The 57671-nt window shown below is 41.3% G+C and carries 57 protein-coding genes (2 of these 57 cut by a window edge); 30 read left to right on the forward strand and 27 right to left on the reverse strand.

What is annotated here, in order from left to right:
* The 7 genes from ubiM to ACERC6_RS06860 form a co-directional block, all read right to left on the reverse strand.
* Positions 1 to 486, reverse strand: partial view of a 5-demethoxyubiquinol-8 5-hydroxylase UbiM gene (gene ubiM / locus ACERC6_RS06830; protein WP_373628286.1) — the 5' portion only. Its footprint begins 705 nt before the window's first position; the window shows 486 of its 1191 coding nt (coding positions 1–486); the start codon lies at positions 484 to 486; the stop codon falls past the left edge of the window.
* Between the two features lie 113 nt (positions 487 to 599).
* Complete coding sequence (locus tag ACERC6_RS06835; RefSeq protein ID WP_284673313.1) at positions 600 to 1043, reverse strand: hypothetical protein; 444 nt, start codon at positions 1041 to 1043, stop codon at positions 600 to 602.
* Between the two features lie 110 nt (positions 1044 to 1153).
* Positions 1154 to 2200 (reverse strand): FAD:protein FMN transferase, encoded by a 1047-nt coding sequence (locus ACERC6_RS06840; protein ID WP_373628288.1) that lies wholly within the window; start codon positions 2198 to 2200, stop codon positions 1154 to 1156.
* A 148-nt stretch (positions 2201 to 2348) separates the two neighbouring features.
* Entirely contained in the window at positions 2349 to 2891 is a 543-nt protein-coding gene (locus ACERC6_RS06845; RefSeq protein ID WP_284673311.1) for a dihydrofolate reductase, read from the reverse strand.
* 1 nt (position 2892) lies between these two features.
* On the reverse strand, positions 2893 to 3735 hold the full coding sequence (locus ACERC6_RS06850) for a thymidylate synthase (RefSeq protein ID WP_373628289.1): 843 nt from the start codon (positions 3733 to 3735) through the stop codon (positions 2893 to 2895).
* A 12-nt stretch (positions 3736 to 3747) separates the two neighbouring features.
* Complete coding sequence (lgt, locus tag ACERC6_RS06855; RefSeq protein WP_284673309.1) at positions 3748 to 4626, reverse strand: prolipoprotein diacylglyceryl transferase; 879 nt, start codon at positions 4624 to 4626, stop codon at positions 3748 to 3750.
* Between the two features lie 252 nt (positions 4627 to 4878).
* On the reverse strand, positions 4879 to 5391 hold the full coding sequence (locus ACERC6_RS06860) for an RNA pyrophosphohydrolase (protein WP_284673308.1): 513 nt from the start codon (positions 5389 to 5391) through the stop codon (positions 4879 to 4881).
* A 352-nt stretch (positions 5392 to 5743) separates the two neighbouring features.
* On the opposite strand from ACERC6_RS06860, the gene ACERC6_RS06865 reads away from it, so the two are divergent.
* From ACERC6_RS06865 to ACERC6_RS06915, 11 genes are all read left to right on the forward strand, one after another.
* Positions 5744 to 6157, forward strand: a complete 414-nt coding sequence (locus ACERC6_RS06865) for an OsmC family protein (protein WP_284674621.1) — start codon at positions 5744 to 5746, stop codon at positions 6155 to 6157.
* A gap of 16 nt (positions 6158 to 6173) precedes the next feature.
* Entirely contained in the window at positions 6174 to 6605 is a 432-nt protein-coding gene (locus ACERC6_RS06870; protein WP_373628290.1) for an MAPEG family protein, read from the forward strand.
* 708 nt (positions 6606 to 7313) lie between these two features.
* Entirely contained in the window at positions 7314 to 7547 is a 234-nt protein-coding gene (locus ACERC6_RS06875) for a transposase (protein ID WP_373628291.1), read from the forward strand.
* A 399-nt stretch (positions 7548 to 7946) separates the two neighbouring features.
* Complete coding sequence (locus ACERC6_RS06880; protein ID WP_284673306.1) at positions 7947 to 8078, forward strand: hypothetical protein; 132 nt, start codon at positions 7947 to 7949, stop codon at positions 8076 to 8078.
* Positions 8079 to 8214: 136 nt separating this feature from the next.
* Positions 8215 to 9213, forward strand: coding sequence for an HEXXH motif-containing putative peptide modification protein (locus ACERC6_RS06885; protein ID WP_373628292.1), 999 nt, complete (start codon positions 8215 to 8217; stop codon positions 9211 to 9213).
* A 56-nt stretch (positions 9214 to 9269) separates the two neighbouring features.
* Positions 9270 to 10181, forward strand: coding sequence for a YcaO-like family protein (locus ACERC6_RS06890; protein ID WP_284673304.1), 912 nt, complete (start codon positions 9270 to 9272; stop codon positions 10179 to 10181).
* 22 nt (positions 10182 to 10203) lie between these two features.
* The gene (locus ACERC6_RS06895) at positions 10204 to 11397 is read left to right on the forward strand and encodes an MFS transporter (RefSeq protein ID WP_373628294.1); all 1194 of its coding nucleotides are present in this window, start codon (positions 10204 to 10206) and stop codon (positions 11395 to 11397) included.
* Entirely contained in the window at positions 11375 to 11509 is a 135-nt protein-coding gene (locus ACERC6_RS06900; protein WP_373628295.1) for an FAD-binding protein, read from the forward strand. Before ACERC6_RS06895 ends, ACERC6_RS06900 begins: the two co-directional genes overlap by 23 nt.
* 115 nt (positions 11510 to 11624) lie before the next feature.
* Entirely contained in the window at positions 11625 to 12845 is a 1221-nt protein-coding gene (locus ACERC6_RS06905) for an FAD-binding protein (protein WP_373628344.1), read from the forward strand.
* Between the two features lie 141 nt (positions 12846 to 12986).
* On the forward strand, positions 12987 to 13073 hold the full coding sequence (locus ACERC6_RS06910; RefSeq protein WP_373628345.1) for a hypothetical protein: 87 nt from the start codon (positions 12987 to 12989) through the stop codon (positions 13071 to 13073).
* Complete coding sequence (locus ACERC6_RS06915; RefSeq protein WP_373628347.1) at positions 13036 to 13158, forward strand: hypothetical protein; 123 nt, start codon at positions 13036 to 13038, stop codon at positions 13156 to 13158. The genes ACERC6_RS06910 and ACERC6_RS06915 overlap by 38 nt, the downstream gene beginning before the upstream one ends.
* 6 nt (positions 13159 to 13164) lie before the next feature.
* Here the strand turns inward: ACERC6_RS06915 and ACERC6_RS06920 are convergent, their stop codons facing one another.
* A complete protein-coding gene (locus tag ACERC6_RS06920) occupies positions 13165 to 13881 on the reverse strand; it encodes a type III pantothenate kinase (RefSeq protein WP_284673301.1) in 717 nt (238 codons plus the stop codon).
* Positions 13882 to 13953: 72 nt separating this feature from the next.
* Positions 13954 to 14796, reverse strand: a complete 843-nt coding sequence (locus ACERC6_RS06925; protein ID WP_373628296.1) for a biotin--[acetyl-CoA-carboxylase] ligase — start codon at positions 14794 to 14796, stop codon at positions 13954 to 13956.
* A 69-nt stretch (positions 14797 to 14865) separates the two neighbouring features.
* Here ACERC6_RS06925 and ACERC6_RS06930 point away from each other — a divergent pair, with 69 nt between their 5' ends.
* The 3 genes from ACERC6_RS06930 (at position 14866) to smc (ending at position 20008) form a co-directional block, all read left to right on the forward strand.
* Positions 14866 to 15672 carry a sulfite exporter TauE/SafE family protein gene (locus ACERC6_RS06930; protein WP_373628297.1) on the forward strand — a complete coding sequence of 269 codons (807 nt, stop codon included), beginning with the start codon at positions 14866 to 14868 and terminating at the stop codon, positions 15670 to 15672.
* Positions 15673 to 15712: 40 nt separating this feature from the next.
* A complete protein-coding gene (locus ACERC6_RS06935) occupies positions 15713 to 15865 on the forward strand; it encodes a hypothetical protein (protein ID WP_373628298.1) in 153 nt (50 codons plus the stop codon).
* A gap of 573 nt (positions 15866 to 16438) precedes the next feature.
* The gene (gene smc, locus ACERC6_RS06940) at positions 16439 to 20008 is read left to right on the forward strand and encodes a chromosome segregation protein SMC (protein ID WP_373628299.1); all 3570 of its coding nucleotides are present in this window, start codon (positions 16439 to 16441) and stop codon (positions 20006 to 20008) included.
* 106 nt (positions 20009 to 20114) lie between these two features.
* Here smc and msrA read toward each other — a convergent pair whose 3' ends face one another.
* Positions 20115 to 20633 carry a peptide-methionine (S)-S-oxide reductase MsrA gene (gene msrA, locus ACERC6_RS06945; RefSeq protein ID WP_373628300.1) on the reverse strand — a complete coding sequence of 173 codons (519 nt, stop codon included), beginning with the start codon at positions 20631 to 20633 and terminating at the stop codon, positions 20115 to 20117.
* A 78-nt stretch (positions 20634 to 20711) separates the two neighbouring features.
* On the opposite strand from msrA, the gene cmoA reads away from it, so the two are divergent.
* Together cmoA and cmoB are read left to right on the forward strand one after the other, a co-directional pair.
* Complete coding sequence (gene cmoA, locus ACERC6_RS06950) at positions 20712 to 21497, forward strand: carboxy-S-adenosyl-L-methionine synthase CmoA (RefSeq protein ID WP_284674619.1); 786 nt, start codon at positions 20712 to 20714, stop codon at positions 21495 to 21497.
* 162 nt (positions 21498 to 21659) lie between these two features.
* Positions 21660 to 22673 carry a tRNA 5-methoxyuridine(34)/uridine 5-oxyacetic acid(34) synthase CmoB gene (gene cmoB / locus ACERC6_RS06955; RefSeq protein ID WP_373628346.1) on the forward strand — a complete coding sequence of 338 codons (1014 nt, stop codon included), beginning with the start codon at positions 21660 to 21662 and terminating at the stop codon, positions 22671 to 22673.
* Positions 22674 to 22748: 75 nt separating this feature from the next.
* Here cmoB and ACERC6_RS06960 read toward each other — a convergent pair whose 3' ends face one another.
* A complete protein-coding gene (locus ACERC6_RS06960; RefSeq protein ID WP_284673294.1) occupies positions 22749 to 22970 on the reverse strand; it encodes a DUF2788 domain-containing protein in 222 nt (73 codons plus the stop codon).
* 172 nt (positions 22971 to 23142) lie between these two features.
* Between ACERC6_RS06960 and ACERC6_RS06965 the strand changes: the two genes are divergently transcribed.
* Positions 23143 to 23898: an SPOR domain-containing protein gene (locus ACERC6_RS06965; RefSeq protein WP_373628302.1), complete on the forward strand. Its 756-nt coding sequence runs from the start codon at positions 23143 to 23145 to the stop codon at positions 23896 to 23898.
* A gap of 71 nt (positions 23899 to 23969) precedes the next feature.
* On the opposite strand, the gene ACERC6_RS06970 is transcribed toward ACERC6_RS06965, so the two are convergent.
* A complete protein-coding gene (locus ACERC6_RS06970) occupies positions 23970 to 24893 on the reverse strand; it encodes a DUF808 domain-containing protein (protein ID WP_373628303.1) in 924 nt (307 codons plus the stop codon).
* A gap of 272 nt (positions 24894 to 25165) precedes the next feature.
* Between ACERC6_RS06970 and ACERC6_RS06975 the strand changes: the two genes are divergently transcribed.
* From ACERC6_RS06975 to ACERC6_RS06995, 5 genes are all read left to right on the forward strand, one after another.
* Positions 25166 to 25471, forward strand: a complete 306-nt coding sequence (locus tag ACERC6_RS06975; protein ID WP_373628304.1) for a hypothetical protein — start codon at positions 25166 to 25168, stop codon at positions 25469 to 25471.
* A gap of 225 nt (positions 25472 to 25696) precedes the next feature.
* Complete coding sequence (gene rpsU, locus ACERC6_RS06980) at positions 25697 to 25912, forward strand: 30S ribosomal protein S21 (RefSeq protein ID WP_242748412.1); 216 nt, start codon at positions 25697 to 25699, stop codon at positions 25910 to 25912.
* 265 nt (positions 25913 to 26177) lie between these two features.
* On the forward strand, positions 26178 to 26681 hold the full coding sequence (locus ACERC6_RS06985; protein WP_373630512.1) for a cytochrome c5 family protein: 504 nt from the start codon (positions 26178 to 26180) through the stop codon (positions 26679 to 26681).
* Between the two features lie 281 nt (positions 26682 to 26962).
* Positions 26963 to 28366 (forward strand): MATE family efflux transporter, encoded by a 1404-nt coding sequence (locus ACERC6_RS06990; protein WP_373628307.1) that lies wholly within the window; start codon positions 26963 to 26965, stop codon positions 28364 to 28366.
* 265 nt (positions 28367 to 28631) lie between these two features.
* Positions 28632 to 30029 (forward strand): lytic murein transglycosylase, encoded by a 1398-nt coding sequence (locus tag ACERC6_RS06995; protein ID WP_373628309.1) that lies wholly within the window; start codon positions 28632 to 28634, stop codon positions 30027 to 30029.
* Between the two features lie 118 nt (positions 30030 to 30147).
* Here ACERC6_RS06995 and ACERC6_RS07000 read toward each other — a convergent pair whose 3' ends face one another.
* From ACERC6_RS07000 to ACERC6_RS07010, 3 genes are all read right to left on the reverse strand, one after another.
* Entirely contained in the window at positions 30148 to 30324 is a 177-nt protein-coding gene (locus tag ACERC6_RS07000) for a hypothetical protein (RefSeq protein ID WP_373628310.1), read from the reverse strand.
* Between the two features lie 104 nt (positions 30325 to 30428).
* Positions 30429 to 31346 carry a glutamate racemase gene (murI, locus tag ACERC6_RS07005; protein ID WP_373628311.1) on the reverse strand — a complete coding sequence of 306 codons (918 nt, stop codon included), beginning with the start codon at positions 31344 to 31346 and terminating at the stop codon, positions 30429 to 30431.
* The gene (locus ACERC6_RS07010; RefSeq protein ID WP_373628312.1) at positions 31312 to 31944 is read right to left on the reverse strand and encodes a DUF1285 domain-containing protein; all 633 of its coding nucleotides are present in this window, start codon (positions 31942 to 31944) and stop codon (positions 31312 to 31314) included. Before ACERC6_RS07010 ends, murI begins: the two co-directional genes overlap by 35 nt.
* 296 nt (positions 31945 to 32240) lie before the next feature.
* On the opposite strand from ACERC6_RS07010, the gene ACERC6_RS07015 reads away from it, so the two are divergent.
* The 3 genes from ACERC6_RS07015 (at position 32241) to ACERC6_RS07025 (ending at position 35982) form a co-directional block, all read left to right on the forward strand.
* Complete coding sequence (locus ACERC6_RS07015; protein ID WP_373628313.1) at positions 32241 to 33908, forward strand: electron transfer flavoprotein-ubiquinone oxidoreductase; 1668 nt, start codon at positions 32241 to 32243, stop codon at positions 33906 to 33908.
* A 156-nt stretch (positions 33909 to 34064) separates the two neighbouring features.
* Positions 34065 to 34700: a 2OG-Fe dioxygenase family protein gene (locus tag ACERC6_RS07020; protein ID WP_373628314.1), complete on the forward strand. Its 636-nt coding sequence runs from the start codon at positions 34065 to 34067 to the stop codon at positions 34698 to 34700.
* A 46-nt stretch (positions 34701 to 34746) separates the two neighbouring features.
* Positions 34747 to 35982 carry an aminotransferase class V-fold PLP-dependent enzyme gene (locus tag ACERC6_RS07025; RefSeq protein WP_373628316.1) on the forward strand — a complete coding sequence of 412 codons (1236 nt, stop codon included), beginning with the start codon at positions 34747 to 34749 and terminating at the stop codon, positions 35980 to 35982.
* A gap of 96 nt (positions 35983 to 36078) precedes the next feature.
* Here ACERC6_RS07025 and ACERC6_RS07030 read toward each other — a convergent pair whose 3' ends face one another.
* From ACERC6_RS07030 to ACERC6_RS07065, 8 genes are all read right to left on the reverse strand, one after another.
* Positions 36079 to 37638: a catalase gene (locus ACERC6_RS07030; RefSeq protein WP_373628317.1), complete on the reverse strand. Its 1560-nt coding sequence runs from the start codon at positions 37636 to 37638 to the stop codon at positions 36079 to 36081.
* A 93-nt stretch (positions 37639 to 37731) separates the two neighbouring features.
* On the reverse strand, positions 37732 to 38337 hold the full coding sequence (locus ACERC6_RS07035; RefSeq protein WP_373628318.1) for a hypothetical protein: 606 nt from the start codon (positions 38335 to 38337) through the stop codon (positions 37732 to 37734).
* Between the two features lie 20 nt (positions 38338 to 38357).
* On the reverse strand, positions 38358 to 40391 hold the full coding sequence (locus ACERC6_RS07040) for an Eco57I restriction-modification methylase domain-containing protein (protein ID WP_373628319.1): 2034 nt from the start codon (positions 40389 to 40391) through the stop codon (positions 38358 to 38360).
* Positions 40392 to 40431: 40 nt separating this feature from the next.
* A complete protein-coding gene (locus tag ACERC6_RS07045) occupies positions 40432 to 41997 on the reverse strand; it encodes a DEAD/DEAH box helicase family protein (RefSeq protein ID WP_373628320.1) in 1566 nt (521 codons plus the stop codon).
* A complete protein-coding gene (locus tag ACERC6_RS07050) occupies positions 41994 to 42905 on the reverse strand; it encodes a restriction endonuclease (RefSeq protein ID WP_373630513.1) in 912 nt (303 codons plus the stop codon). Before ACERC6_RS07050 ends, ACERC6_RS07045 begins: the two co-directional genes overlap by 4 nt.
* Before the next feature lie 85 nt (positions 42906 to 42990).
* Positions 42991 to 43170 (reverse strand): hypothetical protein, encoded by a 180-nt coding sequence (locus tag ACERC6_RS07055; RefSeq protein ID WP_373628323.1) that lies wholly within the window; start codon positions 43168 to 43170, stop codon positions 42991 to 42993.
* A gap of 139 nt (positions 43171 to 43309) precedes the next feature.
* Positions 43310 to 45520: a catalase/peroxidase HPI gene (gene katG, locus ACERC6_RS07060; RefSeq protein ID WP_373628324.1), complete on the reverse strand. Its 2211-nt coding sequence runs from the start codon at positions 45518 to 45520 to the stop codon at positions 43310 to 43312.
* Positions 45521 to 45816: 296 nt separating this feature from the next.
* Positions 45817 to 46557 carry an epoxyqueuosine reductase QueH gene (locus tag ACERC6_RS07065; RefSeq protein WP_373628326.1) on the reverse strand — a complete coding sequence of 247 codons (741 nt, stop codon included), beginning with the start codon at positions 46555 to 46557 and terminating at the stop codon, positions 45817 to 45819.
* A 95-nt stretch (positions 46558 to 46652) separates the two neighbouring features.
* On the opposite strand from ACERC6_RS07065, the gene iscX reads away from it, so the two are divergent.
* Together iscX and ACERC6_RS07075 are read left to right on the forward strand one after the other, a co-directional pair.
* Positions 46653 to 46853: a Fe-S cluster assembly protein IscX gene (gene iscX / locus ACERC6_RS07070; protein ID WP_284673276.1), complete on the forward strand. Its 201-nt coding sequence runs from the start codon at positions 46653 to 46655 to the stop codon at positions 46851 to 46853.
* A gap of 357 nt (positions 46854 to 47210) precedes the next feature.
* A complete protein-coding gene (locus ACERC6_RS07075) occupies positions 47211 to 48779 on the forward strand; it encodes an AbgT family transporter (protein ID WP_373628328.1) in 1569 nt (522 codons plus the stop codon).
* A 53-nt stretch (positions 48780 to 48832) separates the two neighbouring features.
* Here ACERC6_RS07075 and dapE read toward each other — a convergent pair whose 3' ends face one another.
* From dapE to ACERC6_RS07090, 3 genes are all read right to left on the reverse strand, one after another.
* Positions 48833 to 50011, reverse strand: coding sequence for a succinyl-diaminopimelate desuccinylase (dapE, locus tag ACERC6_RS07080; RefSeq protein ID WP_373628330.1), 1179 nt, complete (start codon positions 50009 to 50011; stop codon positions 48833 to 48835).
* Between the two features lie 142 nt (positions 50012 to 50153).
* The gene (locus tag ACERC6_RS07085; protein WP_373628331.1) at positions 50154 to 51173 is read right to left on the reverse strand and encodes an ABC transporter ATP-binding protein; all 1020 of its coding nucleotides are present in this window, start codon (positions 51171 to 51173) and stop codon (positions 50154 to 50156) included.
* A 3-nt stretch (positions 51174 to 51176) separates the two neighbouring features.
* Positions 51177 to 52781: an ABC transporter permease gene (locus tag ACERC6_RS07090; protein WP_373628332.1), complete on the reverse strand. Its 1605-nt coding sequence runs from the start codon at positions 52779 to 52781 to the stop codon at positions 51177 to 51179.
* Between the two features lie 195 nt (positions 52782 to 52976).
* Between ACERC6_RS07090 and ACERC6_RS07095 the strand changes: the two genes are divergently transcribed.
* Positions 52977 to 53975, forward strand: a complete 999-nt coding sequence (locus tag ACERC6_RS07095; RefSeq protein ID WP_373628333.1) for an extracellular solute-binding protein — start codon at positions 52977 to 52979, stop codon at positions 53973 to 53975.
* 153 nt (positions 53976 to 54128) lie between these two features.
* Positions 54129 to 56651, forward strand: coding sequence for a TonB-dependent receptor (locus ACERC6_RS07100; RefSeq protein ID WP_373628334.1), 2523 nt, complete (start codon positions 54129 to 54131; stop codon positions 56649 to 56651).
* 182 nt (positions 56652 to 56833) lie between these two features.
* Here the strand turns inward: ACERC6_RS07100 and ACERC6_RS07105 are convergent, their stop codons facing one another.
* The gene (locus ACERC6_RS07105; RefSeq protein WP_373628335.1) at positions 56834 to 57430 is read right to left on the reverse strand and encodes a 2OG-Fe(II) oxygenase; all 597 of its coding nucleotides are present in this window, start codon (positions 57428 to 57430) and stop codon (positions 56834 to 56836) included.
* Between the two features lie 71 nt (positions 57431 to 57501).
* On the opposite strand from ACERC6_RS07105, the gene ACERC6_RS07110 reads away from it, so the two are divergent.
* Positions 57502 to 57671 carry the 5' end (the start) of a 23S rRNA (adenine(2030)-N(6))-methyltransferase RlmJ gene (locus ACERC6_RS07110; protein ID WP_373628337.1) on the forward strand. Its footprint extends 709 nt past the window's final position, so only the first 170 of its 879 coding nucleotides appear in the window; the start codon lies at positions 57502 to 57504; its stop codon lies beyond the right edge, outside the window.

The raw sequence follows: 57671 nt of genomic DNA on the forward strand, positions 1-57671 counted from the left end.
GGCGTGTAACACGCTGCCATCGTCCAAGCCAACTTGTACACTCGTATCGTTGGTGTCAATGTGCTTGATGGTGGTATCGGTAAGTAGAGTAATATTAGGTAGGGTCTTTACTTCATCATAGAGTGCTTGGCGGATATTATGGTTGGAGATGAGATTGCCCAATCTGTCTGTTGAGCTCAATAAAGTCAAATCTTTGGGTACGGAAAAATGCAGGGCATAATTAGAAGTGCCGTTATAAACTTTGGCATTTTTTAGGGGGTAAATCTCACTGGCATCAAAGCGTTGCCAAGCACCTAAGTCTTGCAAAATTTCTTTTGAGCGATGGGTTAGGGCGATTTCTCTTCCGTCATAGGCAGGGCTTTCGATGCTAGGTAGATTTGCTTTGTCAATGACGGTAATCTGTAAATCCGTGCCTTTAAAGTATCTGGCGAAGGCAAGACCTACAGGGCCTGCACCGATAACAATGATGTCGCTCTGACGGTTCATAATATTCTCTGATGATTCTTGGTTAATGTGGCAAACTTATTTCGCTCTTAATACAAGCTCATTGGATACCCTAAATGAGCTTGGGGTGATAACATGAGCCATACAACCTATCTTTATTTGGGCTGATTGTCGTTTTTTTGGTATTCTGCCAACTCGTTTTTGACGGTCGTGCTTATCCAAGATTTTAAATCTTCAGACAGCTGTGCTAAATGCTCACCCAAGAAACTGTCAAGCTGTGTGGAGAGTTTTGTGCTGATGCGAGCTTCAATTTCAGCCAAGCTCTCTTTGGTGTATTCGCCATTTTGAGAAGCAAGTGGTGTGGTATCAATACTATGCACAATCTTGGCAGGCTGGGCTGTTTCGCCTTGGTGGGCATCTATTAGGTCTAAGATGGTGCTGTTAAAATCAGTATGGGTAAATTGATAGTCTTTGGCGTGAGTATTGCTACCAAGCATCTTGATGATATCATCAAGCTCTTGGTGAAAGGCTTGTTTGACAGGGGCAGGCGTGGCAAGCCAGCGTTTGGAAAATTGCAAGGTTGGAGAAAAGGTTGCCATGGGCTATCCTATGGTTATGTTTTTATGACCATTGTAATGCAAAAGCCAGCTCAAATCAATAAAGGGTAATGGGTTTGGCTGACTTGATATTTGATGTACGCACTTAATTATCATTGACCAATTTTGATGGCAGTGGCGGTCAGTGCATCTGATTTGACCATCTCGTATCCTTTGCCGTCTGTCTTTTCGATGATAAATAGTGCTTTGATTTGGTTTTGACTGGCGATTTTTAGGGCGTCATGATAAGACAAGGCAGTTAATGCAGTTGCCCAGCCGTCTGCCAAGGCGACGCTGTCGTGAATGACAGTAACGCTCGGTGCACCATCAGCAACAGGCTGAGCGGTGGCTGGATTGATGGTGTGGCTATAACGAACGCCATCAAATTCAACCGAATTCCGATAACCGCCAGATGTAGCGATATGCAAGCCTGTAGGTAAACTTAGTGTGGCAAATATCTCTCGATTTTGTACTGAGCTATCCAAGATGGGGGCGTCAATAGCAATCGTCCACGCCTTACCTTTGGCGTTCACCCCTTTGGTGGCAACTTCGCCACCGATTTCTACCATGTAGTCATCGATGTGATATTGATTGGCTAATACATCAGCGATGACATCAACGCCATATCCCTTGGCAATCGCAGAAAAATCCAGTCCAACGCCATCATGGGTTTTGTGCAGTTCGTTGCCTATCAAAATAACTTTTTGTAGTCCAACTTTGCTATTTGCAAGAGCGATTTCATCAGCAGTGGGTGGTGATTGCAATCGATCAATACTCATTTGACTGCCAAAACCCCACAGTTCAACCAAAGGATATACCGTTGGATCAAAACTACCGCCACTTGCTAAAAAAATCTGTTGGCTGTCATTTAGAACCTGCATAAAATCCTTATCAATCATCATGGGGGTATTACTTGGTAGACGGTTAAACTTAGAAATTGTACTGTCCTTGATATAGGTGGACATACTTTGATTGACTTCAACTAAGCGGGCATCTATCGCTTGTTGAATGGTTATGGTGTCTTTAGCATTGCCTTTAAAGGTGATGTGATAGGTTGTGCCCATCGTTTGCCCTTCAATGCTCTGATAGTCGCTTGCAGGAGTACAGGCAGTTAGGAGCATGGCAGATATGGCAATACTAGGGATAAGAAAATTATTCATGAATGGTCTCAACTTGTACTTTTAGTTGTTCGCTGTTTGTGGTTTGGCACTATTTAAGCTCATCTAAGTTGTGTTGAAGTGTCTTTTGTATGACCTAGCTTTGGCTGTTTGTCATGTTGCTCATTCTAAAACTAGCAAGTGTCTATCATCACACACGAGCAATTCTTTGATAAGATTCAAAGACGAAAGCTGTATTATCAGTACTGCTTGTGCCGTGCTCACGATGGGTTAATTCAAAGCCAGACGGTATCGCAGGATAAAAAGCGTCGCCTCCAATATCCAAATCCACCCGAGTGATTTCTAAAACATCGGCAATATCAATGCTTTGACGGTAAATCTCACCACCACCAATGATGAATAATTTGCCATCTTGACAGTCATTACTTGCAAGTTCTAAGGCACACTCTAAACTATGGGCGACTTTAACACCCTGAGCTGTCCACGCCTTATCTTTAGTGACGACCCAATTGGTACGGTTGGGTAGGGGCTTTCTGATGCTTTCATATGTCTTTCGTCCCATGATGACCACGCCTCCTGTGGTCAGAGACTTAAAATGTTTTAAGTCCTCTGGAATATGCCATGCAAGTTGATTGTCCTTGCCAATACATTGCTTTTGATCAAAAGCGACAACCTGAATCAAAGAGAGATTTTTATTTTTTAGGAGCTGTTTGGTTGTTGTTAGATTGTTCATGTTACACCGCCACTTCCGCTTTAATCCTATCATGTGATTGATAACCTTCAATCTTGATGTCATCAAACGAAAAGTCAAACAGATTCTTGATATCAGGATTTAATCGTAATTGACAAAGTGGTAAAGGCGTGCGAGTTAATTGCAATTTGGCTTGCTCAAAATGGTTATGATATAAATGTGTATCGCCACCAGTCCAAATAAATTCGCCTACTTGCAATTCACACACTTGGGCAATCATATGCGTCAGCAGGGCATAGCTTGCGATATTAAATGGAACACCCAAAAATACATCGGCACTTCTTTGGTATAATTGACAAGAAAGTTTGTTATTCACCACAAAAAATTGAAATAAAGTATGACAAGGCGGTAGTGCCACCTGCCCAGCTTCTATCGGATTCCAACCAGATACAATCAGTCGTCTGGAATTGGGATTGGTTTTGATTTCGTTAATTAGCCAACTTAGTTGATCAAAACCGTCTTTTTGGTAAGAGCCATTAGCATCTTTGGTGGCCCCAAAATTACGCCACTGATGACCATAAACTGCCCCTAAATCGCCTGCTTCTCGCCCAAATTTGGCAGTTTGTTCAGCAGTTGCCCATTCGTCCCATATGGTTACACCAAAGTCTTGTAAGTATTTGACATTGGTGTCGCCTTTGATAAACCATAGCAGTTCATGAACAATAGATTTCATATGCACTTTTTTGGTTGTGAGCAGGGGAAACCCTTCGGTCAAATCAAACCGCATCTGATAACCAAAAACAGAGCGAGTACCAGTGCCTGTACGGTCGCCTTTGTCATCGCCTGTAGCTAAGATGTGTTGTAATAATTGTAGGTATTGTTTCATGCGATCGCCTTATTATTGGTTTTTTTGCCAATCATGGTTGTTGTTTTTGTATGCTGATATCATGAGTAGCACGCCAAAGATAATCATTGGCAGACTATATAGCTGACCTTTACTCATCCAACCAAAGATCAGTTCATAACCGACATCAGGCTGTCGGAAAAACTCGGTGATAAATCGACTGCACCCATAACCAAGCAAGAATAAGGCAGACACAGCGTAGCGTGGGCGTGGCTTGGCACTAAACCACCAAAGCAAAATAAACAGTAGTACACCCTCACTAAATGCTTGATACAACTGGCTTGGGTGGCGTGGTAGCAGGTAATATTCTCCCAGTTGGGTGGCAATATTCATGAAGTCTGGGTTGGTGTTGATGAGTTCATGGTCGGCAGCAACCGCTTGGGGGAAATACATCAGTTGTGGCCAATCCCCATGCGACACACGCCCCCATAACTCGCCATTTATGAAGTTGCCAAGTCGCCCAAATAAAAGACCTGTTGGCACACAAGGGGCGATAAAATCTAGCACGGTAAAGGGGTGTTTTTTGTATTTACGCCCAAAAAAATACATGGCAATCAACACGCCAATAAAGCCACCGTGAAAGCTCATGCCACCTTCCCATACACGGAATAAGTAGGCAGGATTGGATAAAAATTCGCCAAAGTTATATAAAATGACATAACCAATACGGCCACCTAAAATCACACCCATCGCCCCAAAAAATATCAAATCTGAGACCATCTCGCCAGTAAAATCGCCTCGCTTTTTACCACGATATGTCGCCAGTAGATAAGCGAATAAAAAGGCGAGCAGATACATCAAACCATACCAATGTAGCTCAACAAACCCTAAATCAAGGGCGACAGGGTCAAATTGTGGGTGAATCATTGCCATAATAACGATACTTAAAAAAATGTACTTAAAAAAGTTATGCTTAAAAAACTGTGCCAGCAGCATAATAAGAAAAGTCTATTATAACTTAATAATTGCTCAAATTGCTAAATTAAAATGATGCTGTTGCCAAATCGCCATCTGATACCTTGCAGTCTTAAGTTATGCAGTTTATTGGTCAATAACTTAGTTGTTTTTGTCGGTAGTTATTTTTATCAACAAAAAAGACCGAGAGTATTCGGTCTTTTTTGTTGTTTAAGGTTGGTTGTTTTGATTGGGTAAGATAAGATCATGGGTCAAGGGCAGTTGCTCAATCAGCTCTAGTAAAGCTCTTTGATAAACGCCACGCTTAAAAGAGACCACCTGATTTAATGGGTACCAATAACTCACCCATTGCCATTCGTCAAACTCAGGCTTTGAAGTATCAAAGCGAATGTGTTTGGCGTTATTTTCATCTAAGCGAAGCAAAAACCATTTTTGTTTTTGCCCGATACACAAAGGTTCTTGATTGGTGCGAACATAGCGTTTTGGCAGACGATAACGCAACCAATCTTTGGTAACTGCAAGCAGTTCTACATGATGTGGGTATAATCCAACCTCCTCGTACAGCTCACGATACATCGCATCAAGCGGGGTTTCGCCATAATCGATTCCCCCTTGTGGAAACTGCCAGCTGTCGTGTCCGATGCGTTTTGCCCAAAGCACTTGGCCTTGTGTATTTGCCAAGATGATACCGACATTGGCTCGAAAGCCGTCTGAATCAATCATGACTAAACTCTATTGTGTAAGATTATTAAAATTCTGCTGACGGCTAATAATTATTTGGCAATCGCAGATACTTATCTATTATTAAAACAAATTTTTCACAAAAAGTGTAATATTTTTTTGCATTAAAATGTTTCATGGGGCATTTTGGTCAGATTTTTAAGGTTAAAAGCGATGATGTTGAGATACCAAAAAATAAAGCGATGAAAATTGACACAAAGACGGGTAAAAAGTGGATAAAAACTTTACATCAGATTCTTGAAAAACCATCAAAAACCACCATCTAGACAAAAAACCATTTTAATTATCAAGAATTCTTTTGGACTCTTTAAGTAGGAAAAGTGACATGACAAACATGACTGCCAGCGTCTCTTGGCTAAAAAATGAAGCGATTAACTTTAGTGCTACCAGTGGCTCAGGTCATGAAGTGGTGATTGATTCTGCTCAGAAGCTAGGTGCTAAGCCGATGGAGCTTATTTTGATGGGGCTTGGTAGCTGTGCCAGCTATGATGTGGTGAGCATTCTACAAAAATCTCGCCAAGATGTTGCCGACATTCGTTGTGAAATCTCTGCCAAGCGTGCTGATGCCGTGCCTGCGGTGTTTACCGATATTCATCTGCACTTTGTGGTTGTGGGTACTAATATCAAAGAAAGCCAAGTTTCTAAGGCCATCGAACTATCAGCCGATAAATACTGCTCGGCATCAAAGATGCTGTCAGAAGGCGGTGTGAATATCACACATGATTACAAAATCATTGAGATGGCATAAGTGGGCTTGGTGAACGATGAATAGTATCATGATGTTTGTGGCTAATTTTTCGCCAAATATTAGCATCGCCATTCAAGCGATGCTAGTGGCGTGCTTACTGCCTTTTTTGTTTGCTGTATTTGCTAAGATAACAGGCGGATTTCGGCTTGTGGACAATGCCAATCCACGAGAATTTTTGGCGAAGACTACAGGCATGGCGGCTCGTTTTAATGCCGCCCAAACCAACAGTTTTGAGAGCCTGCCTATTTTCTTGGCAGCGGTTATTGTGGCGATGTACTGCTTTGTACCACAAAATGTCATTAATGTTTTGGCGTGGCTGTATGTATTTTTACGCATTGGCTATGGTGCGGCGTATGCCCTTGATTGGTCGTTGCTGCGTTCGTTGTTGTGGATGCTTGGGCTGATGTGCTGCTTGGCGTTGTTTGCCTTTGCCATCATTGTGGTCTGATGACATCACTTAAAACTGGTCAACATGAAATGGTCTTGGCAGAGGCTCATGTTGCCAGTATGATTGCATCTTGAAAATGGTATTTGATTTATAACCATCAAACCTTAAAACACTAACCAATCCCACATCTCTACCATCATCTACTAATTACTTCCCAAAACGGCTTATTCATTAGAAATCAGACAAAAAGTCTTAGCTTGTTATGACAAATCCAAAAAAATGCCCTTGTTATAGAGGCTTTTGGTATATAAGATGCACATTGTTTCGTTGAAAGCGACAGCCTGAAAAAACAGGAAGTTTGGCTTCTCGCCCACCCCCCAATAGACTTAGAAAGTTTGATAGAAAAGGGCTTCTTGCCTGCATAAAAAAATCCTGACAAGTACCTGCGTGAAATTGGTGAGGTATTTGGCTGTAGTGATATGGCAACCCATAAGGCACTAAAAAGAATGAATGCCACCCTTAGAAAAAGACCAGCACCTACTTTGAGTAAGACCCTGCTAAGGTCAAAGACTGCCAAGAAAGACCAAAGTTATTGCAAAATAACCAAGACTGCGAGCTTGTCTATATAGATGAAGCTGGTACTGACACTTGTCTATACCGCACACACGCAAGAAGTTTAAAGGATCAAAAGGTTTATAATAAGGTAAGTGGCAAGTGCTATCAACGAATATCTTTGGTTGTAGGACAAATTGGCAACAAGGCTAAAAATTGATTGCTCCACTCATTTATGGCAACACAATGACAAGCAATTTGTTTGAAACTTGGTTTGAACAAATTCTATTGCCTTGTCTTGATAATCAGCACGAGCCATCAATCATCATCTTGGATGACGCAAGATTTCATAGAATAAAACATCTACAAAACATCATCAATCAAAGCACAACCGATAACACACAAGCCAAAAAAACACATCATCTTACCGCTGCCACCCTACTCGCCTGAACCAAATCCCACAGAACACACCTAGATAACGATTAAGAGATGGCTTAAAGGTTATCTGCTTAAGTTCAAGACGATGAAAGAAGCTTTGAAATGTCATTTTTTTTCTGGGGTCGGTGAGTGTACTTGAAAACCGCTTTGATCCTAAGTATTATTAAAAAAATTGCATTTTTTTTTAATATTCTACTTGTTTTTTTTATGATTTATGTAAACATTTATTCTAGGAAGTCAAATAGGTGATATTTGATTTTCGGTCTTGACAGGTATTTTTTGTCAAGTTATTAAAGGTTTTCTATCAATCAATTATGAACCCTTGGTAATTTTGATAGATCTTGAATACCACAGGTGGTTTGGTTGTAGAAAATTGATATTCACAGTGATTTTAATATCAAGGAGTTTTTTATGAAAGAGTATTTAGAGTGTGATAGTAATGTAGATTTTGCACTTCTAGATGACGAAGTAATGGTTGTTTCTTTTGATGATTTACCTTTAGGTTTTGAGGTGCAAGAAGCCTGGTCAATGCAGGAAGACTGATTCTATATTGTAAATTAAATAAAAATTTGCAAGCGTTCCTTTGAATACAATGCATTATCTGATAGTGCATTGTATTTTAATTCAAATAGTTGGTTCTTTTAAAAAATAGTACTAAATCAAGGAGGAGATTTTTATAATGACCGAACAAGAGCTATCTTTATTATCAACAGCTACGCCTAATATATATTTTTCAAGAAAAATTCATATTGCTTGTAATGAATATTTTGTTGAAAAGTTTGTGAGCTATTTAGATATTATTTCTTTTAAATTAAAATATGACACAACTGGCTTAAAAAATAAATTATTAAGTCTTGATACAAATTTAAAAATTCATCCAAGTATCTTTATGTCTTTTTTTCAACTGATAGATAGTATGAAAACTGGTGTGGTTTATGATATAAAAAAATCAATCAGTAATATTATGGATGTGCTTCAAAATGCACTTAATGATAAAATATTTTTTCCTAATATAAGCTCAGTTGGTTCTGAAAGTTGGGAGTATTCTTATATAGAAAAGTTGAAGTCTTATGATCAAAAAAACATCAGAGGCGAAACTACGGAAATATACCCAGTTTCAGAGAATATGATGCCCTTTCATATAGAAAATATCCAATCAGCATTGAATATGATAGAAAGTGCTGATAAAGAGATTTACGACGAAATTAAAGAATTTGTTACTCATATTAAAATATTTGAAGGTAAAGTGTTAAGAGGAGATACTTCAAATATCTCTTTTGGCTCAATTTGGCTTAGAGTGCCAGAGCCCGAGGATGATCAAGTCGGATATTGGATTGAGCATATCGTTCATGAGACATCTCACATTAGATTGGAGGCTCATTTCTTTTTAGAAAAGTTGGTTTTAAATTCTAGAGATGAAAAAATTTTTAGAGCTCCTATTCGCGATGATTTAAGACCTATGAGAGGTATTTTTCATGCCTCATTTGTTTTGTCTAGGATGGTACGAATATTTACAATTTTATCTATTAATGGGTATGATAAGAGATTTAGGGATAGATTACAATTATGCAAATTACAATTCGAAATTGGCTTAAATACTCTAGAGCACCCAAAGGCAAGACTCTCTAACAATGGACTATTGATTAAGAAGTCCCTTAAAGAATGTGCATATATATAATGCGTCAGCAAAGAAACAATTTTATTGGCATACCGATGCTTTCTAACATATATAGGATGACAACTTTGAGCAACATGTATTTTGTTGATTCTGTTGCGAGAGTTCGATATGGAGAAAGATTTGATGATTTTTATGGCCACTCTGGCTCTTATAGTTTGGAGATTGCCAAAAATAAATCATATTATGAAATTATTGAAAGAATTTTAGCTTCCGAAATATTTTTTGGCGGAAGTCATCTTCAAAGACAATTTGCTTCTCACTGTTTTTTTACTAAGAAGTTTTTAAAAAATTACCCTTATAAGGATGTGCTGATTAGAACCAAGTATGATGTAAGTGCTAGTGGTTTGGGGCTTCATAGTGATAAGGATATGGCTATAAAACATGCTATTTTAGAGGTTTTAGAGCGTCATGTTGCTTTATTATTATGGTATCACCATGACAGTATTTTGAAAATTGGTAGTAGGAATTTAGGGGGTGGATATTTTATTCATCATTACACCAGTGTTCTAAATATTCCATTCTGCATGTCTGTCGTATTTCATGAGAGAAATGACATATTCTTTTGTGGAACATCCATGAAAACAAATTTAAAAAATGCAATTGAAGCATCGGAAATAGAGGCGTTATCATTGGTGGCTAATATTATTGTAAAAAATAATTTACACCCAAAGGGTAATGTTAAAAGCACTATTGATAGAATTCATACCTTGGTTGGTTCTGGTGCAATAAACAGAATCAATCACTTACAATCGAAATATTTGCACAATCATTTAATTGATTTTTTTGACAAAGAGTTCTCGCTATATGATCTTCTTGATTTGCTTAATTTTCATGATGTTCAGGTGGTGCATATTAATGAGATGAGTGGATATCACTGTTATAGAGCAATCATCAATCAAGCATTAAGCAAAAACTTTGTGAGAGTAAATCCTTTTTATAATAAGATGACCCCAGATCCTTTTTGTTAATCAATAATAAAGCTTTAGAACTATGGACAGCAAATTTAATAAATCAGTGAATAATATCTGTGGCAGCATGCTGCTATCGAGTTTGGCATCTTCCCTCTATCTGGTTGTATTGCCACTATATGTTTATCATCTTACCAATAGTGCCATTTCTACAGCACTTCAGGTAACCATCTCTGCGGTAGGTAGTCTGCTTGCTTGTTTCTTTGTTAATAATTTTAATATATTTAAAAGTGATAAATTGCACATTGTGGCCATTAATGTTACTTTAAGTATTTTGTTATGCTTACCATATTTTTTTAATGATTCAGCCATGATTTATGCGTTGTATGCCATAAGTTTTGTTGGAACATTTTTATCAACTTGTTCAAGTGGCTATATTGAGAGTTTGATTTCATTTTTATCAGAATCAACACACAGTCTAAATAGACAAACCATCATAGGAAAAACAAAGGTTTTTGCAGGCATGGGTTCAGCGTTAGGGTTTTTTATAGGCGGTGCTATTTTAAGTGTTTTAAATCATCGTGTTGTATTTTTTATTGGCGGTGTTTTATTTGTCCTATCTGCTATTTTTATGTATTTGACTCCTATCGATGATATCAAACAAAGAAGTAATTCTATCAAAAAAGCGGTTTATAAAATTTTATTCTCAAAAAATATCTTCTATTTGAGTACAGCTCATGCCATATCCGCAGTCAGCTTATTTATTTATAACGGGACTTTTATATATGTATTAAAGGATATTTATAAGGTCGATGATATTTATGTTTCTTTTTATTTTTTTAGTCTGATGTTGGCAACGGTTTTTGGTTCGTTGCTTATGGTGAAAGTATCCAGACATAAAGAGTTGCCTGTCCGTATTGCCCCGCATCTGCGTATCTTTTATGCTTTATTTTTCTTGGTGACCGCATTCTCTTCAGGATATTGGTATTTTTTAATATCTGTATTTGTTCTTAACTTTATTCATGCGTTTTCAATTCCGTTTTGGCAGGATTGTTTTCAAAAATATTCCCCTTCATCAGAATGGCGGGTAATCGGAACAAGTAGAAAAACATTGGTGGCCATTTCTGGCATCATTGGAAGCATGTTAGGTGGATATTTGATTGGAAAATATAATATTATGCTTACCTATACTGTTGCGGCATTGCTGTCTTTTGTATCTGGTGTTTTATTAATGGTTTTTATTAGACGGTCTCATGAAATTAAAAGAAGCGTATGATGTTGTTGTGGGTGCTGGCAATGCTGGTCTTTGTTCAGCCATATCAGCTGCCCAGAAAGGAAAGCGTGTTTTGGTCATTGAAAAAGCTCCAAGAATTTATAGAGGGGGGTAATAGTTCATTAACAATGAATTTTAGATTTCCCCACAATAATTTCGAAGAGCTATTGAGCTTGATTGATGATGGTGATAGAAATTTAAAAATAGAGGAGGTTTTAAGAGAAAGCTACATGCCGTACACGAAGGATGATTTTCTTCATGACCCAAGATCCACTTCCGATAATCAAGGAGATTTGGATCTTCAAGAAACATTTGTTGATAAATCTTTTGAAACTATTTTATGGATGGCAAACTTAGGGCATAAATGGACATATAAAGATTTTGGTAATATATTTAAAAGAAACATACCTCTTAAGATTAAAGGTTCGGGCAAATCTTTACAAGAAAGAAATTTTAATATTGCTGAGAGTTTGGGTGTGGATATAATGTATTGCACCTCTCTTTATGACTTTGTAATGGTTGATAATTGTGTCAAAGAGCTAATCCTAACTAAGGATAATGGAGAATTATTCCACTTGCCTGCCAATTCATTGATATTGGCACTGGGAGGTTATGAAGCTAATCCATATTTTAGGCAAAAATTTTTAGGAGAATCCTGGGAAAATGTTGGCATCAGGGGTGTTCCTTTTAATACTGGAGATTGGTTTTTCTCTGCAATCAAAAACAATATTCAACTTTATGGGGATTATTCGGAAGTTGGCTGCCATGCGACACCTCAAAGCTCATATCTTCCTGATTATTTATTGCCAGGAGAAAATATTAAAAGTCAAAACCAATCGAGGTATCAGTTTAATCTAGGAATAACAATTAATCATGATGGTAAGCGTTTTTTTGATGAGGGTGAGAATATGCCAAATTTTTTATATGCAAAAGTTGGGCGTATGATTAATAAGCAGATTAATAATATGGCTTTTCAGATATTTGATAGAAAAACCGTTGGGTTTTTATCCCAATCGTATTTTTCTGATGAGAATTTATTTAGTTCAAATTCATTGCGAGTTATGTGTGAAAAGTTTGGTATAAATCATCGCAATCTGCATGATACGATAGAAAGCTATAATCGCAATTGTGTCGACAATGTCATTTGTGATTTTAGTTACTTGGATGGTAATAAATCTGTGGATTGTTTTGGCGTCCCTAAATCTAACTGGGCCCAAAAAATTGATACTCCGCCTTACTACATTGCACCAGTGAAAGCAGGTGCGACATTTACTTATGGGGGTTTGAAAGTGAGGCCTGATGCAAGAGTATACAGAACAAATGGTGAATGTATTGATAATATGTTTGCTTGCGGTGAAATCGTGGGTGGTGTTCATTATGGAAATTATGCTGGTGGTACTGGATTGATGCTTGGTGCGGTGTTTGGAAGGATAGCAGGAGAGAATGCCTAAGGTTTAATTAAAACGATATTTACTCCTCTTTGAACTGCATTGTTTTTGGTGGTTTGTTTGATTAAGCTTTAATTTTTATGTGCCGCCCAAACCAACAGTTTTGAGAGCCTGCCTATTTTCTTGGCAGCGGTTATTGTGGCGATGTACTGCTTTGTACCACAAAATGTCATTAATGTTTTGGCGTGGCTGTATGTATTTTTACGCATTGGCTATGGCATATGCCTTTGATGCACCGATGGTGCGTTCCGCCTTATGGTTTTTGAGTATCATCTGCTGTTTGGCTTTCTTTTATTTTGCCATGATTTTGTCGTAGTGGGGGTTAATTAAAATATCGTTTCAAACCCTCTAACAATAACTCTTTTTTTATGCCAAGTTTGTGGTTAAACTGGGCATTTATCATGTCAGCACCACCGCCTGTTAAGGTAATGTCAAAATCAGGATAATCTGCCTGTACTGCACGCACCGATCCAATAATGCCAAACAGCACACCATGATTGACCGCATCAAAGGTTGTCCTGCCAAGCTCTATACTATCAAATCGTCCAGCCTTAACCCCTATCTGCTGAGTACCGGCATATAGGGCGTGGCGTTGCATATAGACATTGGGCAGGATATAGCCTCCCAAATGCACACCATGCTCTATCAAGTCAATCGTCAATGCCGTGCCGCAACCGACCACGCATTGTTTTTTGGTGCTATCCACCACGCCGAGCATTTGTAGCCATCTGTCCACACCAAGCTCATTGGGGCTGTAATGGCTTGTTAAAAGCGTATGATTGGCATTAACCTTAGCAAATTCAAAAGGCACGCCAAAACCTTGTACTGTCTTTTTGATGGCAGAATTAATCTTGTCCCCAAGCACGCTGGATATGCCAATAAATTGTGGCTCAAACCGTGCTAGCGTACCAAGCAGTCCAAGCAATAATTCATTAGGGGCTTTTAAATGCTCTTTTGCGTCATGGGCGATAATCGTGCCGTGATCTACCATCCAATATTTTAGGCGAGTATTACCCAAATCCAGCCAGAGTTTTTTCATGCTTGTCCTTAAATACTAATAGGGTTGAAATTAACATATCAGGTTGAGCGGTCTGCACCCAAAAGCAATAGCTTAATTTACAATCTTTGCCATGCCTGCAAAGATCTGTTTTATCTTACCATTGTCATTCAATAATAATTCGCCTTGATTGCCAATGCCGATACACTTGCCTTTGGCGTGGATATCGCCCATGTTGTTTTGTATAAAAACATGAATCAGTTTATCGCTCAAAAGATGGTTTTGGTTAAATTGATCAATAAAGTGCTGTAGATGACTTGGTTCTTTGCAGTGGTTGCAAGTCTTTATCGCTTCAAATATGGCATTGGCTATGGGAATGTATAACTCTTGGGCAAAAATGTCTAAATCAGCAAATAATTCTTGTAGGCAGGTCGCTTGATAAAGACCGTCTTTTATTTTAGGGGAGTTATTAACATTAAGTCCGATACCAATGACCACGCCAGTTAAGGTGTTTTTTTCTATTTTTTTAAAAACAGGCTCAATTAAAATGCCTGCCAGTTTTTTAAATAAGCCTAATTCATCATCATAAAAACCCACATCATTTGCCCACTTTACGCCAAGAGTGGGCAACTGCTTTGTTCGGCGGTGTTCGTTCACGGTTTGAATGATGGGTAACTTAGCAAGCTCAAAACCGACTGCCACAGACAACAGCCCAGAGAGTGTATTTAGTTCAAACACCCCTTTCCCCATGGGGATATATAGGCTTAAGAACACATTGTTCTCACCGCTCACCCAAGTTCGCCCATGTTGTCCACGCCCCGCCGTTTGATAATCTGCTGTGTATAAATGGGAGATGGTGTGGGCAAGATGACCGCTTTCAATGGCATGGATTAAGGCGGTGTTGGTACTGCCAATCTCATCAAAATGGTGGTGGCAAGTGGGTGCTAGAAATGGCATGGTTTTTAATTTTTTTAAAATGATAAAAATGGGGTATAATACCATAAATTTTGTTTAGGATTTGTAAAAATGATGTATCTATGGTTTGTGATTGCAGGGGCATTTGCAGGGGTGTGTGCAGGACTGTTCGGTGTGGGTGGGGGTCTGATTATTGTACCTGCTCTTGTGTGGATTTTGGGGGCGTATGGTTTTCCTGCTGAGATTATTCCTCATGTGTCTGTAGGGACGGCATTGGCGACCATCATCATTACATCCATCAGCTCATTAACCGCTCACAACAAAAAAGGCGGTGTGCGTTGGGAAGTCTTTAAAAATTTAACTTATGGCTTGGTGGTAGGTTCTTTGTTTGGGGCGTGGGTGGCAACGCTCATTCATGGGCAGTATTTACAAGGGCTGATTGGTGTATTTGCCATCATCATGTCCATACAGATGTTCATGAAAAAAGCAGGCGAGAACATCAAACCACTACCCAAGCCATTTAGCCAAAGTATCGCAGGTGGTGTGATTGGCATGGCGTCAGCGATTTTTGGTATCGGTGGTGGTAGCTTAAATGTGCCATATCTTACCCATGCTGGCCTACCCATGAAACAGGCGGTTGGCACCAGTGCGGCGTGCGGTCTGCCGATTGCCATCGCTGGGGCTTTGGGCTTTATGTGGTTTGGTAGCAGTCATGTGGCAAGTATGAGTGAGCCGGTGGTAGGCTTGCTGGGTTTTGTGCATTTGCCTGCCTTTGTCGCCATTAGTGTGGCAAGCTTTATCACCGCCAAACTTGGGGCAAAAATCGCCCACAAGATGCCAGCTGCTACACTAAAAAAAGCCTTTGCGTGCCTATTGATTGTGGTGGGTTGTCAGCTGTTGTATGGTAGTGTGGTCTAATCTTTAAAATTAAAAGACCCTGCAAGATGGCAGGGTCTTTGTGTGTATACAAAGTGTACTATGGAAGGTTTTGGTAAGTTCGTTATTGGCTGCTTTTGTACCTGTGCGTGGTGCAAAAGCCATATATGGTGCATCTAAACTTGCATTCACTGGCGGTACAATCAATGGTATTAGCAATCGTAAAGGTTGGTGATGATTTCGTTGAGAAACAAAGTCCTAGAAAAATTTAGAAATTTGGTTAAGCATTTAACCAAATTTCATGTTTTTTTAATTATTTTAATTTTATTTTGTTACCGCCCTTGTGATGATGCTTCAGTTGCTAGTTTTTTATTCTCAGCATGATTAGTGCTTTTAATCAATTCTTTTTTGGTTAAAGAATATTTTAAAAAACCTATGTTTTTACAAATTCAGATGACGAATTCTGTTGGTAATTTTATTATCAAACATTCTTTGATACTTATCATTATTTTAACACCACTTGTTAGATGGATGATCTTTAATGCAAGCAATGGGTTTTGCTGATGTTTGGAAGCCAGATGGTTCATCGCCCCAATATTTCATAGACCTTGGAGACGCTTTTAGATAATACACATGTTATACACTTATTTAATCGATAGTTTGCATGCTTATTTAGATGGTCGTCTTGAAGGACGGCTATTATTAGATGCTTGGGTCATTTGCCAAATTACTCAATAGAAACTTGGTTAAAATCTTGGTAAACTTTGCTATAATACTCACCTTTTATTCTAAGATTTTATCATCAATCATGCGTCTAAAATCCCTAAAACTTGCTGGCTTTAAATCCTTTGCCAATCCCACGACTTTTACCTTTAAACACGACATCACCGCCATCGTCGGTCCAAACGGCTGTGGCAAGTCAAATGTGATTGATGCCATTCGTTGGGTGCTAGGCGAAACTTCCGCCAAGCAGCTGCGTGGTGGGGCGATGAGCGATGTCATCTTTGCAGGCGTGGAGGGGCGAACGGGCAAGAGCTTGGCGAGTGTGGAGCTGACCTTTGAGCATACCCAAGATGAAAGCACCGGCATTCGCCATGCCCTAAATCTCTACCATGAGCTGACGCTTCGCCGTCAAGTTACTAAAGATGGCAAATCGGATTATTTCATCAATGGGCAAAGAGTTCGTCGCCGTGATGTGGTTGATGTATTTTTGGGGACAGGACTTGGGGCGAGAAGCTATGCTGTCATTGAGCAGGGCATGATAGGGCGGATCGTGGAGTCTAGCCCCATGCAGCTGCGTGAGTTCATCGAAGAAGCGGCAGGTGTGTCTCGTTATCAAGCACGCCGTGATGAAACCCAAAAAAAACTTGACGAAGCACAAGACAATCTAGAGCGACTCTCTGACTTGCAAGGTGAACTAAAAAAACAACAACGCACATTATTACGCCAAGCCGAGTCTGCCAAGAAATACCAAGAGCTGACAGATGAGCTTAATAAGATGAACAAAGAAGATCTATTAAAGCGTATTTTTGAGGCGTGGCAATATCATGAACAAACAAAACAACAGAAACAAAGCAGTCAAGAAGAGCTGGCTAGACTTGAAAGTGCCACCAATAAAGCCAAAGTGGAGCTAGAACGCTTATCCGATAAGGTTGCAGAAGGGCAATGGCTAAAAGACGATGCCCGTGATAAATATCATAATGCCCAGATGGCAGAGCAGACCGCACAGCACACCTTCTATACTGTCAATCAGGAGCTATCCCAGTCTGAAGAAAAGATACTTCGCCTAAATGCCATCAAGGCAGAAGCTCATGACAACATCGCGCACGCAACTGCTGAGCTTGATAAAATTAACCAAGAGTTAAGCCAGATTGAGCCAAGTTTAAATACGCTGAGCCAAAAGTTAAACGCCAAGCAACACGAACTACAAACCAACCAAGTCGGCTGGCAGAGCGTTCGTGATGAACTAGATGCTCTACAAACTCAAAAAAACACGCTAGAAAATGCCAAGAAACTCGCCGAATCTCAAAAAAACCGAGTACTTGCCAACCGTGAAAAATGGATCAAAAAACATAATGAGCTTATCCTAAGCTCGCAAGGCATTGCCGAGCAAGACATCAACGATACTCAAGAGTTGGCACGCTTAACTGAAGAGCTATCCCAGTTGGCACTACGCCAAGAATCCTTAGCAGAGCAAGACGACAAAGATAAACTTGATGAGCTTGCCAAGAGTGTGCAGACCCATCAGCAGGCATATACCGCACTTGAAAAACAGCATACTGCCTTATCAAGTGAATATGACATCTTGCATAAGCTACTACACGCCAAGCCTGCTTCTTTATCCCAAAATCATACAGAAGATAGCACCCAAAGCGATTTTGTGCATCTGCCACAGCTAAAAGATTTGGTGCGTCTGAGTAGTCAAGGTGAGCGGTTTGCCGGTGTGTTGGATGCCTTTTTGGGCTTTTGGTTGACCGCCAAAGTATCTGATGAGCTGGCAATCAAGGCAATCTTATCAGCACCTGATGAAAAAGACAAAAACGCCAGTCGTGCCATTTTTAAGACAGGTGGTACTTATGGGGTGAGTATTGGTAAGTTATTGGCATTTGGACAGTTGTTTGATGCCCCCCGTTTAAAATTGTTTGATAATTGCTACTTACTAGATGATGAGTCTTTTGATTTACAAAAGCTGTCAGGTGAAGTTGCTGATGGCAAGTTGATTTTGACCAAATCGGGCTGGCTGATCAGTTCTTTTGGGGTGGTGCATACCAGTAGTTTTGGGGTGCAGTCATCGATACTGACCCAAAAGGCAGAGCATAGCAGACGCTTGGGCGAGCTTGAGATAACACTTGATGAGCTTGAAAGCAAGATGAGCGAAAGCCAAAAACAGCTAAAGCTATACAGCACACAGTTTGAGAGTGCTAAAGTGTCTTATGATGAAAGGCTAGCTCAGATGAATGCTTTATTGGCAAGTATCCAACAAAAACAGCAAAGACAGGCTGCCTTGCAGACCAAAATTCAGACTGATGCCATCAAGCGAGAAAATTTTGTTAAAAATAAATCTGTACTTGATGAAGAAAAAGACGAGATTGGTAGTGAGCTAAAGGTATTAGAGCAGGAGCTTGTGCATATTGATGACAAACTTGCCAAACATCTACCACGCCATGAGACTGTTAAGAGCAAGATGGTAGCGATGACCCAAAGCATGGATTTGCTCACTCTTGAGGTCAAAGCGATGACAGAGGAGCATCAAGCGATACAGCTAAAAAATACTACGCTTAACCAAACCAAAGCACACACCCAAAGGTTGCTTGATATGGCCAAAAAAAATGCCGAGCAGGCACAAATTGACATACAAGCTGCCAAAGATACTCAAGAGAAACTAACTGCCAAACTGCCGATGCTAGAGACTGCCTTTAAGGATGCAAAGACTCACACCGCCATGCTAAAAATCACCAGTGAAGAACATGAAGCAGCCGCCAAAGCCTTACAGCTCATGCAGGTTAAATTACAAGAGAATTTAACCCAAGCTCATGCTGATTTTGCAAAAGCTCAGGCACAAGCAGCTCAAATCACAGCGGATACGGCAGTGGGCGAGAGTCGCCTTGCTGATTTGGGTGATGAGATGGTGCGTCTTGATGAGAAGTTTAATCTGCCTGCAACAGTGGCGGATTTTCGTGTTAAATCGCCTAAATTTAAAGACAACTCCGCACGCATTGATGGGATTAGGGCGGACATCGCCAAGCTAGGTGCGGTGAACTTGGCAGCAGCTGAAGAATTAAAAGAGCTAGAAGGGCGTGTCTCGCCGATGGACAGTCAAATCAATGACATCACCAAGAGCATGGAAAAGCTCAAAGATGCCATCGCTGCTATTGATGAGAAGACCAAATCGCTATTTTTAACCGCCTTAGATGCTGTTAATGATGGTCTAAATGCTTTATTTAGTAAGGTTTTTGGTGGTGGGCAGGCGAGCTTAACACTCATTGATGATGAGTCTTTATCCAAGTCTGATAAATGGCGAGCGGGGCTTGTTCTGATGGCACAGCCAAAAGGCAAAAAGAACTCACGCTTGGCTGTGTTATCAGGTGGGGAGAAGACATTGACCGCCTTAAGTCTTATTTTTGCGATTTTTAAACAACACCCAGCACCATTTTGCGTGCTTGATGAAGTAGATGCACCGCTTGATGACGCTAATGTGGCACGCTTTACTAGCTTGATTGGCGAGTTGGCTGATAGCGTACAGTTTATTTTTATTAGTCATAATAAACTTGCCATGCAAATTGCCGATGAGTTAAAAGGCATCACCATGCCGACAGCTGGCATCTCAAGTCTGGTTACGGTCAACTTAGAAGAAGCACAGCAGTATATTGAGAATTGATGATGCCTTTCATGAAGTCTTGGGCGTATATCTAATGTTGTAAGAAGCATAAAAACTTTAAACGGCATAAGTATTTTGCATGAGACCAAATATTAAAGTGAGTTTATTACTTTAAATATTTAGCAAACCTTGTTTTTAGCTTGGCAAGTTTTGGCGGAATGGCGAAGTTGCAGTAACCTTGCGTTGGATTATTGGCATAGAAATTTTGATGATAACTTTCGGCTGGATAAAAGGTTGGTGCGACTTTGACTTGGGTAACGACAGCCACTCCATCTGCTTTTAGGGTGTCGATTTTGTTGTTAATGGTAGTAACTTGGCTATCATTGGTATAAAAAATCACCGAAGCGTACTGTGTGCCGACATCATTGCCTTGACGGTTGAGTGTTGTTGGGTCGTGCGTGGCGAAAAATACATCCAGCAGTGTGTCTAACCCAATGATATTTTCATCAAACACCACATCAATCACTTCCACATGACCTGTATTGCCCGTGCAGACTGCTTCATAATTGGCGTTGTCAGCTTGACCACCAGCATAGCCAGAGGTTACTGAAATAACCCCTGCTAGGGATAAAAATACACTTTCGGTACACCAAAAACAGCCACCGCCTAAAATGATGTGTTGCATAAGTTTTCCTTATTGTTCTAAAAATGATAAAATACGCACAACCTTAAGCATAGCATAATTTTCATGACAAATCCAAACATGAACGACCCAGTCAATCCATCTGTTCATCACGATGGGCATGACAGCCTATTTGTTACTCCGCTTGATAAGTTTGCTCGTTTTAGCTTTGATGAAGAAGTGGTGGCGTGTTTTCCTGACATGATTCGCCGTAGCGTACCGGGCTATGGGCAGGTACTCTCCATGTTGCCAGTTTTTGCCAGACGGCATCTGTCCTATGGGCAGGTGAATGAGCAAGGCAATCGCATTAGCAGAATCTATGATTTGGGCACATCGCTTGGGGCGGTGTCATTTGCTTTGGCTGATAAGTTCGTCCCAAATGAAATCAAGATTCATGCGGTGGATATTTCTCGCCCAATGATAGAGCGTGCCAAGAGCGTGTTTGATGAGTATTATCCAAAGCATGATATTGAGTTTATCTTGTCGGATGTTTGCACGCTTGATTTGGAGCCGTGCGATATGATTGTGCTGAATTTAACCTTGCAATTTTTGCCACCAGAACATAGATTGGCACTGCTCAAAAAATGCCATGACGCATTGACAGATGGGGGTATTTTAATCTTAACCGAAAAAACACACGCCATGGACGAGCAGGACGATGCTTGGTTGGTGGAACGCTATTATGATTTTAAGCGTGCCAATGGATATAGTGAATTAGAAATTAGCACAAAACGCAACGCCCTAGAAAATGTACTCATCACCGACACCGAGAGCGTACATCATGACAGGCTGATGGCGGCAGGTTTTGATAGGGTGCTGACTTGGTTTAAGTTTTTAAATTTTTTATCTATTGTGGCGTTTAAATGACCTAAAAGGTTTTAGATACCTAAATTGAGCTAAAAGAGCTGAAAAAATATCCATGCCAATCATAAAGAACAGTCAGTTGGCAAATCTGGAGCGAAGTTCTGTTGTCGGCATTGGCGGATAAGCTGTTGTATCAAAATCACTAATTTACTTGACGATTAAGACATCATGAATAATACCATTTTTAAGGCAGAGCAGGCATTGTATCTGCATCTACTCCAAGTGAGCAGGTATCACCCAAAAGCAGGTGAGTGGCTGTCTTGTTTGCCGATTTGGTTGGCTAAAATCAAAGATAAGAGCCGTTACGCACACGCTCCATTTTATGCTTCTGCCATTGACCGCCTGCCTGAGACGACCGCCCTAGCAATTCGGCTAACCGATAGAGTTGAAGCGGTGCTTGATTGGCAGGTGTCGGATTTTAAAAAAACTCACAGCCTATTAAAAAATCTAAAGCCTTGGCGAAAAGGACCGTTTTATCTGAGCGGTGGTGCGGAAAAAAGCATTCATATTGATACAGAGTGGCGGTCTGATTTTAAATGGGAGCGAGTGTGTCCACATTTGCAGTTGCAGGGCAAAAGAGTCTTGGATGTTGGCGGTGGCTCTGGCTATCACGGTTTTCGTATGTTGGGTGATGGGGCAAAATCGGTGATTGTGATTGATCCATCGTGTTTGTTTTATCATCAGTTCATGGCGATGAAGCACTTTTTGGGCGTGGATTTGCCCGTGCATTATATCCCTGTGCCACTTGAGAGCCTGCCAAAAGACAGCGAGTTGTTTGATGTGGTGTTTAGTATGGGAGTGCTATACCATCGTATCTCGCCTTTTGAGCATTTAGAACAGCTAAAGGCTCAGCTGAATAAAGGCGGTACGCTCGTGCTTGAGACCTTAGTGGTCGATGGTGATGAGCATACAGTGCTCGTGCCACACGAACGCTACGCCCAGATGAATAATGTGTACTTTTTGCCAAGCGTTGCTACTTTAACCAAGTGGCTACTCAAGGCGGGATTTAGCGAGGTAAGCTGCGTTGATGTGAGTATTACTAGCACAGATGAGCAGAGAGCAACAGAATGGATGGATTATCATTCATTGGTAGACTTTTTGGACGATGCAGATAATTCAAAAACCATCGAAGGCTATCCTGCACCTAAGCGTGCAACCATGATTGCCAAAAGACCTTAGTTTAAAAACCTTTGTTTGTGGTTTGGCTGATATGGGCTAAATGGTTGATGGCTTGATTTGAGTTGTTGGTTGTGGTTAGATAAACCATTTTGTCAATACCCATTCAATGACAAGTTTGGCAAGAAAACCAAAAAATCCCATGCCTAATGCCACAAAAATCCAAAAAGTGCCTTGCTTACCTGCGTTGGATTTTTTGGAGATGTCCCACATAATAAAGAACAAAAAGCCAATAAAAATCGGCAATAAGATATATAAGCCCATGGCGGTGATGGTGGCTTCAGAGACGGCAAGAATCATAGAGTGCCCTTTTATGTTTTATGGTGGGATTTACTGGCTTTATTATAGCACAGATGTGCTGTGGATTGGCATGATGATTGATGCTGGTATCAACAAATCTTAAAGAATTGGCGAAAATTTTCCACAGCGTTAAAAAAACTTGTTACAATAATTAATCAATTATTTGTGAAATATGAACATGACAAAAAAGAACAAATCTTCTGCGGTATATAAAGAAACCGAAAAGCGAAAAAACTCAGGCATCATGAGTTTGCTTTGGATGATTCTAGGATTAGTGATTGCAGTAGCATTAGCGGCGGCGGTGTATTATTCACCGCTATTTGATGGCTACCGCAGTGATAAAATCACCGTTGAAGATGACGCACAAGTAACACCCATGGCTAAAGAACAAGAGGTGTTGCCAAGTAGTCAAGATCTAAATCTAGGTCAATACGACCCTAGCCGAGAGATGGCATTGACATCTGATTATGAATTTTATGACATCTTGCCCAAGCAGAATTTTCGCAGTATCCCTGAAGGGGTGAGTGTACAGGAAATGGCAAATGAGGATAAAGTTTTGGGAGCTGATGCGGTGGTCGAACTTGAAAAAGAAGAGACTAAAGAAGCTCAAATCCAAATCATCGAAGATGCCACAACCTATGATGGTCAAGATGAGAGTGGTGAAAAGACCGCCAATCAAACCCACATCACCTACATTCTGCAAATCAAAAGCTACACAAATGCCAAAGATGCTGATGAAAAGCGGGCTCAAGTGATGCTAGCAGGCGTTGATGCAATCGTGGTGCGTCGCTTGGACAGGCAGACGAATGCTCAGGTCTATCAAGTGGTATCCATGCCGATGGTGAGCCGTCAAGAAGCAAGCGATGCACTGTTCAAACTGCGTAATAATGGTATTGATGCACTCATGGTGGAACAGCGTCGTCGGTAATTGGTTATTTTTAGTTCGTGTTCTAAAACCATAAAACCTGCTATCTTGGCAGGTTTTATGGTTTAAAAATATCATGTGTCTTGATGCTTGAGTTTTTTAAATAATACATAAAACGCCAGTACAACTAAACCTGCCACAAAGCCAACCACGCCATTATAAATTGATTCGGTCAGTCCGCTTAGTATGCCTGATAACGCCACCAAATCTTCTGCCTGATGGTGCAAGATATCAATGCCGTGTACTAAGATGCCACCACCAACCAAGAACATGGCAAGCGTACCTGCGATGGATAAGAACTTCATGAGCTTTGGGGCAAATGTAAGCAGAAAATTGCCAAGTTTTTTCCTGACTGAATCAGACCGGTTGATTAGACTAAAACCCGCATCGTCAATTTTGACGATAAGGGCGACCAATCCATAGACGCCAACCGTCATCAAGATAGCAATAGCACTAAGCGATAAGGCTTTAGCCTGTAGGGTGCTTGTGGTCATCACCCCAAGCGAAATCACCACAATTTCAGCAGATAAAATGAAGTCGGTGCGAATCGCTCCTTTGATTTTTTCTTTTTCAAAAGCAACCAAATCGACCGATTTATCAGCATTAGCCGCCAGTCGTTTGGCATGAGCTTGATTGTCATCTAGTTCATGTGGCAACAGACTTGGTGCGAATTTGTGCATCACTTTTTCCGCCCCTTCAAAACACAAAAACAGACCGCCAATCATCAAAAGTGGCGTGATGAGCCACGCTGCCACCGCACTAATAATGAGTGCGGCAGGCACCAAGATGAGTTTGTTGATGAATGAGCCTTTTGCGACCGCTAGCACCACAGGAAGTTCACGGTCAGCACGCACCCCTGTTACCTGCTGTGCATTTAAGGCAAGGTCATCACCTAGCACACCTACTGTTTTTTTGGTGGCAAGTTTTGTCATTGTCGCCACATCATCTAAGATGGTACTCATGTCATCAAGCAACATCAGCAAGCTACCACCAGCCATAAGAACTCCGATTTGAATCATTAAAATAATCAGTCATCTATTATAGCGAGCTTTTTGTTGAAAAATGATAGAATGTTTGTAAATTTTCTAGATATTATCCAAAATCATAACAAATTAGACCAATGTTGTAAAAATAATCGTTGTCAATCATCTAAATCCTATGAAAAGTGTGGAATTTTATGGCATAATAGACATATACTTTTACTTTTCTAGTGATGATGGCATCACTGAAGTCTAGTTTTATTAGTTTTTAGATTTTTATTGGAGAGACTATGAAAGCCAAATTTGTAGCCATTGTCGCTTTGACAACATTGACCTTGAGTGCTTGTGGCGATAAGCATGAAAAAGTATATGCAGTAGATAAGTTAGCAGAAGCACAAGCTGTAGCGTTAGAAAAAGCGCCAAAGGCTGAAGAAGTCAAGTTTGATGACCATGCCAAGCCATCTGTTGCGACCGATGAGACTGCCAACAATGTAGCAGCTCAAAGCGAACAATCTGCAGAAACTGACACCGCCCCAGAAGCTTCTATTGAGCAAGAAGCTGCCAAGACAGACGAAGCTGATACTAAGACTGAATAGCCAATGATAAAATGATGACTTGTTTGCTAGATTTTGGTTGTGTTTATCTGGCTTATCAGTTATAATATTAAGATTGCCTAAATCTTTGGGTTCGGGCAATACCGCTAAGCGGGTTTATCATTGTATTGATTGTTCCGATTTGAGCTGATGCCCACGCCCAAGACCGTGACGCTAATAATATAATACAGCCTAATCGATGCCACTTGTCTTGCATTAGGAGTTACTATGCCTTCAGTTAAGGTAAAAGAGAACGAACCAGTTGATATCGCAATTCGTCGTTTTAAGCGTGCTTGCGAAAAAGCAGGTGTTTTGGCTGATGTTCGTAAAAAAGAATTTTTTGAAAAACCAACGCAGGAGCGTAAGCGTAAAAAAGCTGCTGCTGTTAAGCGTTACAAGAAAAAAGTATGGCGTGAGCAAGTTCGTACAGTACGCAAGTACTAATCTGAATTACTATAGCTTATTTAATAATAAAAAAACCTTGATTTTTATCAAGGTTTTTTCTTTGGTGGTTCTTTGGGTTTAAGAATAAGCCTGCTTTAATAGAGCTGACACTGGGTATTGTTGGTAGAATAAATCGTAAAACAATAAAGCAATAAAAAATATTAACTATAAATCCTTAATAAATTTAGGTATATTATTAGATGCCTGTCAGGCATAACTGGCAGGGCAATCATGATTTAAATGACCAAACATATGGCGAGGCGATATGAACTACCCAGCTAGACTTCCTTTGATATTCGGTATGGCGATGCTGACCTTGATACTCGGTGCGTGTGGCAGTGATAAGGCAGAATCTGCATCTAACACAGCAACCACCCAAGCTAAGACGCAGACACCCGCTCAAGATACGGCTGAGGTCATGCAAGAATCTGATGGTGGGTCTGTAGAAGACTCTTCTGGGCACGAGACTGTAGCAAAAGATGTGGTCAATGCAACAGAGAATATAGCCAATCCCATCAAGCCTTTGTCTATTAAGGAGGGTAAAAAACGCTATGAACAAACTTGCAAGGTCTGCCATGACCAAGGCTTGTTAGACGCTCCAAAACTTAGCAATAAGGCAGAATGGGCGAAACGCCTAGAAAAAGGCGTGGATACTTTATATCAGCATTTTGATAAAGGATTTAATAAAATGCCAGCACAGGCGACCGGTGCGGTTACTGAAGCTGAAGTATATGCAGCAGTTGATTATATACTTGAGCAGACGAAGTGATACGCTTGAGTAGTGGATTTTTAAGACCATTAAATCTAATTAAAAGCTAATCAAGACCAACAAAAGATAGCATCATTTGCTTTTTTGTTGGTTTTTTAAATCAAGGGTATTTGAGTGATTTTGAGTAATTGATGGTCTGGCGACTAAGATGATTGGATGGATTAAGTATGCTATAATAGAATGTTTGTATTTGTTATGATTGAATAGAATGTTTGTATTTGTTATGCTTGTATAGCAATATAGACAACCTTTAAGCCTTTTTAATGAAATGATCCATTGCCATGCTAGACATCACCAAATACCCCATCACCACTTATAAAAAAGAGCTGTCTGCTCTGATCACACTTGCCTTGCCCATGCTATTAGCCCAAGTGGCTCAAGTTGGTACAGGATTTGTGGATACGGTAATGGCAGGGGGTGCAGGCATTGATGATTTGGCGGCGGTGGCATTAGGCAATAGTTTATTTGCAACCGTGTATGTTACCTTGATGGGCGTGATGAGTGCGTTAAATCCCATGATTGCCGAGAAGCATGGTGCAAACGGATTGGCAGAGATTGGCGAGATGGGGCGTCAGGGGCTGTGGTATGGATTGATGACAGGTGTTATCGGTATGCTACTGATGTGGGCTGCCATCACACCGTTTCAGAATTTTTTTGATTTAAGTGAGCGTGCCTTATCCATCACAGGTGATTATCTGTGGTTTGTTGGGCTTGCCATGCCTGCTGCCATGATACATCGAGCCTTGCATGCTTATGCGTCTAGTCTGAACCGACCACGAGCAATCATGATAGTCAGCTGGCTATGTTTTTTTATCAATATCCCCTTAAATTGGATATTTGTCTATGGAAAATTTGGCATGCCTGCCTTGGGTGGGGCCGGTTGCGGTCTAGCGACCGCCATTGTTTTTTGGGTTAATGCCATCGTACTTGGTATCTATATTGCTAAGGATGTTTATTTTAAACCTTTTGGGCTAACTGATAAATTTAGTTCGCCCAATCTTGCTACTTTAAGACGGATTAATCATTTGGGGTTGCCTATCGGCTTATCATTTTTTATTGAGGTGAGTTTATTTACTTGCATCATGTTTTTGGTGGCGAGATTAAAAGGCGATGCAAACGGCAGTACTCAAGACTATGTTGCCGCTCAGCAGATTGTTATTAGTTTAACCACCCTTATTTATATGCTACCCCAAAGTATTGGTACTGCCAGCACGGTACGAACAGGATTTTATCTGGGAAAACAAAAACCGCACCGAGCCCGATATGTGGCAGGCATTGCTGTTTTTACGGCCATACTGATATCTTGTTTGACGGCAGTATTATTGGTATTTTTAAGAGAACCACTTGCTAAGATGTATACAGATGAGACGGTGGTAATTGGTATTGCTGCGACGGTTATCTTGTTTGCGGCGGCGTTTCAGGTGGTTGATGCCATTCAGACTGTGGCAAGCTATGCCTTGCGAGGTTACCAAGTAACCCATATCCCCATGGCGATTCATTTGATTGCGTTTTGGGGCTGTGGCTTGATTCCTGGTTATTTTTTGGCAACTTATTATGGTATGGGTATTTATGGATTTTGGTTGTCTTTGGTGATTTCTTTGACGGTGGCGGCGATTCTTTTGCTGTGGTATCTTGAACGATACAGTCTTGGTATTATCAAGAAGTATCAGCTAAGAGGTGCTTAGCCTTTAATAATGAGCATGGCGGTCAATGGCGATAGGGGACTGTTGCCGATGTTGATATTGCTTTGACGATGAAATTATTCATTGAAAAATATTTGAATCCAAAAAATGATGTTTTAGCCATTAGGCTAAGCTTTTTTAGATAAATTTTGATTGTTGGCTGATTTATTTTTAGTTGGTGAGCGTTTTGTATTTTCTACTAAATCTTGTGGTAGGCTAAGCCTTACCGTTATCCATCAGCATTCACTTATATAACAATAGGATACCTATGAAATCACACTCTATCAAATTGCTTTTGGTATTATCGGCTGTTGGCGTCTGTACTGTCGCTACCGCCAATGATTTACCTAGCTTGTCAAATGCTCACTTTCAGCAATGCTTGGATAATCTAAAATCTTCATCGGCTTTTCGTGGTATCTCAAACAGTACTTTTGAGACTTATCGCCCAAGTGAGCCTGACCCCACTGTGATTCGCTCGCTGAATTATCAGCCAGAATTTAAAAAAGATGCTTGGGATTATCATGCATCGCTCGTTGATGCTGAGAGGGTGATGGATGGGCTAAGAGCCAGACAAGAACAAGCCGATGTATTGCATCGCATTCAATCACGCTATGGCGTGCAACCTGAGCATGTCCTTGGCGTTTGGGGTGTTGAGAGTAACTTTGGGCAGACTTTGGGCGGTAAAAATCTGTTTAGTAGTCTTGCAACTTTATCGTGCTTTGATCGCCGTCAGGGTTATTTTCGTGGTGAGTTTGCCAATGCTTTACGCATCGTCCAAAATGGCGATATCCGCCCAGAGGACATGACAGGTTCGTGGGCAGGAGCGTTTGGTCAGACGCAGTTCATGCCGAGTACTTTTTTGGAGTTGGCGGTTGATTTTGATGGCGATGGCAAAAAAGACTTGGTCAATAGTAAGGCTGATGCACTTGCCAGTACTGCCAATTTTTTATCAAAAAGGGGCTATCGTGCAGGCGAGCCGTGGGGGTATGAGGTTCGCTTAAACGGCTATGCAGGTCCTAGTGGTCGCACCAATAAAAAATCCATTGATTATTGGCAGGCACAAGGCATCACCTTGCCAGATGGTCGCCCATTGCCATACAACATGGCAACGGCAGGCTTGCTGTTGCCTGCAGGTCGTCAAGGACCGGCTTTTTTGGTGGGCAAAAACTTTGACACCTTTTATAGTTATAACGCATCACAAAGTTACGCTCTTGCCATTGCTCATCTGGCTACTTTGATTGAAAATCACGACACCAACATTAACTTCGCTACCCCATGGCCGACCGATGATCCAGGTATCAGTCGCCGTCAAGCCAAAGAAATTCAGCAGGCATTGTTAAACGCAGGTTATGAAATTGGCAAGGTTGATGGCATTATTGGCGATAACACTCGCCGTGCCATTATGGATTATCAAAGTAGAGTGGGGGTTGTGCCTGATGGTCGTGCAGGACAAAAATTTCATCGCTTAATTACCAGTCAAGTATCAATCGCACCAAATCAAATACCAAGCCAGACAGTGCCAACGCCTGCAATCCCTGTACAAACCATGCCAGAGCAACCAGTTTGGTCTGATGCGCCTAGCATTCAGCCTGTCAGTATAGCACCACAAACTTACCGCCGAGTAGTTCAAGCAGATGGCACGATTGCTCTTGTGCCAGCCAATTGATGTAGTCAAACAGCCCTTCATTGCTAAAAAGGGTTGTTTGTTTAGGCTTGATGGGTGATAACTGATGATTGGCTTGTGGAGTTAATGATTGCCCACAAGCCAATCTCATTGATGAGTATTACTCTTCTTCTTGGTCATCGTCCCATTTGGCGTAGGTTTTTGATGGGTCGATGCCTTGCGACTTTAGGTAGGCGACTTGCTCTTCTAAAGTGCGAGTTTTTTGTGCATCGTGCATACTGTCTTGTAATTCACCGAATTTTTTGATTTGCTCGCTAAATTTTGAGGTGTCTGACATGATGTACTCCTTATTACTGATTTATTCGGTTTGCGTGATGGCACGCCTTGGCATTACATCAAATTTTTAAGGTATTTACAATACAAAAACCAAATTATATTTTGCTACATTCTATTGCACAACATTGATGGTTTTGTTGATTGTGGTAAAAAATCATGCCCTACAAATACCGGCGTATCATCAATCAGTCCTGCAACCGTTTGCACCAGCTGTTCATCAAAGGCACTGGCATAGAATGTTAAGGGGTTGTCTTTTGGTGTCATGGCGGTAATCTGATACATATCAAGTAACGAACGCACTCGCTCGGCGATAGCAACCCCAGAATCAACCAAAGTGATGTTTAGATGATTGTCATCAATATGGGTTTGTAAAAACTGCTTAAAAAATGGATAATGCGTACAGCCAAGCACAATCACATCAACGCCATCATCAGCCCACAGTTTGACCTGCTCAATCAACAAATTGGCAACCTGACTGTCAATCGGCATACCGCTTTCTACCCATGGCACAAGCATGGATTCAAAGTGTTTGTGTACTTGAATACCCAAGGGGTTGGCAATGGTGCCAATCACTTCATTCAGCAGATGCCCATCAAGCGTGGCTCTGGTGGCAAGCACAGCAATCTTTTTGGTCTTAGTGATGGCACAAGCAGGCTTAACCGCAGGCACTAGCCCAACAATCGGTACGCTACAACGCTGCCTAAGGGTGGTTAAGGCGTGAGCAGAAGCACTGTTACAGGCGATGACGATGAGCTTACAACCTTGTTTGCACAGTCGTGCCACTGCTTGTAAGGTTAAAAGCAGTATCTCATCGCCCGTCTTATTGCCATAAGGAACATGGGCGGTGTCCGCATAATAAATGAAGCGTTCATTGGGCAGTATTTGTCTTAGGTGGCGATAGACAGAAAGACCACCCACACCAGAGTCGAACACGCCAATCGGTGCGTTATCAGAATCATTGATATAATCGGGGTGTTGGTTAATCATTTTATCTATCCGCCACCAGATGATAAGCGTTGCCACCACTCACCAAGGTCAGTGTCGTTGTGCCATCACTTTCACACAGCTTGCCCATCTCTACTAGATGATATAGGACATTGGCAGCTACTCGAGCAACAAGACCAAAGCGAGTGTCTATATAAAGCCTTTGTTCAATCCGACCGTCTTTTATAAAATCCTTAAAATACAGTGGGTTGTCATCATTTAGGATAATCTCATCGCCATTAGTTGTAGTAAAGATTAGCCAAGTTATGCCGTCTTTGACGACTTCATCGACACGATAAATGATAAGTGGGGCGTCTTCAACTTGAATGTGATACATATCATTGGGTGTCTTTAAAAAATACGCCTTGTTGCCCAATGTATCTGTCTGACCCCATAACACACTGGCAAATAAGTTCACTAATGACTGGCGGGTCATTTTTGTGCCTTCATGATACCAGTCGCCGTTGTCTTTGATGAGAATGTCAAACTCATGAATGTGTGTGGGCGACCATGAATCAAGTGGTGGGATTTTATGCGTACTTGTTGATTGGGTAAGTTTCGTAATATCTTCTAAGATATTGTTTTTATTATGATTATTTTTATTATTTTTTGGGTTTTGGCGATTTTGGCACATCATGAGTATCAATCCTTAATTTTATCATTTTGTACATGATTTGATGACACGAGGCGGTAAAAAATATTAAGTTTTTGACCAAGATTGTAGCTTAAATAACACAAAAAAAGCAACCAATTAGATGGGAATAATCGTTAAATGATTGAGAATGTTTGCATAAAAGTGTTGGCGGTATCATAATTTGCTTGCCTAAAAATTCTAGATGGGTAAAATATACCCAATGTCATTGTTAATGGTTTTGATTGATTATTTTTTGCCTAGCGAGTTGGGTGACCAACCAGCCAAATTAAGGAAAACTTATGCAAATTCAACGAGAATCTATGGAGTTTGATGTCATCATTGTCGGTGGTGGACCTGCAGGGCTAGCAACCGCCATTCGCCTAAAGCAACTTGCCAATGAAGCAGGGCTTGATGAGTTTATGGTGTGCGTTCTTGAAAAAGGTTCGGAGTTTGGTGCTCATACGCTATCAGGGGCAATCTTGGAAACTCGTGCTCTAGATGAGCTGTTGCCCAACTGGCGTGAGACTGGTGCACCCATCACGGTCAAGGCAAAAGAAGACCGTGTTTATATGCTCAAAAATGCCCAAAAATCCATCCAATTACCGCATAGCATTGTACCTACTGCCTTGCATAATGATGGCAATTATATCGTGTCATTGGGCAATGTCGTGCGTTGGCTAGCTGAGCAGGCAGAAGCAATGGAAATCATGCTATTTTCTGGATTTAGTGCCAGTGAAATTCTTTACAATGCTGATGGTTCGGTGCGTGGCGTGCTTACTGGCGATATGGGTGTTAATGCTCAAGGTGAACCTAAGCCAAGTTTTGAGGCAGGTTATGAATTACTTGCTAAATATACCGTATTTGCTGAAGGCTGTCGTGGGCATTTGGGGAAGCGACTCATCAGCCGCTTCCATCTAGGTAAAGACAAAGACCCTCAGCACTACGGCATCGGTCTAAAAGAGCTGTGGGAGATTGATCCTGATAAGCATGAAGAAGGTGTGATTTTGCATGGTTCTGGTTGGCCTTTGAGTGAGACAGGCTCAACAGGAGGTTGGTTCTTGTATTTTGCAGAGAACAATCAAGTCAGCTTCGGCTTGGCGATAGACTTGTCTTATCACAACCCGCACTTGTCGCCCTTTGATGAGCTACAACGCTTAAAGCTTCACCCAGTCATCCGTCCTATCTTAGAAGGGGGGAAACGCTTGTCTTATGGGGCAAGAGCGTTGGTTAAAGGTGGTTTAAATAGCCTGCCTAAGCTTAGTTTTGCAGGTGGCGTGCTTGTGGGTGATGATGCAGGTTTTCTAAACCCTGCAAAGTTAAAAGGTTCGCACACTGCCATGAAATCAGGTATGTTGGCTGCTGAGAGTATTTTTGTGGCATTACAAGCGGGCAGACAGCATGATGAAGTGGTGGAATATCAAACCGCCTTTGAAAATTCGTGGTTATTCCAAGAAGCTTATGCAGCTCGCAACTTTACCCCTGCCATGCACCGTATGGGTTCGTGGATGGGTGGTGCGTTTAGCTTTGTGGAGCAAAACCTATTGGGTGGAAAAGTGCCATTTACCATCAATGATAACGGCCATGACTTTGCTCAACTAGATAAAGCAGATCATGCTTACAAGCCTGATTATCCAAAACCAGATGGCAGGCTAACCTTTGATAAGTTATCAAGTGTATTTATCTCAAATACCAACCATGCAGAAGATCAGCCGTGCCATCTAAAACTGACTGACCCTACTGTACCAATCACCAAAAATCTCCCATTGTATGCAGAGCCTGCACGCCTATATTGCCCAGCAGGGGTGTATGAAGTGGTGGAGGATGACAATGCACCGCATGGGGCACGATTTGTCATTAATAGCCAAAACTGCGTCCATTGTAAAACTTGCGATATCAAAGACCCAAGTCAAAACATCACTTGGGTAACGCCAGAAGGTGGCGGTGGCCCTAATTATCCAAATATGTAAAAATACTTAAGAAAGTCAGGCGATTCACTAGCTTGGCTTTCTTTTTAGCTTGATATATAAATTTTTTTTATTTGTAAGAAAAAAAATTTTTTGGTATATTATGTATCTGCTAAATTTACCCATCTTATTTTGTCAGTAAGTTATAAGGATATTATGATGACAGCTCTACTACATACAGGTAATCTACCTAAAGATCTTATCGGACCTTTAAGCAAGGATTTTGACACTCTAACGCCAAGCTCATATAAAGACGGCAGTTATCGTTTGCGTCGTTATTCTAAATTGATCTATGACCAACAGGCTCGTAACATTGAATTGATACGAGGCAGTCAGTTTGTGCAAAGTGAAGAGTTAAACAAGTTTCAGGGCGGTGTTGTTCGTCAGTATGACGATTTGAGTGATGAATTGATACAAGATGATGGGTTTTTAACCATTGTGGACGCTTTCGCCAAGCAGGGCGGTCTGCCAAATGCTGCCACCATTGAAGTGCATCAGATACGAGTCGTTGCCAATGACCCATCGGCACCGACCATCACGACGCCAGAAGGCTTACACCAAGATGGCTTTGACCGCATTGGTATGTTTACTGTCAGCTTTGATGATGTTCAAGGTGCAGACTTATGTATTTATAGAACAAACGATGCCAAAGATATCATCACCACGCTCCCAAGTGATGTGGGTGTATATTGTGTGATGGATGATGATAAGCTGTGGCACTACGCCACCGAGCTGACCACGACGAAACAGTCGGGTCATTGGGATTTATTTGTGCTTACCGCACATCTATCATAAAAGATGTCTTGTGGAAGTTATGCCGATGGATAATGTAGGAGTGCAAATGTACAATCCAGAAAGTATCCGCCAAGAGTTTTTGGCTTTTAATTGCTTGGATGAACACGGACAGTCACCAATATTTTTTGATGGTCCAGGCGGCAGTCAAGTACCAAAGATGGTTACTGGTGCCATGAGTGAATATCTGGGCAAATATCACAGTAATATGGGTGGCTTGGCAGATGCAGGCAGACGCACGACCGCCATTAACGACAAAGCTCGTCAAATGGCTGGACTATGGCTAGGCTGTGAGCCACAGCAGGTTGTTTTTGGATTAAACGCTACCAGTCTGATGTTTCAGTTTTCACGAGTATTGGCACGCACTTGGCAGGCGGGGGATAATATTGTTGTTAGTCAGATTGACCATTTCTCCAATGTCTCATCATGGCAGAGTGTTGCTGAAGAAAAAGGCTTGCAAGTCAGACGCATTCCTTTGAATGCCGATGGTAGCTCGCTTGATTTGACTAACATACAGTCCCTTATTGATGAACAAACACGCTTGGTGGCGGTGTCTTTAGCATCTAATGTTATTGGCACACGCACCGAGATTGGCCCTATTATCAGCCGTGCTAAGGCAGTCAATGCCTATGTTGCCATTGATGCTGTACATGCCATTGTGCATGAAAAAATCAACGCCACCCAGCTTGATTGTGACTTACTCTTTGCATCTAGCTATAAGCTAGGCGGTGCTAGACTTGGTATGGCGTATGCCTCCAAGCGAGTGCTTGATTTGCCACCTTATAAGGTTGAGCCTGCTACTCATATACGACCTTTCGCTTTTGAGCAGGGTACGCAGTCTTTTGAAGCTCAAGCAGGATTTATTGCCTTAATGCAGTATTGGGCAAATCTTGGTGGGCAAGATGGCGATATGGACAAACGCTTGATGCGTGCCTATCAGGTGGTGCAGTCTTATGAATATTCATTAAGTCAGGCGTTTTTGGCTTTTGTGAACGAGCGATCATATATTCAGTTATATGGCAAAAACAGTAGTAATCATCGCACACCAACCTTTGCCTTCAATCTAATCAAGGATGGACAAATCATACCGCCTGCCAATGTCTCAAAATGGCTTGGCGATAGGAATGTTGCCCTACCATCTGGTAATTTTTATGCGTTGGATGTCGTGCGTCATCTGGACTTGGTGGCGTGCGGATTTTTGCGTGTAGGCTTTTTACATTACACCACTCATAAAGAGATTGCTCGACTGTTTGAGTTGCTTGATGAGTATGTGGCACAGTTTTAAGGCTTTTTATTATTCTATATTTAAATAAACCACACCCCAGAAGTTCAACTTTTGGGGTGTGGTTTATAAAATGTTTTTTTGATTAAAATCGGTCAATTATGGTGCCAAACAACTTGGCAAGTGTTTGGCAGGGTCGGTGTCATATGCTTTTATCGCTTCGTCAACCGTCAATCCCAATGCCTTCGCCACGCCCTCACCATAGGCTTTGTCGCAAAAGTGGCAGTTACGAATATGACGGTATTTGATGAAATCAGGGGCATCGCCCATAGCAGCCGCTGTATTGTCAAACAACGCCTGTTTTTGGGTGTCGTTCATCAGATTAAATAACGCTCGTGGCTGGCTAAAATAGTCATTATCATCTTCACGAAAATCAAAATGTTGAGCACTGCCATCAATGCGTAGTGGCGGCTCGGCATATTGAGGTTGTTCTTGCCATTGCCCAAAGCTATTTGGCTCGTAATGCACACGACTGCCATAATTGTCATCCACACGCCCTTGACCATCTCGCTGATTGCTGTACACAGGGCAGCGTGCACGATTGACTGGAATTTGATGGTGGTTTACCCCTAAGCGATAACGCTGGGCATCAGCATAGTTAAACAGACGAGCTTGTAGCATCTTATCAGGCGATACGCTAATGCCTGGTACAAGGTTGCTTGGGGCAAAGGCAGCTTGTTCCACATCTAAAAAGAAGTTCTCTGGATTTTTGTTTAATTCAAATTCGCCCACCTCAATCAAAGGATAATCACCTTTTGGCCATACTTTAGTTAGGTCAAAGGGGTGATAAGGTACTTTTTCAGCATCCACCTCTGGCATAATCTGTACATACATTTTCCACTTAGGAAAGTCGCCACGCTCAATGGCGTTAAACAAATCACGCTGGTTGCTCTCACGGTCTTTAGCAATAACCGCTTCAGCTTCGCTGTCTGTTAAATTTTCAATGCCTTGTTGGGTACGGAAATGGAATTTGACCCAAAAACGCTCATTTTTGGCATTGATAAAACTATAAGTATGTGAACCAAAGCCGTGCATATGGCGGAATGATTTTGGAATGCCACGGTCACTCATCACAATGGTAACTTGGTGGAAAGCCTCTGGTAGCAGTGTCCAAAAGTCCCAGTTGTTGGTGGGGCTACGCATATTAGTCTTAGGATCTCTTTTGACTGCTTTGTTTAGATCTGGGAATTTTCTTGGGTCTCTTAAAAAGAATACAGGTGTGTTGTTGCCTACCATATCCCAGTTGCCCTCTTCGGTATAAAATTTTAGAGCAAAGCCGCGAATATCTCGCTCGGCATCGGCTGCACCTCGTTCACCAGCTACGGTAGTAAAGCGAGCGAACATTTCGGTCTTTTTACCCACTTCACTAAAAATCGCTGCACGAGTATATTGAGTGATGTCGTTGGTCACGGTAAAAGTACCAAACGCCCCAGATCCTTTGGCGTGCATACGGCGTTCTGGAATCACTTCACGAGCAAAATCAGCAAGCTTTTCATTAAGCCATAAATCTTGGGCAAGGAGTGGACCTCTTGCTCCTGCGGTTAGGGAGTTTTGGTTGTCAGCAACGGGAGCACCGTTTTGGCGTGTTAGGTGGCTAACAGGACAGCCTATTTTTTGGGTATCTTGGGGGTTGGTTGTGTGGGTTTTGTTGTCTTTCATAAATTTATCCTTTTGATTTATCATCGGCTTGGCAGTGTACCTAGCGGTGCTATTGTAACATTGTTTAGGTGATGGGTTTGTTGGGTTTTGTAATTATTCCATCGCTTTTACTTTGCTTTCAATAAAAGCGATTTCATCATCGCTTAATCCGTATTTGGCATACAGCTGGCGATCAATCTCGCTAATGGACTGTGTCCAATCAATGTCAGAATTTTTGGTAAAATCTTGTAGGGGGACTTTTGACCAAACTTCTTTGGTTGCATTATCTTGTGTGATTTTTTTAATTCCAAGCATTGTCCTAGCAAATTTTGTTTTCAGATATCTTAACAAATTTCCCGCTTGTAATTGGTTATCAAAATTACCAAAAGATATAAAGGTTTGAGTATACCCGATTAGGGGGGTGCTTAACACCTCACCAATCGCGCCAGAACCGTTTGATTTCGGTACAAAAACTTTCCACCCATGCAAGTTACCACCATCTTGTAGATAGTCTCTATGCAAGTATTTTAGCACTCTTTGATTGTTCTGCCGACCATAAATTCCAACCTGATTATCATTTTGCTTCGTATCAGAAAAAACCTCTGGATATCTATCAAAAACATTTGAACCCATAGAACGCTCTTCACTTTTTTTCACACGCCCCACAAGTTCAGGATAATCTTCCAATAATTTTTCAGTAAATTTATAGGCACTTCTCACATACAAAATATTGCCAATTTCTACAAAACCCTGAAAATTAACAACTTTTTTAGCACACTATTCAATTCATCAAAAACTGTAAAATCTTTAATTCCACCAAATTTTTCTTCGTTATCACGATATAAAATTGCAATACCGCCTTTGATATCAGTATTTGCAAAAACATTTTCAGAATTTTGCTCAAAAAATAAGACTTTTAAAGACTTATCATTGAGCATTTGTGCATTCCATTCTTTTGGCGTTTGTCCTGCATTAAAAATAAATCTTGCTGGAGAAATTAAACAATATTTATTGGAACATTTTTCAGATAAATCATAAAAATAATGATAAATAGGACTATCACGGTTATTATTATCAGTTTCATCTTGATAAGGCGGATTACCCACCACAACATCAAATTTCATTGCTTTTCCAAAAATTTTAGTTAATGTTTCATTAAAGTTGAGTTCGCCTTTGGCGTATGGCGTGGTATCCAATTGCACAATATGACTGACATTAATTTTAGGGTCAATATTTTCCAGTTCATCAAATCCCAAAATAAAGTTTTTGGCAATGTTATAGATAATCTCACTTGGAGCAAAACCATAAACTTGATTGGCAAAAATATGCTTCAATCTTTCTTTTGGATTTGGGAATTGACTTGCCAATCCAATATATAGCCGTTTGACAATCTCGGTCATATATAGCCCAGATTTCATATACAAATCGGCAAATGTGATATCAGGATTTTTAAAAATATCAGGATTTTCGCTTTCAAATTTGTCCATCATCATTTTTACTACCCATTTTGGGGTAAAAATCTGATTGGTTTTTTGGGGTGGAATATAATCAAAAATGTCTTCGGTTTGACTTTCGTCAAAATAATTGGCAAGAGCAAAGCGTTTATGTAAAAACTCTTGGATTGATGTATCAAACACCTGTTCATCAAAAAATTGATGTTTATCTCGCAACACACGAAATTGGTCAAGGGTAATGCCTGTAACTTCTTTAAAAACGCTGTCTGAAATATGGCTGTCAAAATTCGCCAATGTGGTGTTTTTATCGCCATACGCCATTAAAAAAGATGGAATGGTGCGACTAAATCCACGCAATCGCCCACGCACATCGTCTTCAACCGTGTTTTGTTTGTTTTGTTCGGCTTTTTGCAAAATGGTTTCGATGCTGTTTTGGGTAAACTCGGCGACTTTTTCGCCAACCTTTTGGCTGATTTGAGTTTGTAAATTTTGGTTTATTACTTGCGTTTTGGTTTCATAATCCTTTTGGATCTGCTGTTTTTCATCATCGCTTTGGGCGTTTTTTAAGTCATTTGCATATTCGGCGTTGATTTGGTTTTGAGCGATTTGGCTATGGCTTTGGATTTTTTGGATTTCGTCTATTATCGCTTGACTTTGTGCTTTTACGACTTTTTCGGCAAATTTTTCGGTTAAGCCGTTGTCTTTTGCTAGTTCATTAAAGGCGGTTTGGGTAGTTTGGGTAAGTACATCGGCAACTTTTTTTGCCAAATCATCATTGTTCAAATTTTCATTTTGAATGATTTGTTCGGTTGTTGTCTGAATACCGCCATAGACTTTTTCGCCAAAACGAGCATTGTTGGTATTGATAACAATTTCATTATCCGCCACCGCATTGCCATTATCATCTACTTGTACGCCTTGGGTATCAATCGCTTTATTGGCTTTTTCTTTATTGATTTTGCCATTATCATAAGGCTCAATTTGCTCCAAAATTTCAAGCACTTCGCCATTTGCCCCAAAAATCCCTGAAATATTTTGGAATAACAAATTACTCATAAAGCCTTGTCTGACCACTTGGTTGGCTTTAAATAATTTTGGAATGGTTAATACTTGATTGACATCAAGCTCCACCATTTTGCCTTCGCTATCTTCGGCGATGACAGGAAAGAAATTTAAGAGTTGTTTGATATTCTCTTTTCGTTGATTTTCTGTGCCACCACCATTTGAAGTGTTTGACAATAAATTATTGGCAAATTCATCATAAATAATCAAAGTGCGTTCTGGAGCAAAATCAAAAACATAAGCATTGTGTTTTTGCAAAACTTGTCCGTCTTTTTCATATACCCACGGATTTTGGGCTCTAAATGCTGTTTGCCAATATTGTGCTGGCGATTTGACTGGATAACATCAAGACCGCCGTCCACTCTGGAATGGTGATGCCTGTGGTGAGTTGTCCTACCGATAGTGTAATGGTTTTGTCGTGGTTTTTAATGGCTTCTTTGACTCGTTGTAGGGCTCCTTGGTTGATGATTTCATTATCAAAACGCCCATCGCCTGCTGCCAAAATAATATGGTAATTTTCAAAAACAGGGTGATTTTCTAGCAATTTTTTTAATGCTTTGGCACTGGCTACACGGTCTAAATACCAAAACGAGTGCTTGATTTCATCTCGCAATTCTTTGGTAGAAAAAGGGTATTTTTCATTTTTACTTAAAGTATCTAACCATTTTTTGACTTCTTTTTCGTGTTCAAATTTGCCTTTATCATTGGTCGCAAAAAATTCATTTAAATCAAAAGTAAAATCCAGATTTTGACCTTTAATATCCGCCCCCTTATTCACTTTATCGCTAATCATCGCACTCATCTGATAGCTAAATAAATTTAAAGTAGGTAGGGTTTTGTAAGGATTGCTATCTTCGTTAGACCAATTTAATTTAGCCGATTGTTCATCTATATAGCTCCAATTATAAATTTCATCTTGGGTAAATTTACCGTCCGCCAACGCTTTAAATGGCGTACCTGATAAATGCAGGGTGAAATCTCGGCTAATTTGCTCAAATGCGACATTGGTTTTTAAGGTATCCACGCCTTCATGAGCTTCATCAATGACCAACAAATCCCATTCTAACTCTTTTACCCATTTTAATTTATCCAGCGTGCCGTCTAGGCTAAAATGCATCGACCCTTTTAAATCTTGCAAAGAAATAAAAGCAATCATATGCTTTTTGCCGTTAGGCTTTGTCATTTGTTCCAAATATTGTTCACGGCTTAAAGTCGCTCTATCCTTTAACGCATCAGTACTTGAAACAAAGGCAAAATCGGTCTGCCACGCAATAAATTGCTCAAAATCATCGAACCACGAATTGGCGATTGCAGGGCGGTTGGTAACAATCAATACTTTTTTGGCTTTTAATTTTATTGCCAAATCATAAGTGGTTAAAGTTTTACCAAATCTTGGCTTGGCATTCCACAAAAATTCACTATGCAGATTGTCTTTAAAATACGCCAAAGTTTGATTGACCGCATCTTGTTGCTCTTGGCGTAATTGATATTCACAATGCTCTTTGGCTTGATTATAATATTGAGTAACAAAATCATTAAAATCATCCAAACTTTTTTTGGGTGTGCCATTATAAAAAAACCATTCTTTTTGTTTTTTGATATTTTTATGGCGTGTCAAATAATCGTGCAATAAATGGTCATTAAAATAACTATCTTCGTCTTTATGAAATTTAGCAAGTTTGTGCCATAATAAATCATATGTCAAATCCACCGTGCCAACCTGTTCTTTGATGCGAGTATGCACATCTTCGCGTTCGGTATAGCCGATTTTTACCCATCCTTCTTTATCGCTGACAGTTGGCAATATATACGCATAAATTTGTGGATAAATTCTTTTGGTTGTTTGCAGGTTTACTTTACTCATTGGCTACTCTCCATAAAATCAATCAGTTTGCCTGTCTGCCAATTTTTGATTTTGGTAGGCCGACCTTGATGTATGATGGTTTTTGGTTTTGGGTCATCAAATAAATCTGTCTGATAACTTATAATCGTTTCAATTCTTTTTGATAAAGGAATGCACTTTGTCAAGCCGTCCATTTGAAAAATGTTATAGCTGATGATTTTGGCAATTTGTTTTAAAGCATCATAAGGTGGTTTGTCGCCCCATTTGTCGCAATAATAGTCATAATAAGTTGCCAATAAATTCTGCCTTGCTAACAATAAAGAATCGCCATTCCACTCAAAACCATAGCAAGATTGATAGGCTTTTTTGACGAATTTTTGCCATTTTTGTTTATGATGAATTTCTGTGTTAATTCTTTGTAATTTTCTATCCAAAAACCCCACTCTTTTATTTATGGCAATTTTTTTGGCGGTGGACATTTCATAGCGATTGGCGATATACGGAGCTTCCCCGCAAGTAATCTCAAGCCAAATGCGTGAAATATAAGTTGTTAAATCGTCATTGATAAAATTTGCATCCAATGCATCATTTTGTAATTTGACCACCCAACTGGGGGTAAAATTTTTGGTACGCTGTTTTTGTTCTGATTTTGGCTTTAATGCTCGTGGTACAATCAAGCCTTTGTTATCGCCGGTGATGAGATTGGGTGTGATTTGACAAGTGGCTTGATAATGCTCACTCAAATATTCATAGTTATTATTTGCCCAAATAATATTGCATTTGCGTTTGCTATAAAAAGAAGCACTTCGATCTTTTAATAAAATCTCTAAAATTTCAGGACAATGTTGGTATAAGGCGTTTTCACTGATATTGATAACGCTTAAATTGGGTGTGTTTTTTTCAAAAAAGAGTGGCTTGGCGGTCATCATGCACCGCCTTGTTGCAGGCATATAAAAAACCCACCACCAAACGGCAGTAGGCTAAAAAACGAGTAAAATTTGGCTTGACTTCTAGTTAAAAGTCGGCAAAATAACGGCTGAACGGCTGAACGGCTGAACGGCTGAACGGCTGAACGGCTGAACGGCTGAACGGCTGAACGGCTGAACGGCTGAACGGCTGAACGGCTGAACGGCTGAACGGCTGAACGGCTGAACGGCTGAACGTTATAAGGTTGGCAAATTGATTTGCAATCATTTTATTTATGTATTTTATAAAAGCAATGTTAAGTAAAGTTATTTGATGGTTATTTTAGCATAAAAATTAACGACTTGCCGATAAAAAACACCCCCAATTGGGAGTGTTTTTTATGTAACAATTAACCGTTTGGCTGTTCTTAGCAGTTGCAACCTAAGTCATAACGGTCAGCGTTCATTACCTTGGTCCATGCTTTAACAAAGTCACGAGCGAATTTCTCGCCAGAGTCGTCTTGTGCGTAAAGCTCTGCATAGGCACGAAGGATAGAGTTTGAACCGAATACCAAATCCACACGAGTGGCGGTAAACTTAGTTTCGCCAGACTTACGGTCTACAATGTTGTAGCTGTTGCGACCTGTTGGCTCCCACTTGTTGCCCATATCCACAAGGTTACGGAAGAAGTCAGTGGTCAATACACCGACACGGTCGGTAAAGACACCGTGCTTGCTGTCGCCATGGTTAGCACCTAACACACGCAGACCGCCGACAAGCACAGTCATTTCAACAGCGGTTAAGCCCATTAGCTGTGCACGATCAAGCAATAACTCTTCTGGCTGTGGTTCATAGTGAGCTTCTTGGAAGTTTCTAAAGCCATCGTGGATAGGTTTTAGATACTCAAAGCTCTCAACATCAGTCATCTCTTGAACGGCATCGCCACGACCTGCATTAAATGGTACTTCCACATTAAACCCTGCGTCTTTGATGGCTTTTTCAACAGCAGCTGTACCACCTAGCACGATAAGGTCAGCGATAGATACATTGGTCTGAGCTGATAGTTTTTCGTAAACAGCCAAAACTTTAGCTAGGCGTTCAGGTTCGTTGCCAATCCAGTCTTTTTGTGGAGCTAGGCGAATCCTTGCACCGTTTGCACCACCACGATAATCCGACTGGCGGAAAGTACGAGCACTATCCCAAGCGGTTGCCACAAGTTCAGAGATGCTTAGACCAGATGCCAAGATTTGTTCTTTCAAAGAAGCAACTTCTGCATCGGTTGGTACATATTTAGGTGCAGGAATTGGATCTTGCCAAATCAAGTCTTCTTGTGGTACAAGTGGACCTTTATAACGAGATTTTGGTCCCATGTCACGGTGAGTCAGCTTAAACCATGCACGAGCAAACGCATCGTCAAACGCTGCTTGGTCGTTTAAGAATTTTTCAGAAATCGCACGGTATTCTGGGTCTTTGATAAGTGCCATATCGCCATCGTTCATCGTGATTTTGCGTTTGATGGACGGATCGTTTTGGTCAACTGGCATGTCCTCTTCATCCATTTCGGATGGTTCCCACTGTTTTGCTCCAGCAGGCGAGTGAACGATTTGGAACTTGTCTTCATATTTGAACAATAATTTGAAGAACTCGTTATCCCAGCGGTCAGGGTTGGTTGTCCATGCACCTTCGATACCAGAGGTAACTTTGCCTGGATTTGGTTGACTCCAGCCCAAGCCTTGCTCTGCGATGTCGGCCGCTTCAGGTTCTGCACCCATTTTGGAGGCGTCGCCATTACCATGCTGTTTACCGATGGTATGACCACCAGCCACCAAAGCGACAGTTTCTTCAACGGTTACACCCATACGCTTAAAGGTGATTTTCATATCACGAGCGGTTTTTAGTGGGTCAGGGTTACCGTCCACGCCTTCTGGGTTGATGTAGATAAGACCCATCATTACAGATGCTAGTGGGTTTTGCAAATCACGGTCGCCAGACCAGCGGTTGCCTTTTGAGCCTGTTTTGGCAAGCCATTCGGTCTCGCTACCCCAATAGGTGTCTTTTTCTGGATGCCAGATGTCTTCTCGACCAAAGGCAAAGCCAAAAGTTTTTAGACCGGCGGCTTCATAGCCCATCGTGCCTGCTAAGATGATTAGGTCAGCCCAAGAGATTTTGTTGCCATATTTTTGTTTGATGGGTTGCAACAAACGGCGAGCTTTGTCAAGGTTTGCGTTGTCAGGCCAAGAATTTAGCGGAGCAAAGCGAATATTACCAGTGTTGGCACCGCCACGACCGTCCGCTGCACGATAAGAACCTGCTGAGTGCCATGCCAAACGACCCATCAAACCGCCATAGTAACCATGGTCAGCAGGCCACCAGTCTTGGCTAGTGCGAAGTACTTCTTCTAGATCTTTTTTTAGGGCATCAACATCTAATTTTTTGAGTTCTTCGGCGTAGTTGAAATCCTCGCCAAGCGGATTAACTTTTTTGTCGTGTTGGTGCAAGATGTCAAGGTTTAGGGCTTTTGGCCACCATGCCATTGGGCTTTGACCATCTAGGCTGTTACTGCCATGAAATGGACAGCCTTGCGGTGCACCTGCTGTTTTTTGGCTGTCATTTAGTTCATTTAAAACTTCGTTACTCATAACCACTCCTCGTTTGGATTAAAAGCTGGCATTTGCTTGCTTAAAAATATTTTAAGTTGGCCAACAGAGAAATAATGGGAGACTTCCCATGATTTTTCAATGATTATAAGTGGTTAAAGTACTTTGGTAAAATATAATAATTTGATAGCTTGGTTTGGTTTTTTTAATTAAAAATAATGATTGAAATATTAAAAATTGATTAGAAAAATATATCATCATTGACGGCGATGACTTTGCTATCAAGAGACATAAAAAAGACTGCTAACTGACGGTCTTTTTGAGTATTTCTATCTCATCTATTCATCGTCGCCATAGTATTTGACGCCAATTTTAATCGGCTCTCGCCCTTGACTGCGGCGAAAATTATTGGTATCACGCAAAGAATAAGCACAACCGCAGTATTCTTGCTGATAAAAATGTTCTCGTTTGCTAATCTCAATCATGCGACTACTGCCACCGCCTTTACGCCAGTTAAAATCCCAGTAGTCCAAACCTTCATAGGGGGCGACCGCACGATGACCGCAATCATTGATTTGAGCCATATTTTTCCAACGGCTAATACCTAATGAGCTTGTCATTACAGGAAAGCCATTTTCATGGGCGTATAAGGCGGTGCGTTCAAATCGCATATCAAAACACATGGTACAACGGCGACCTCGCTCGGGGTCCTGCTCCATGCCTTTGGCACGAGCAAACCAGTTATCCATGTCATAATCTGCATCAATAAAGGGAATGCCGTGCTTTTTGGCAAAGGCGATGTTTTCGTTTTTGCGGATTTCGTATTCTTTTTTTGGGTGGATATTAGGATTATAAAAATAAATGGTAAATTCAATGCCACTAGCAAGCATGGCTTCCATGACCTCGCCTGAACAAGGGGCACAGCATGAGTGCAATAGTACTTTTTTATGTCCATTTGGTGGGGTTAAAATCTCACGGTCAATCGGTGTTAGGTGTGGATTGGTGGGGTCAGCCTTGGCAATTTGTGGCTTGGTTTTTGAGTTTGGCTGATGTTTTGGGTTGTGTGTTTGTACGGTCATGATGTTTTTTGGTCGTTAAAAATGCACTTATTATATCATTTTTTGACTAATTTTGATAAAATTTACCAAATTTTGAACCAATAAAGAGAAGTGTTATGAAATTAACTTGGCATGATACGCTGGATATCGCCATTGAGCTGTCTGAAAAATACCCAGATGAAGATGTGCAATATATTCGCTTTACTGATTTGCATCGTTATGTGTGTGAACTTGCAGGGTTTGATGATGATCCTAATAAATCAAACGAAGCCATCTTGGAAGCTATTCAGATGGCATGGCTTGATGAATTAGATTGATTGTTTAGACCGAACAAGCAGGCTTGTAGATATTTGATTTGCCCCATTTCTTGAACCATTTAAGGTCGTGTGGCTTTAAGTGGTTTTTTGTGGCAATTGAATCATGGTTATCTGGTATTGAAGTGTTGGCTTGTGAGATGGTTTTTGTTCTATTTTAGATAAGTTTTATCGCTGTGTAACAAATAATAACCATTACTTATAAATCATATGATGAAAAGTTTGTTTTTCTTACGCAAGTGTGTTTTAATGATGGGGTTTGAGCATTAGGGTTTGTTGTCTTATGATTAACTCTATGCTTATGATCAACTTTATGGTGATATTGGATCATGTCTGCTTTTTTGTTGTGAGGGAGTAAATATGCAACAGCAAAATTCTACTCGTATGGGACGATTTTTAAAGGGTGTAGAATGGCTTGGCAATCTTTTGCCACACCCTGCGATTTTATTTGTATGGATGTCAGGGATACTGCTTGCATTATCTGCTGTGATGTCTTATATGGGTGTTTCGGTCATTGACCCTCGCCCAGAGGGTGCAAAAGGTCGTGCCGAAGATGGCATGATTTATGTCAATAACCTACTTAATGGCGAAGGGCTTGCTAGAATTGTTGAAAATCTGGTGTCGAACTTCACAGGGTTCATACCGCTTGGCACGGTGTTGGTTGCTTTGCTTGGCGTAGGTATTGCTGAGCGTTCTGGCATGATATCGGCTGCACTTCGTGGGCTTGTTATGAACGCACCACCTAAGATAGTAACGCTTGTGATTGTCTTTGCAGGCATCATGTCAAATACCGCATCAGAGTTGGGTTATGTGGTGCTAATTCCACTGGCGGCGATGATTTTTCATTCACTTGGCAGACACCCATTGGCAGGATTGGCCGCCGCCTTTGCAGGTGTTTCAGGTGGGTATAGTGCCAACTTGCTACTAGGTACTGTTGATCCTTTATTGTCTGGCATTAGCCAAGAGGCGGCACGCATCATTGACCCTGAATATATGGTGGGTGCAGAAGCCAACTGGTATTTTATGGCAGTAAGTACATTTTTAATCAGTGGTTTGGGATATTTTATCACTGAAAAAATCGTTGAGCCATCTTTGGGTAAATACAATCCTAATGACGCCAACGACCCAAGTGTGCTAGACAACAAAGTGGATCGACTGACCGCCATTGAGAAAAAAGGGCTTTTCTGGGCTGGTGTGTCGATGGTTGTTTTTTGTTTGTTATTGGCATGGACGATTGTGCCTGCCAATGGCGTGTTAAGACATCCTGAGACAGGTCTTGTGGCAGGTTCGCCATTTTTGCATGGTATTGTGGTGTTTATTTTTGTGTTTTTTGCCATTCCAGGCATTGTGTACGGTAAGATTACAGGCACCATCAAAACCAATAACGATGTGGTAGATGCCATGAGTGCTGCCATGAGTTCTCTTAGTATGTATATCGTACTGGTATTCTTTGCCGCTCAGTTTACTGCATTTTTTAACTGGTCAAATATTGGTTCGGTCATGGCGGTGTCAGGGGCGAACTTTTTGAACGAGATTGGTTTGACAGGACCTTTGCTATTGGTTGGTTTTATTTTGATTTGTGCATTTGTCAATCTGATGCTTGGGTCGGCATCTGCTCAGTGGGCGATTACCGCACCGATTTTTGTGCCAATGCTTATGCTCACAGGCTATGCACCAGAGATGATTCAGGCGGCGTATCGTATTGGTGATAGCACCACCAATATCATCACGCCGATGATGAGTTACTTTGGTCTTATCATGGCGGTGGCAATTCGTTATAAGAAGGATACAGGTGTTGGCACATTGATGTCGCTGATGATTCCTTATTCGTTTATTTTCCTAGTGGGCTGGACAACCCTGTTTTGCATTTGGGTGTTCGTACTTGGCTTGCCTGTTGGACCAGGTTCGGCAACTTACTATACGCCTTGATGGCAATCATCAAAACCCCCTAAATATTAGGGGGTTTTGACTGGTGGTTGGAACTAGGCGATTAATTTTTTTAAGATTTTGCCATAAATCAACGATAATTTCTCCAAATCATCTACCGCCACCTTTTCATCAATCTGATGAATGGTGTCATTTAATACGCCAAGCTCTACTACTTGGGCATTCATAATGGGAGCGATAAATCTGCCATCTGATGTACCGCCACTCGTAGAAAGTTTGCTGTCTGTCCCTGTAGTTTCTTTGATGGCAGAGACGACTGCATCAACAAAGCTACCTCGCTTAGTTAAAAATGGCTCGCCTGATAGATTCCATTCTATCTCATAAGTCGCCTTGCTGTCCTTAAAATGTTTATCCAAAATGGCGTGAGTTTTGGCTTTTAGGCTCTCTGCTGTGTTTTCGGTGCAATAGCGAAAATTAAACAGCATTTGTACATTTCCAGCGATGACATTGCTTGCACCTGTGCCACCATTTAGGTTGGATATTTGCATACTGGTTGCTGGAAAATAGGCGTTGCCATCATCCCATTTGGTCGCCACAAGTTCGGCAAGAGCAGAGGCAAGTTCGTGCATGGGATTGACCGCCAGATGTGGATAAGCGATGTGCCCTTGTTTGCCAGTTACGGTAAGTCTGCCATTTAATGAGCCACGCCTGCCGTTTTTGATGATATCACCAAGTGTACGGGTGCTAGATGGTTCGCCCACAAGACAAAAGTCCATACGCTCACCGCGCTCCGCCAACGCTTGCACAACTTTTTGAGTACCGTTGATTGCCACACCTTCTTCATCTGATGTGATGAGTAATGAGACATCACCCTTATGGCTAGGGTTTTGTTTGATGAATTCATCACACGCCACACAAAAACAAGCAATCGCAGTCTTCATGTCAGACGCACCACGCCCCCATAGATAACCATCTGCAATAGTCGCCGAAAAGGGTGGGTAGGTCCAAAGTTTCTCATCGCCTACAGGCACAACATCGGTATGTCCTGCAAAACATAAGTGTGGAGCGGTAGGGTCTGTGCCTTTTTTCTTAGCATAGAGATTTTTGATTTGGGCGTTACTGCCTTGATCATTAGGGTCGCCAAAGAACATGAATTCGCATTCAAAGCCTAACGCACCCAAAAAATCTGCCAAGATGTTTTGGCACTCAAAGTCATTGGGGGTAACAGATGGTTCTTTTAATAAAATGGTGGATAAAGATAGAACAGGGGTCATGGGAGTTCCTAATTGTTATAACCGGCTTGAGTTAAATCTAGGCATTATACACGATGATAATCAATACAATACTACAAGTAAGTTGCTTTTATCCAAGATGATTGAATGAAGTCATCAACATCTTAGAATGTGCTTTTTTAAGCTAAAAGGTTGCCACTTGATGAATCGCAACCTCAATGGTGTCGCCAATTTTATGGGCAGGGCGGTCTTTGGTCATGGAAGTTTGCATAAATAGTGTATCGCCCTGATTGTTTTGTAGGGTGTAAAGCCAGTCTCCTCCACGAAAATCCCTGTCTATGATGCTAACAGCGATGCCTTGATTGTTTGTTTGAATGACATCATGCGGTCTGATGAGCATCTGTGTGTCTAGGCTGTTGTTTGGCAATAAAGGAATAAAACCAAAAGAGCATTCCATACCATTGGGGTGAACTTTGAGAATATCGTATAAGACACCTTCTCCGACAAAACTGGCAACCTGTGCATTGGTGGGGCGGTGATACAGTACTTCTGGGTCTGCCCACTGCTGAATGATGCCATCTGCCATTACGCCAATCACATCTGCCATGGCAAAAGCTTCAGACTGTTCATGGGTTACCAAGATGGCACTGACATTTTGTGATTTGAGTAGCTTGCGTACTTCTTTGGATAGGTTGGTGCGTAGCTCAACATCAAGGTTGGAAAAAGGTTCATCAAGCAAGATTAGCTTAGGTTTTGGGGCGAGAGCACGCACCAAGGCAACTCGTTGCTGTTGTCCGCCTGATAGCTCATGTGGATAACGATGCTTGTATGCATTTAGATTGACCAGTGTCAATAACTCATCAATGCGAGCATTTTTTTTGGATTTATCCAAATGACTTAAGCCAAATCCGACATTTTGAGCCACAGTCAAATGTGGAAAAAGGGAGTAATCTTGAAATACCATGCCGATTTGGCGTTGGTGAGCAGCAATGTTGGTGTTGTTATTAAATAGTGTATGGTCATTTAAAGAAATCACCCCAGTGCTTGGCTTTTCAAAACCAGACAGACAGCGTAGTATGGTTGTTTTACCGCAACCAGAAGCACCAAGCAGGCAAGCGATTTCACCAGTTTTTAAAGTAAAATTGACATCGCTTAAAATCGTCTTGTTGTCAAACTTGATGGATAAATTTTCTACGGTTAGCATAACTTAGCTCTTTTGGTCTATTTTGACGAATAAAATGACAGGAATTAGTCCTGTTAGCACGATGGTCAATGCAGGCAAGGCGGCTTGTTCGTACATACCTTCGCTTGTAAAAGAATAGATGCGTATTGCCAGTGTGTCCCAGTCAAACGGACGCATCATCAAAGTGATTGGCATTTCTTTCATGGTATCTACAAATACCATGAGTAGGGTAACGCCCAACGAACTTTTAATGAGGGGTAAATGTACCTTAAAAAGTGATGAAAGAGGTGTTGCCCCTAGGCTTTTGGCGGCTTCAATGTGGGTACTTTTAATGCGTTTCATGCCAGAATCCATTGTTTGTACACCTAATGCCAAAAAACGAATCAAATAAGCAATGAGTAGAACAATGACTGTTCCTTTAAAGATGGCATCATGCTCGGCAAATGCTGGTATGTATTCAATCAAATAATTATCCAAAAACGCCACAGGAATGAACACACCTACCGCCAGCACTGAGCCAGGAATGGCATAACCAAGCGTTGCGATTCTAGCACTGATTAGGGTAAATTTGCTAGTATCATGGCGAATGCTTAGACTAATAAAAAAGGCAAAGATAGAAACGAGTGCAGCGGCAGATAGGCTAGCGATGATGGAGTTTTTGGTTTGTTCAACAACAGCGATAAAATCAATGCCCTGCCAAGTTTCAATAACCCATAGACTAAGCTGTATGATGGGTAATAAGAATGCCAAAAACAATATGCTAGCACAGTAACTAAATGCCAGCCATTTTTTGATACCATGTAAGGCAATGATGCGATGATAACTACTGCGACCTGTGCTTTCAAAACTTTTGCGGCCACGGCTAAGTTGCTCTAATACCAAAAAGATAAACACCAAGCCAACCAAAAGACTTGCTAGTTGCTTGGCGGTTTCAATGCTAAAAAAACCATACCACGCTTGATAGATGGCGGTGGTAAAAGTATCATAACCAAAAATAGATACCGCCCCAAAGTCCGCCAACACTTCCATCAATGCCAATATGATGCCACTGGCAATCCAAGGGCGTGCCATGGGCAAGGCGATTTTAAAAAAGGACTGTCGATTTGACAACCCTAAGGATGCACCAACTTCTAAAGCACGATTACCCATGCTACTAAAGGCGTTTTTGGAGAGTAAATAGACATAAGGATATAAAGTTAGGCTCATGACGAGTGCCAAGCCACCGCCATGCCTAATGTTAGGCAGACCATTGTTAAGCCCCCATGCTTCTCTTAGATAAGTACTGATGACACCCGTATAATCAAAAATCCCAAGCTGTACAAAAGCCAGTACATAAGCAGGCACCGCCAAAGGTAGCATCATTGCCCAAGAAAAGAGCCGTTTGAGTGGAAAGTGATACATGGCGGTTAGCCAAGCGGTACTTGTGCCAAGTACGGTTACGCCGATGCCTACGGATAATGCGAGCCATAGTGTATTTTTTAATAAATGACCCAGTTCATAATCAAGTAAAAACTGCCAAATCTCGGTATCAAACTCACCTAGGGAAGATAAAATGACACCTAAAGGAATGATGACTAATAAAGAACAAAGTCCGAGCCATAAGCGTGCAATCAGCGTTGAATTTGTCATAATTGTGCTAATCTATATAGGGTGATAATGATTGCTTATTAATGATGATAATAATTATTGTTAATATACCAATATTGTATTATAATATAGCAGAAAACGGCAGTATTTTGTGAAATTTTTTATCAAAAGATTGCCATCTGGTGTTTTATTTTAATGTATGCCATTAGATTGGCTTTTTTAAAGAAGGACGAGTTTATGTTAAAAAAAATTTTGACCGCTCAGGTGGCTGTATTGATGGCACTACCAGCATTTGCTAGCGAATTGGTGGTTTATTCATCTCGTGCTGACGAGCTTTTAAAACCGATTGTGCAGGCATACCAAACCAAAACAGGCACAAAAGTTACACTGGTTAATGATAAAGATGGCCCATTGATGGCAAAGATTAAAGCTGAGGGTAAAAATACCAAAGGTGATGTGCTGATTACTGTTGATGGAGGAAATTTGTGGAAAGCTTCACAAATGGGGCTACTTCGTTCAATCAATTCCACTGCACTAAAAAATAACATTCCATCACACCTAAGAGCTGCTAATAACCAATGGTTTGGTCTGTCAGTGCGAGCTCGTACCATTTTTTATAATGCCAAGACTGTCAACCCAAGCCAACTTTCAACTTATGCTGATCTAGCTAATGAAAAATGGAAAGGTAGGTTATGTCTACGCACTTCTAATAATGTGTACAATCAATCATTGGTAGCAACCATGATTGCCAATCACGGTCAAGCAACAACTGAGCGTGTCGTTAAAGGTTGGGTGAATAACCTAGCAACCACGCCATTTTCTAATGATACGGCATTATTAGAAGCAATCAATGCAGGTCGCTGTGATGTGGGTATTGCCAACACTTATTACTATGGTCGTTTGATCAATAAAACGCCTGCCGTTGCAAATAATGTTAAAGTATTCTTCGCTGATCAAGGCGGTAAAGGTACGCATGTCAATGTTTCTGGTGCGGGTGTACTAAAACACAGCAAAAACCCAGCCGAGGCTCAAAAATTCATCGAATGGCTATCAAGTGCAGAAGCTCAAAAATTATATGCCGACCGTAATTTTGAGTATCCTGCCAATGCTCGTGTAAGTGCCACACCACTTGTATCTCGTTGGGGAAGTTTTAAGCAGGACTTCATCAATGTCGCTGTTGCTGGTCAAAACCAACAAAAGGCCATCATGCTGATGAAAAAAGCAGGTTATAACTAATTTTTAGTTAGGTTTGATTGCTTAGCCAAACCGCACCATAATATTGGTGCGGTTTTTGCATGGAAGTTTAATAAAATATTGCTAAAGGTGTATTCTTATTAAGAATTGTTATGTTATAATATGATTATAATACAGGCGTACAGGAGCAACAAAATGATGAAACGAAAGACTTTACCACTGGCGATACTGACACTGTTAACACAGGTGGTTTATGCCGATGAGATTTTGCATGATGAACCAAGTGTGGCATTAGATCCCATGGTGGTCGCATTAAATAAGACTTTGCTATCAGGGAGTGCTTTTTCTGGCAACCAAAAGGCTTCTGACACCACTATATCTAAGTCTAAGTTGCAGCAGCGTTCAGCCACGCTAGGCAATGCCCTAGCAGGCGAGCTAGGTGTTCATTCTAATCCTTTTGGGGGTGGTGCATCCGCTCCTGTTGTGCGTGGGCAAGAGGGTGTGCGTGTCAAGGTCTTAAACAACGGCTTGGGTGTGGCGGATATGTCAAACATCAGTCCTGACCACGCCGTGTCGGTGGATACGCTACTTGCCAGTCGTGTGGAGCTTGTGCGTGGGGCAAGTACGCTTATGCACGCCAACGCTTCGCCTGCTGGGGTCATCAATGTGATAGACGGCAAAGTACCAAGCCGTCTGCCGTCTGGCGTGGAGGGCGAGTCTTTGTTTCGCTATACCACAGGCTCGGACGAAAAGCTCATTACAGGCTCGCTTGCCTTTCCGCTAGGTAGCCGTTTGGCGATGCGTGTGGAGGGTCTGGCAAGAGATGCCAATCCTTACAATGTCCCTGCCATCAAGTTTGACGGCGAGACCTTAAAGTATCTGCCTGATTCGTACAACAACACCAAAGCCAGCACCATAGGCTTATCCTACATCGGCGACAAAGGTCATCTGGGGATTGCCCATACCCTACGCCGTGAGAACTATGGGCTTGTGGGACACAATCATAAATATGACGAATGTGCTGCCCATGTCATCGACCCTCATAACAAACTTGGGCGAGGTCGCCACTATTTGACGATTTATCCGCACCTGATGGACGACACCGACATGCTTGATTCGCTCCATTTCCACTGCGGCAACGACCATGAAGCTGACCCCGCCCACAGCCACGACCATGTCTATGGACATAAGCACGACCATCATCACAAAGCCCCTTGGCTTGAAATGCGGTCAAGCTCCACAAGTATTCAAGGCGAGCTGAATCAGCCATTTAACTGGCTAGACAAAGTCAAGCTAAATTTAGGCTACACCAATTACAAGCACACTGAGTTTGACGAAGGCAAGCCCATTATGACAGGGAGCAAAGAGCGGTTTGTGCAGGGCAATCCTGTTTATTATGGCAATGATGCTTATCTGGGCAAATTAAGCTTTCATCACAGCATTAAAGACAAATACGGTCTGGTATGGGGAGCTGACTACGCCCAAAACCGCACGCACGCCCTAATCCCTAGCATTAAAGAAAAGTCAGAAAACCGCCGACCTTTGGTAGAGAACACCCAAAAATCATTGGGGCTGTTTGCCTTGACCAATGCCAAGTTTGGCAAGCTCACTTTAGAGACTGGCTATCGTTTTGAAAACACCAAAATCCCTGTGCATTATGACCTAGATGAGATTGACCACACCCTAAAACGCTATGGGCGAGCGGTTCGCCAAGAGTATCCTGATTTGACGACCTACAAGCAAAACGCCAAATCCTACGCCATTACCGCCTTGTACGACATCACACCAAAGCTTCGCCTTGATACCACTTATTCGCATAACGAACGCATACCAAGCCCGATGGAGCTTTATTATCACGGCAAGCATTTGGCGACCAATTCCTTTATGTTTGGTAACAAAAACTTGGATAAGGAAAAATCGGATAACTTAGAACTTGGTCTAAACTTCAAAGGCGATAAATGGCATATCAAAGGCAGTGTCTATGGCAATAATTTTGATAACTTTATTCACCCAGAAAATCTCTACAAGGTCGGCAACCTTGCGATGAGACGCTACACCCAGTCCAAAGCTAAGATTCGTGGGGCGGAGCTTGAAGTCGGCTATCAAGTGAACCCCAATTATAAAGTAGCAGTCTTTGGCGATAAAGTGCGTGGCAGATTGTATGACTTTGAGCCGATTTTTGTGGGTAATATCTATGGCGACAGACAGCTGGTTGGCTACGAAGACCCAGAGGAGTGTGGGTGGAGCAGAACGCACCCAGATTATGAAGAAGAGTGTGCCATCTACAAACGCCCCATCATCGGTCAAGAGACCATCACACGCCCTGACCGCCACGCTCCTAGAATGTCGCCTGACCGTCTTGGATTTCGTATCAATGGCGAACACGGTAATTGGTCGTCGTCTTTGGAGTTTAGCAAGGTCTTTGTCCAAAAACGCACATCAGAGTCTGTCGCCGCCAAATACGACAGCGAATGCCCCTATCATAACGCAGGACGCAACAAACTTTGCCCCATTTATATCAATGAGGACGCCACCGACGGCTACAATCTGCTCAATCTCGGTCTAGATTATCGTAAAAACACAGGGCGTCTCGACTATACATGGTCGGTTCGTGCCAATAATTTGTTGAACGAGAAAATCTATGTGCACAACTCATTTTTGCCCTTTGTGCCACAGCAGGGGAGAAATGTCAGCGTATCGCTAAGTATGAATTTTTAGAGGTTTTTTCTTAGGCGGTGCGATGAGATTTTAGCTAAGGGGTGGACACTACCCCTTGGTTTGACAAGCCAGTCAAAGACGGGTAGGGCGTGGTGTGTTGTCCCGCAACAAATGAACCTGCCCAAATAATAGGGTGATTATAATATAAAGCATGATGCACTGCTATTTACTTATCGTACTCATCAGAGCCTATCATCACGCCGAAGCCAAGTAGCGATAGAAAACCGTGTGCGGTTGGTGATTTCCACTTGATGTAATAGATTGCTGTCAAACACCACAAGACGATTAAGTTGTGGCAGAAGCTGTCTTGTCTGACCGATTTTATCTACAACTGTGATGTGACCACCGTCGTCAGCTGCCCAGTTGTCATTTAAATAAAATACCGCAGAAATCACTCGCTCATCTCGTCCTTTAGGATTATCTGAGTGCCATTTGTAGCCAAAACCTGACGGATAGCACGCATAATGAGCTTCGCTAGAACGAATGCCTGCATACAAGGTTTGGTTGAAATATCGCCCAAGTTCATCAATTGTTGCAAGATATGCCATACCCACAGGGCAAGATTCGTCAATCCAGCGAATACTATCGCCACGAATGGCACTTGCTCGTTCGCCATGGGTAAGCTTTGCTTCTTTATATTCTATAAAGCCACTTTCATTTTGTAAGAGGGTTAAGCCATCTTTGTCAAAGACATTGTCAAGCACCATCGTGCCTGTGGTAATAAAGTCGTCTAATTTGGGGTCAATTAGGGTGTGCCAATCGGCATAGAAAGCGGTCATAATAAATAAAAATAGCCAAAAATCGTGAGTTATGCTACCATAAGTTATTTGAAATAACACGCAATTTTATCATGAATTATAAACACGCCTATCACGCTGGCAACTTTGCTGATGTTGCCAAGCATATTTTATTATTACAGATTCTCGCCCAGTTTAGTGCCAAGGCCAAACCTTTTTATGTGCTTGATGCCTATGGTGGGCGTGGGCTGTACTCTTTGGAGGGTGTAGAGGCAACCAAAAC

Source organism: Moraxella sp. E33BD, assembly GCF_041807865.1.
Lineage (GTDB): Bacteria > Pseudomonadota > Gammaproteobacteria > Pseudomonadales > Moraxellaceae > Moraxella > Moraxella haemolytica.

Coding starts and splice junctions, on each gene's coding strand:
- ACERC6_RS07000 (WP_373628310.1), bottom strand. CDS start 30,324: ATGTCAGACACCTCAAAATTTAGCGAGCAAATCAAAAAATTCGGTGAA.
- ACERC6_RS06990 (WP_373628307.1), top strand. CDS start 26,963: ATGCTAGACATCACCAAATACCCCATCACCACTTATAAAAAAGAGCTG.
- msrA (WP_373628300.1), bottom strand. CDS start 20,633: ATGCAACACATCATTTTAGGCGGTGGCTGTTTTTGGTGTACCGAAAGT.
- ACERC6_RS06865 (WP_284674621.1), top strand. CDS start 5,744: ATGACTGCCAGCGTCTCTTGGCTAAAAAATGAAGCGATTAACTTTAGT.
- ACERC6_RS06910 (WP_373628345.1), top strand. CDS start 12,987: ATGTACTGCTTTGTACCACAAAATGTCATTAATGTTTTGGCGTGGCTG.
- lgt (WP_284673309.1), bottom strand. CDS start 4,626: ATGGCAATGATTCACCCACAATTTGACCCTGTCGCCCTTGATTTAGGG.
- ACERC6_RS06985 (WP_373630512.1), top strand. CDS start 26,178: ATGAACTACCCAGCTAGACTTCCTTTGATATTCGGTATGGCGATGCTG.
- katG (WP_373628324.1), bottom strand. CDS start 45,520: ATGAGTAACGAAGTTTTAAATGAACTAAATGACAGCCAAAAAACAGCA.
- ACERC6_RS06860 (WP_284673308.1), bottom strand. CDS start 5,391: ATGATTGATTCAGACGGCTTTCGAGCCAATGTCGGTATCATCTTGGCA.
- ACERC6_RS07020 (WP_373628314.1), top strand. CDS start 34,065: ATGACAGCTCTACTACATACAGGTAATCTACCTAAAGATCTTATCGGA.
- ACERC6_RS06900 (WP_373628295.1), top strand. CDS start 11,375: ATGAAATTAAAAGAAGCGTATGATGTTGTTGTGGGTGCTGGCAATGCT.
- dapE (WP_373628330.1), bottom strand. CDS start 50,011: ATGACCCCTGTTCTATCTTTATCCACCATTTTATTAAAAGAACCATCT.
- ACERC6_RS06850 (WP_373628289.1), bottom strand. CDS start 3,735: ATGAAACAATACCTACAATTATTACAACACATCTTAGCTACAGGCGAT.
- ACERC6_RS06920 (WP_284673301.1), bottom strand. CDS start 13,881: ATGAAAAAACTCTGGCTGGATTTGGGTAATACTCGCCTAAAATATTGG.
- ACERC6_RS06965 (WP_373628302.1), top strand. CDS start 23,143: ATGAACATGACAAAAAAGAACAAATCTTCTGCGGTATATAAAGAAACC.
- smc (WP_373628299.1), top strand. CDS start 16,439: ATGCGTCTAAAATCCCTAAAACTTGCTGGCTTTAAATCCTTTGCCAAT.
- ACERC6_RS07015 (WP_373628313.1), top strand. CDS start 32,241: ATGCAAATTCAACGAGAATCTATGGAGTTTGATGTCATCATTGTCGGT.
- ACERC6_RS07075 (WP_373628328.1), top strand. CDS start 47,211: ATGCAACAGCAAAATTCTACTCGTATGGGACGATTTTTAAAGGGTGTA.
- ACERC6_RS06870 (WP_373628290.1), top strand. CDS start 6,174: ATGAATAGTATCATGATGTTTGTGGCTAATTTTTCGCCAAATATTAGC.
- ACERC6_RS07085 (WP_373628331.1), bottom strand. CDS start 51,173: ATGCTAACCGTAGAAAATTTATCCATCAAGTTTGACAACAAGACGATT.
- ACERC6_RS06995 (WP_373628309.1), top strand. CDS start 28,632: ATGAAATCACACTCTATCAAATTGCTTTTGGTATTATCGGCTGTTGGC.
- ACERC6_RS06970 (WP_373628303.1), bottom strand. CDS start 24,893: ATGGCTGGTGGTAGCTTGCTGATGTTGCTTGATGACATGAGTACCATC.
- ACERC6_RS06890 (WP_284673304.1), top strand. CDS start 9,270: ATGACAACTTTGAGCAACATGTATTTTGTTGATTCTGTTGCGAGAGTT.
- ACERC6_RS07090 (WP_373628332.1), bottom strand. CDS start 52,781: ATGACAAATTCAACGCTGATTGCACGCTTATGGCTCGGACTTTGTTCT.
- ACERC6_RS06845 (WP_284673311.1), bottom strand. CDS start 2,891: ATGAACAATCTAACAACAACCAAACAGCTCCTAAAAAATAAAAATCTC.
- ACERC6_RS07025 (WP_373628316.1), top strand. CDS start 34,747: ATGTACAATCCAGAAAGTATCCGCCAAGAGTTTTTGGCTTTTAATTGC.
- ACERC6_RS06880 (WP_284673306.1), top strand. CDS start 7,947: ATGAAAGAGTATTTAGAGTGTGATAGTAATGTAGATTTTGCACTTCTA.
- ACERC6_RS07045 (WP_373628320.1), bottom strand. CDS start 41,997: ATGAGTAAAGTAAACCTGCAAACAACCAAAAGAATTTATCCACAAATT.
- iscX (WP_284673276.1), top strand. CDS start 46,653: ATGAAATTAACTTGGCATGATACGCTGGATATCGCCATTGAGCTGTCT.
- ACERC6_RS07105 (WP_373628335.1), bottom strand. CDS start 57,430: ATGACCGCTTTCTATGCCGATTGGCACACCCTAATTGACCCCAAATTA.
- ACERC6_RS06840 (WP_373628288.1), bottom strand. CDS start 2,200: ATGAATAATTTTCTTATCCCTAGTATTGCCATATCTGCCATGCTCCTA.
- ACERC6_RS06930 (WP_373628297.1), top strand. CDS start 14,866: ATGATGTATCTATGGTTTGTGATTGCAGGGGCATTTGCAGGGGTGTGT.
- ACERC6_RS06835 (WP_284673313.1), bottom strand. CDS start 1,043: ATGGCAACCTTTTCTCCAACCTTGCAATTTTCCAAACGCTGGCTTGCC.
- ACERC6_RS06960 (WP_284673294.1), bottom strand. CDS start 22,970: ATGATTCTTGCCGTCTCTGAAGCCACCATCACCGCCATGGGCTTATAT.
- ACERC6_RS07065 (WP_373628326.1), bottom strand. CDS start 46,557: ATGACCGTACAAACACACAACCCAAAACATCAGCCAAACTCAAAAACC.
- ACERC6_RS07095 (WP_373628333.1), top strand. CDS start 52,977: ATGTTAAAAAAAATTTTGACCGCTCAGGTGGCTGTATTGATGGCACTA.
- ACERC6_RS07010 (WP_373628312.1), bottom strand. CDS start 31,944: ATGATGTGCCAAAATCGCCAAAACCCAAAAAATAATAAAAATAATCAT.
- cmoA (WP_284674619.1), top strand. CDS start 20,712: ATGAACGACCCAGTCAATCCATCTGTTCATCACGATGGGCATGACAGC.
- ACERC6_RS06895 (WP_373628294.1), top strand. CDS start 10,204: ATGGACAGCAAATTTAATAAATCAGTGAATAATATCTGTGGCAGCATG.
- ACERC6_RS07055 (WP_373628323.1), bottom strand. CDS start 43,170: ATGATTGCAAATCAATTTGCCAACCTTATAACGTTCAGCCGTTCAGCC.
- ACERC6_RS06885 (WP_373628292.1), top strand. CDS start 8,215: ATGACCGAACAAGAGCTATCTTTATTATCAACAGCTACGCCTAATATA.
- ACERC6_RS07100 (WP_373628334.1), top strand. CDS start 54,129: ATGATGAAACGAAAGACTTTACCACTGGCGATACTGACACTGTTAACA.
- ACERC6_RS06925 (WP_373628296.1), bottom strand. CDS start 14,796: ATGCCATTTCTAGCACCCACTTGCCACCACCATTTTGATGAGATTGGC.
- ACERC6_RS06915 (WP_373628347.1), top strand. CDS start 13,036: ATGTATTTTTACGCATTGGCTATGGCATATGCCTTTGATGCACCGATG.
- ACERC6_RS07030 (WP_373628317.1), bottom strand. CDS start 37,638: ATGAAAGACAACAAAACCCACACAACCAACCCCCAAGATACCCAAAAA.
- ACERC6_RS07050 (WP_373630513.1), bottom strand. CDS start 42,905: ATGATGACCGCCAAGCCACTCTTTTTTGAAAAAAACACACCCAATTTA.
- ACERC6_RS06905 (WP_373628344.1), top strand. CDS start 11,625: ATGCCGTACACGAAGGATGATTTTCTTCATGACCCAAGATCCACTTCC.
- rpsU (WP_242748412.1), top strand. CDS start 25,697: ATGCCTTCAGTTAAGGTAAAAGAGAACGAACCAGTTGATATCGCAATT.
- ACERC6_RS06975 (WP_373628304.1), top strand. CDS start 25,166: ATGAAAGCCAAATTTGTAGCCATTGTCGCTTTGACAACATTGACCTTG.